This is a genomic window from Methylobacterium sp. HJ2, from assembly GCF_056431005.1.
On record NZ_JBWJYM010000002.1, the window covers coordinates 778,565 to 834,964 of the forward strand.

Sequence of the window (56,400 nt, forward strand, 5' to 3'; positions counted from 1 at the left end):
TAGACCAGCCAGCCCGGCGCGATGCCGGTCTGCGCTGTCACCCTGACGGATTGCGGAAGCGTCCCGCCACCGGTCGCAGAGAGCGGGGACGCGATGCCGAGGAGCGGCGCGATCAGCCCCGGCGTCAATTGCCCGGCCACCTTGTGCTCGACCTCGGAGCGGTAGATGACTTGGAAGAGCATCGCGTATTCGGGGATCGCGTAGGCGAGGCCGACGCGATAGCCGAGGGTTCCGTTGTCGGTGAGGTCCAGCGTCCCCAAGTGGGTGACCTCGCGATAGGCGACGCTCTCGATCAGCGGACCGCCGAGGATATAGGCCCGGCCGGGGCCGAGCCCGAAGCTCGCCGCACAGGTGGCGGCGTATTCACGCGTATCGAGGTAGAGGGAGCGCGTTGCGTTCGGGAACTGCCCGGTCGCGAGCTGGGCCGCCACCTGCGCATTCTGCGTCTGGAGATCGCCCTTTCCGGCCAATCCGTACGGGAAGCTGTATTGCAGCGAGCAGGAGAGCTGCGGCGCGATCCGGAACTTGACGGCGAAGCTCGGCACCCCGATCGGGCGCCCCAGGCTTTCGGTCTTCACCGAGGCTCCGTTGAGCTTCTTGAAGCTCTGCCCGGGAAAGACTCCGAGGCCGCCGACGCGGAGGCTGAACGCGCCCTCGGTGAAGAGAATGTCGGTGTCGGCCGGCGGCAGGGAAAACCCGCCCGCCTCAGCGGTGGTGGCGAGGACGCCCACCGACAGAGCGAGAGCCGCCCCGAGGACCCAGCCCCTGCGACCTCTTTGACGTGCACCCATCGATCCGTACCCCCCTGTCCTGTGACCCAGCATGGTCTTCTGAAAGGCCGGCCCGTATTCCGAGAGCCCTGCCCAGGGCTTCCGAAGTCCCACGCGGGCTCGAAATCGCGCCGACCGCCAATGGCTGGTTCTTCCCGACCGCGATCGACATTCGACGCGACCCGAAACAGCTCTTGATGTGATCCATCTAATCGATTGTCCGACCAGATCGGAAGATATATTTCCGTATTCAGGAAAGATAATCAGTCGACGGTGACATTTTTGTCAATATCATGCCGATATTACTATCCAAAGGTTGCGTTTTACTGAAGTCTCAATTCTGAGGCGAAGCCGAATGCAGGCTGGCCGGGCCAGGACCGGCGCGTCGGCCGGCCACTCACGAAGCTGCCCGGATCGCGGACGGCCGCTCCGGCCGCCCGGTCGCCACCTGCTCGCGCGAGGCGGACACAGGTTCACCGGGAGGCGCTTCAGGGCACGGGATCGAGTCCCACGACGCTGATCGGTCCCCGCAGGCCCGCCGGGATGAGCGAGGCCTCGCGGCCCTTGAACTGGCGCAGGCGGGAATCCCCTGCGAGCCAAGCGCCGATCAGCCCGTTGCGGACGGGAGCGTGATAGACGATCTCGATCCGGTTCTCGCCGGCCTTCAGGGCGGAGGTGATCTCCACCTCGCCCGGAGGCAGGCTGCCCAGCCCGACCGCCTGTCCGTTCACGCGGATCTGCGCCGTCCCGTTCAGCACCCCGGCCCGCAGCACGTAGCGGCGGCCCTCCGAGAGGGTCGGGAGATCGAGGTGCGTGCGATAATGGGCGGCCTCGCCCATGTGGCGCAGATCCGGATCGGCGAGCCAGTCCACGAGCCCGGATCGCAGCACCCTGCCGGCCGTCATGGACCAATCCGCCAGGGTCCAGCGCGCGCCTTCCCGCAGGGCGAAGTGGGCCGGCCGATCGGTGGCGGGATAGGGAACGCCCCGAAGGAGGAAGCGTGACTGGTACGCCTGCAGATCGAGGACGATCGTCCCGTCGGCCTCCCGCCGTGCGGGGGCGCGCTGCCCGGTCATGGCGTCGAACCACCACGCCTCGCCCGCGGGGAGGGGGAAGCGCAGCGTTTGCGGCCGATCGGATGCGTTGACGAAGAAATCGATCGCGCCGTCGCCCGCCAAGGTCCGCTGCGCGTGCCGGATATTTCCGATCGGCGCATAGGCGATCGCCGGGCGCACCGCGGCGGCGACCGCCGCGGCGAGGGTCGCCGCGTCGGGCTGAGGCGGGGTCCGGTCCAGCAGCGAGGCGGCGAGGGCGCGCACCCGGGCGTCACCCCGTTCGGCCTCGTGGAATCCCGGCTGCATCTTCGGCGCCGCACCGTGGACGAAGACCGGCAACCCGGCCCGGGCGAGGGCCTCGGCCGCGGCGAGATCGTCCGGCTCGATGGCCTCCACATCGGCGAGGAGCAGGCCCCCGATCCGCGCCCCGTCCCGGGTGCGGCCGTCCGGCAGGATCCGGTTCCGGATCGCGTCGCCGTTCACCCAGCCCCAGGTCAGGCCGTGCCGGCTCAGGGTGTCGAGCAGCGGCTGGATCTTCACGATCCAGCGGACGGCCGCCTCGTCGATCGGACTTTGGATGCCAGGGTGGGCGACCGGGCCGTCCACCGGATCGGTGGGGGCGAAGCCGCCGAAATCGATCGGCTCGTGACCGTAATCCGGCCCGAAGCCGGAGCTCCGGAAGCCGAGAAAGGGATAGTAGATCAGGATGTCGGCGCTCGGCTGGCCCTGGCGCAACAGGTTTTGCGACCGGCCGATATAGGTGTTCAGGCCGGCGATATCGGACCAGAGCGGCGTCCGCTCCGAGTAATTGCCCGAGAAAAGCAGATCCTGAGAGGTGGGAGAAGACCAGGGGTCCCAGCCGACCGCGGGAAAGACGTGCGCCGGGTCGCCCCGCCGCCAATCGTAGGGGAAGCCGTGATAGATGATGTTGTTGACGCCGGCCAGGAACAGCCGGTCGGCGGCGAATTTCAGCTTGGCCCCGGTGCTGGCATAGTCCTGCCTGTGCCAGACGAAGCTCTCGGCGCTGGTGATCGGCCGGTTGTAGAGCAGCGCGGCCGAGGAGGTCAGGCGCAGGAACGCGTCCGTTCCGCCCGCATAGAGCTGCTCCGTCTCCGGGATATCGTTGAGGCCCTGCGCCCGGATGATGTCGAGATCCATCCCGTAGCTCTGGCCGCGGGAGAGCAGGCCGTGCTCGGCGCCCCAGCGGCGGGAGACGTCGACAAAGCGCTCGATGACGAGATCCGAGAGCGTGCGCTGATAATCGTAGCGGATGCGCGGATCCGCGTTCGAGAGGGCGAAGTCCGGCCGCAACGGGGGGATGTTGTCGTTGACGCTGAAATTGTCCGCGAAGGGCCGGTAGAGGACGGGAAGGTAGGGACGCAGATCGTAGCCGCGCCGCCGCTCGAACTCCGCCAGGATGTCCCGGGTCCCCATCCGGTCGGTCTTGAATTCGAGGCTGTCGTTGAAGAAGGCCCGGAGCCCGCGGCCATAGAACGGCGGCAGCCCGGTCCGGGGCCCGAAGACATAGTTGTATTCGGCGCGAATCGCCGGGGCGTTGAACACGTCCACGACATAGGCGGGCTCCGGCAGGGCCGCGAGCGAGGCCTGCTCGCCGCTCGGGAGAATCCAGGAGGCGATCATCGCCCACTCGCCCGCGGGCGCCTCCCAGGTCAGCATCCCGTCCTTGACGAAGCCGTCCACCACCTGGACGCTGCCGGGTTCGAGCCGGAGCGGGTCCTTCAGGGCGAACAGGCCGCCGCCGGAGGCCGGGCGTGCCACCACGACGCTCACCAGCTCGGCCGCCTGCGGATCGAAGTCGGCGAAATCGCCCGCCTTCAGATACAGGGTGACCGCGGCGAGAAGCCAAGCGTTCAGCCCGGGCTTCGGGCGCGGCACCGCGACCGAGACGGTCCTGCCCCCCGAGAAGCGCGCGCTTGCCCAGGCGAGGGACTGCATGTTCTCACGCGGCGTCACCACGGGGCTGGCGCCCGGCCAGCCGGTGTAATGCGTGAGATCGACCTGCATGCCGAGGCTGCGGGCCTCCTCGATCGTGCTGCGGACCGCGCCGAAATAGCGGTCGCTGTCGACCGCATCGACCCGCGAAGCCGCCGACGGATCCCGATCGGTCACGGGGGTGACCCCGATCTTGAAGGGCTGGATCTCGACCCCGGCGAAGCCGGCATCCCGCATCACGCGAAGCTCCCGGCGCAGCTCGTCCGTCTCGACATCGGCGCCCGGCCACCACCAGCGGATCCACGGCATCGCGCCGTGCGGCGGGTCCGCGAGGGCGGCGGGATCGAAGGGCGCGGGGACGACCGCCGGGGCCGAGGCGGGCGGCGGCGCCTCGTCGGCATAGGCCATCAGGGTCCGCTCGGCCCGGATCGGCTGGGGCTCGAGCACAGCGCTGAGCCGGTACCAGCCGTAGAGAGCGCCCCCCGCGGTGCACAGCACGAGGCCGGCGCCGCCCCAGAGCAGCACGCGCCCGACGCGTCGGAGCAGTCGCCGGCGCGGCGATGGCGTTGTCGAACTCACGGCATGTCTCCGCTATTGCCGAAACCGATGACGATGGTGGAGAGCACGAGCAGTCCGAGGCCGACGGCGAGCAGGGTCAGGCTGCGCCGGCTTGCGCCCGTCCATTCGCGGAGGACGAGGCCCCAGAGGGTCGCGAACAGGATGATCGAGGCCATGTGGAGGGTCCAGCTCGCGAAGCCGAACCGTCCCATCTGGCTCTCGCCCATGGTGTAGAAGAAGAACTGCAGGTACCAGGCGGCGCCCCCGAGGGCGCACAGCGCGTAGTTCCGCAGGAGCGGCGCCCTGACCAATCCGGGATCGGCGCTGCCGCCCGCGAACTGACGGACCGAGCCATTCCGGCGGATGAGGTAGGCGCACCAGATCACATTGGTGGTGAAGCCGCCCAACAGCACGACGCAGAGCACCGGCAGGCCCTGGCTGAGTGTCGGCGTGCCCGCGACGCGGCTCGCCTGGCGGATCGGCTCGCCGGCGGCCAACCCGTAGGCGAAGCAGCTCGAGAGCGTCCCGGAAAAGGCGGCCACCAGGATGCCGTGCAGAAGGCGCTTCTCCGCCGTCGTCCCGGGGCTCGCGCGTTCCTTCTCGCGTCCGGCCAGCCCGGCGAGGGCGATCCCGACGAGGCTGATCGCGACCCCGAGAAGGACCATCCGTCCGCTGTCCGCGGCGAGGAGGGCGCCGAACGCGCCCGAGACCATCGGTGGCACCAGGGTGCCGAACGCCGCCGTCAGGCCGAGGGCGATCGCCGTGCCGAGGGAGATCCCGAGATGGCGCAACGCCAGACCGAAGGTGAGGCCGCCCAGGCCCCAGAGGGCTCCGAACGTCCAGCACAGGAGCAGCGTCCGGGTGTCGGTCCGAGCCAGGACCCCGACGAGGTCGCGCGTCTGGATCGCCGCGAACAACCAGGGCGCCACCACCCAGCTGACCACGCCACCGACGAGCCAGAACACCTCCCAGGACCAGCCCCGCACCCCCTTGTAGGGCACGTAGAAGCTGGCCGACGAGAAGCCGCCGACCCAGTGAAACAGAACGCCCAGAAGCGGATTCGGCATCGTTCCCCCCTGTCCGGCCGAATCTCGGCCGGTGCCCCTGCCTCGCTTCGCGAGGTCCGTTTTTTCGAGGTCGTCGGTCTCCGGCGGACGAGGCCGGTCAGATCCGGTAGATCCGCTCGGCGTTGGTTTCGAAGAGTTGCCGGCGCTCGTCCGCGCTGAAGTCGCGGGTGAGAGCGTCGTAGGCGTCGAGATGAGCGGCGAACGAGCCGAACAGCCGGTCAGTCGGAAAATCGCTGGCGAACATGCAGCGCCCGGTGCCGAAGATCTCGATCGCGCTCAGCACGAGCGGACGAATGCTCTGTTCGGTCCAGCGGTGATCGACGATCCCGAAGCCCGAGAGCTTGACCGACACGTTCGGCCGCTCGGCGAGGAGCCGGAGCCCGGAGCGCCACAGCGCGAGCCCCTCCGCGCTCTGGTCGAGCGGCATGCCCGCGTGATTGAGGATCAGCGGGACGGCGGGATGCCGGCCGGCGAGAGCCGCGGCATCGGCCATCTGGGCGGGATAGATCTGGCAGTCGAAGCTCAGGTCATGCCGGGCGAGCGCGCCGTAGCCGCGCTCGAAGGCGGGATCCTGCAGGAGGTCGTGCGGCCGGTAGGTCTTGGCCGGGTCCGGATGCCAATTGAGGATCTGGCGGATCCCGCGCAGGGCGGAGCAGGCGGCGTGCCGCTCGAGCAGCGCCTCGACATCCGGCGCGTCGAGGCCGGCATAGGCGACGATGGCATGGGGAGCGCCGCGGGTCTCGGCGAGGCCCTGGAGCCAGAGCGTCTCATCGAGAGCGGCGTCCGGCGCCGCGCCGGCATCGACATGGACGATCTTCGTCACCCGCCAGGCGTCGGCATCCGCGCGGTAATCGTCGAGCAGATAGGTCCGCGCGATCTCCTCGACGCTGCCCATCACACCGTCGGTGCGAAAGGGCGGCCTCAGCCACGGATAGGCGATCCGGTCGAGATCCCACAGATGGACATGGGCATCGACGAAGGGCGGGCGGGCGCTCATCAGTACGTGGTCCGCCCGCCGGACAGATCGAAGGTCGCGCCCGTGGAGAAGCTGCACTCGGTGCTGGCGAGCCAGCAGACCAGGGCCGCCACCTCGCCGACTTCGCCGAGACGGCCCATGGGAATCCGCGACCGCATGTAGTCGATCTGGCTCTGAGGCAGCTGGTCGAGGATCGGGCTCTGGAAGGTCGCGGGCGTCACGGCGTTGACCAGGATGCCCTGCGTGGCGAGTTCCTTGCCGAGCGACTTGGTCAGGCCGAGCACGGCCGCCTTGGAGGTCGAATAGGCCGAGGCGTTCGGGTTGCCTTCCTTGCCGGCGACCGAGGAGAGGTTGACGATCCGCCCGTAGCCGTTCGCCTTCATGAAGGGGATCGCCGCGCGGCAGCAGTAGAACAGGCCGTCGACGTTGATCGCGAGCACCGTCCGCCACCCGTCGATCGGGTAATCCTCCAGGGCGGCGGTGGGACCGGTGATGCCGGCGCTGTTGACCAGGATATCGAGGCGCCCGAGGACGGCGGCGCTGGCCGCCGCGGCCGCCGGGACCGCCTCGGGATCGGCGATGTCGAGTGCCACCGTGTGGGCGACCGCGAAGGCGGCCTCCGCCGCCGCGAGCGCTTCGGGATTGCGATCCCACAGGGCGACGCGGCCGCCCTCGGCGACGATGCGCTCGGCCACCGCGCGCCCGGCGCCGGAGGCACCGCCGGTGACGATGGCCGTGCGGCCGGAGAAGCGCCCGGTTTCAGCGGTCATGGGAGGCGGTCTCATGGGCGTGGCGGTAGGGGACGACCGTCTGGCGCTGCTCCCCGAGACCGGCGATGCCGAGATGGATCGTGTCGCCGGCCTTGAGGAAGACCGGGTCCGGCCGCTGTCCCTCGCCGACGCCGGGCGGCGTGCCGGTGGTCAGGATGTCGCCCGGCTCCAGGGTGACGAAGCGGCTCACGTAGGCCACGAGCGCTGCGACCCCGAAGACCATCGTGCGGGTGCTGCCCGACTGCATCCGGCGCCCGTTGACGTCCAGGAACATGTCGAGGTCCTGCGGGTCGCCGACCTCGTCGGCGGTCACGAGAAAGGGGCCGATCGGCCCGAACGTGTCGCAGCCCTTGCCCTTGTCCCACTGGGAGCCGAGCTCTTTCTGGAAGTAGCGCTCCGACACGTCGTTGACGCAGACGTAGCCTGCCACATGGCTCAGGGCGTCCTCCTCCGCGACGTAGCGCGCGGTGGTGCCGATCACGACACCGAGCTCGACCTCCCAGTCGAGCTTGCGCGCGTCGCGCGGCAGCATCACCGGATCGTCCGGACCCTGGATGCAGCTGATCGCCTTGGTGAAGAAGATCGGCTCGGTCGGGATCGGCAGGTTCGCCTCCCGGGCATGGTCGGCGAAGTTCAGCCCGATCGCCAGGAACTTGCGGGTCCCGGTCACGGGGGGGCCGTAGCGCACGGGTCCCGCGACGCGCGGCAGCTCCGCCGGGTTCAGAGCGCGCAGGCGCGCGAGCCCCTCGGGCGTGAGGGCGGCGGGGTCGATGTCGGCGATGTGGCCGGAGAGGTCGCGCACGACACCAGCGGTGTCGAGCAGACCGGGGCTTTCGGCCCCCGGAGGACCGTGACGCAACAGCTTCATGGGACGATCACTCAGTGGGTATAGGGGCGGTGCAGCGGAACCGCCGGGTTCAGCGAGACGCCGAACCCGGGCTTGTCGAGCGCCGAGACCGGGAGCCGGCCCTCGACCGGCACCGGCTCGTCCAACAGCTGCGGGTGGAACATCGGCACGACTTGGTCGGCGGTCGGATGCATCATCAGGAATTCGGCGAAGGGGCTGTTATGCCGGGTCGCCACGAAATGGTAACTGTAGACGCTCGATCCGTGCGGGATCACGAGCGCCCCGCGACTGTCGGCGAGATTGGCGATCTTGATCAGCTCGGTGACGCCGCCGCACCAGCCGACATCCGGCTGGATGATGTCGCAGCAGCCCATCTCCAGAAGCATCCGGAAACCCCAGCGCGTCGCCTCGTGCTCGCCGGTGGTCACCAGCATGCCCTTGGGCGCGGCGGCCTTCAGGGCCGCGTAGCCCCAGTAATCGTCGGGGCTCAGCGCCTCCTCGATCCACTTGAGACCGTATGCGTGTGCCTTGCAGGCGAGCCGGGTCGCGTAGTCGAGATCGAGGCTCATCCAGCAATCGAGCATCAACCAGAAGTCCTCTCCGGTCTTCTCGCGCATGTCCGCGAGCTCGGCGAGGTTCTTCCGCAGGCCCTCCTCGCCCTCCGCAGGGCCGTGGTGGAGGGGCATCTTGCCGCCGATGAAGCCGAGCGCCTTGGCGGCATCCGGACGCGCACCCGTCGCGTAGAAGCACAGCTCGTCCCGCACGGCTCCGCCCAGCATCCGGTAGACCGGCTCGCCGCGCAGCTTGCCGAGAAGGTCCCAGAGCGCGAGGTCGATCCCGGAAATAGCGTTCACGACCAGACCCTTGCGACCGTAATACTGGGTCGAGAAGTACATCTGGTCCCAGATCTTCTCGACCTCGGTCGGGTCCCGCCCTTCGAGGAAGCGGGCGAGGTGGCGCTCGACGATGTAGGCGGCTGGCTCCCCACCGGTGGTCACCGCGAAGCCGACCGTGCCGTCCTCGGCCTCGATCTCGACCACGAGGGTGCCCAGGACGTTGATGCCGAAGCTGCGCCGGCTCTGACGGTATTCCGGATAGCGCGCCATCGGGGTCGCGATGTGATCGTCGATCCAGTGGCCGGCGGACTGATCGTGATAGTCCGCGCCCCCGCCGCGCGCCGTGAAGGCGCGAACCTGCTTGATCCTTGGGAGTTTCATGGATCCCACATGTTGAGATTATAATTCGGAAGTTGTACCGTTGCCCTGGCACAACTTGCACGACCAAGCCGATCGTCCATCAGCCGGGAGTGCATTTTCATGCCGGGGCGCTTGTTGCGCCCTTCAACATGTGGGATGGATTTCTAGATGATGAAAAATAGTACGTCAACCGGTGAGGATGACAGCGCAGCGCGGAGTCCCAGCGGCGCTCAGACCCTGATCCGCGGGCTGGAACTGCTCTCCGCCGTCGCGGCGGGGCCGCGCTCCCTCGCCCAGCTGTCGGATGCGCTCGGGCTCACGCGGAGCACGACCCACCGGCTCGCCGCCGCCCTGGTGGAGCAGCGCTTCCTCGCCTTGACGCCGCGCGAGGGCTACAGCCTCGGCCCGAAGCTTCTGGCGCTCGGCCATGCGGCCCAGCAGCAGATGGAACTGCCGCGCATCGCACGGCCCCATCTCGAGGATCTGGCCGCCCGGACGGAAGACACCGTCCATCTCGGCGTGCTCGACGGGACGCGGGCGCTCTACCTCGACAAGGTGCCGGGCAGCCGACGGGTCACCGTGCACTCGACGGTCGGCGAACGGCATCCGCTGCGGTCGACGGGCCTCGGAAAGGCCCTCCTGCTCGATCACGGCGAGGCGGATCTGCGCGCCTTCTACCGCGCCGAGGACGCCCTCGGCGGGCCGAAGGGGATCGGGATCGAGACGTGGATCGAACGGATGCGTGCCTACGCGTCTGCCGGCTGCGCCTACGATCTCGAAGAGAACGAGGACAGGATCCGCTGCGTCGCCGCGCCGATCCGCGACGCGCGGCGCATGATCGTGGCGGCGATCAGCGTGTCGAGCGCGGCCCAGTACATGGACGACGCCCGGATGAGCGCGCTCGCCGCCGATGTGCGCGAGACCGCCCGACGAATCAGCCTGGAGGCAGGCTGGACCGAGCCGGCGTCTGCCTAGCAAGCGCCGGCCCCCTCACAGACAGGACATCGAGATGCTGTTGGAAGGAAAGACCGTCCTGATCACCGGCGCGTCGCAGGGGATCGGCGCGGCGGCTGCGATGGCCTGCGCCCGCCAGGGCGCAGACGTGGCGATCCACTACCACGGGGCGGACGCCGAGGCCTGCGACGTGGCCGCCGCCATCGAGCGGATGGGCCGCCGGGCGTTGCCGGTTCGCGGCGACGTCTCCGACCCTGCCGAGGCGGAGCGCTTCGTGCGCGCCGCCACGGAGGCATTCGGCCGCGTCGATGTTTTCGTCAGCAATGCGGGGATCTGCCCCTTTCATAGCTTCCTTGACATGCCCGTCGATCTCTTCACCCGCGTCCAGCAGGTCAACCTGCACGGAGCCTTCTACATGGTGCAGGCCGCCGCCAGGCAGATGGTAAGCCAGGGTGGCGGCGGTTCGATCATCGCCGTCAGCTCGATCAGCGCACTCGTGGGCGGCGCCATGCAGACGCATTACACGCCGACCAAAGCGGGCGTGCTCAGCCTGATGCAGTCCGCGGCCGTCGCTCTCGGCCGCCACGGCATCCGATGCAACGCGCTCCTGCCCGGCACGATCGAGACCGCGATCAACCGCGAGGACCTCGCTGACCCGACCAAGCGACAATATATGGAAACCAGGATTCCTCTCGGCCGACTCGGCCGACCCGAAGATCTCGGCGGGCCGGTCGTGTTCTTCGCGTCGGATGATCTGTCCGGCTACTGCACCGGATCCGCCCTATTGGTTGACGGCGGCCTATTCGTGAATCTCCAGTGAGCCGATCTCCAGTGAACCGATGACCTGGGCCTGCTCTGAAGCATGGGTCTTTGCAGCGGTTCGACGGCGCGGATGTGTTGCCGGATCACCGGCAGGCAGCCCTGTTCCGTCCTGGGTTCATGACCTTGTGATCCCTGGACATCGATTGAAAAATGACAGGGCTGCCGAGCAATCGCTGAGACCGAAAACGTCCAGCGGTGCGGTGACGGCATCCCGCGCGGCGCGATGCGCAGGGCGCGCATGAGACCACGGGCGACGCTGTCGCAAGGGCGCGGTCTTCGCTGAACCAGGGCGTCGGAACGCGGCCGACGCCCACATCGTCGGGGGCGGTCTCGGCTATCGGTGTCCGCCCGACACCGGTGGCGCCCCAGCGTCTCCCATGGCCACATAGCATTCCGGAGGAAGGTCGCTGTCGGGTGGATCATCTTCGGCCCGCTGGTTTCAGGCCTGACAACTCGGGCGGTGAGGGCAGGGGAAGACGGCGATTCGCGTGCGGCCCGACGCTCCTGCACACAGCCGTGCCACCAAGGTCCGGGAACGGCTTCGGCGACGCTACGTTTGTGCCGAGTCAGGTGCGTGGCCACGCTTCTTGCGGCGCGCCTCGGTCAGGATCGATGCGGGCAGGACCGATCAGCAGCATCAGGGTGCGATTGACGCGCGACGCCGTGGCAATCTGGATCACCCTCGCCCTGACCTACCTGGTCTTCGCCGGCACGGTGAGCGTGACCGAGGGCTTGGCCGCGATCGTCTGCGCCACGCTCGGTACGGCATGGTGGTGGTGGGTGGGAGGCCGTGGCGGCGTGCGCTTCCGATTCGACCGAGCCGTGCTGCGGCCCCTTGGAGCGGCGCTCCGCGACCTGCCCTGCCAGACTGCCCGAGCGGGCCGACACCTCGTCGAGATCATACGCACGCGCGGCGCGGGCGGATGGATCTGCACGCGGAGCGCGGCCGATGTGGATTGGGCGACGCCGGACGGACCGGCGGCCCCGGCCGCACGAGCCGTCGGCCTGCTCGCCGCGTCGCTGGCTCCGGACAGCTTCGTGCTGACCCTCGACCGCGCGCACGGGACGGTGACGACGCATGCCCTGGGAAGCGAGGCGCCATGAATCTCTGGACGGTCGCCATCCTGGCGCTGCTGCCGCCTCTTGCCCTCGCGGTGGCGCTGGCGTGGCGCGGCAGTCCCGGCCGGCGCTTCGCCGCCTACCAGCTCGCCGGCAGCGTCACGGTGCTGATCCTGACGCTGCTGGCCTTCGCCACGGACCAAGCGTCGATCACCGATCTCGCCCTTTCGTTCGTGCTCCTCAACCTGCCGGGCACGATGCTCCTCGCGGTCTTCCTGGAGCGTTGGATATGAGCGTCGCGATCGGCCTCCTGCTCGGCCTCGCCGTGGCCATCACCTGGCTCGCGGCCCTCGCCCTCTGGCGCCTGCCGCGTGCCCTCGATCGGCTGCACGTGCTCGCCTTCCTCAACGTCACGACCTCCGTCCTCGTCACGGCGGTGGCCTTCCTGGCCGACGGCGTCTCCGGGCGATCGGTGAAGATCCTGCTGATGATGGTCGTCTTCCTTGCGTGGGCGGCGGTGCTGTCGCACGTGTCCGGCCGGGCTGTGCTGATGCGCGAGGGCCGCTCGGCATGAGCGTCATCCTGCCCCTGCTCTTCCTGCTCACCGCCGTCTCGGGAACCGCCGTGGTGCTGGTCCGGGATCCCGCCCGGCAGGTCTTCGCCATCGCAGCCAACGGGCTCGTCCTGACGATCCTGTTCGACGCCCTCCAGGCTCCGGACGTCGCCCTGTCGGAACTGGCGGTCGGCTCCGCGGCGGTGCCGCTCCTCTTCCTCGTGGCGCTCATGGCCGTGCGCAACCAACCGCCGGAGGAGGAATCGTGACCGCGCGCCTGCGCGTCGCGCTGCTCGCCCTGGCCGGCGTGATCCTGCTCCCGGGTGCCGCGGCGGTGATCGCCGGATTGCCGCCCTTCGGCGCCACGATCGCCCTGTACGGCGAGCGCATCAACGCGATCGTGCCCGAGGCGCGGCACGTCGCCAACATGGTCAGCGCGATCAACTTCGACCTGCGCGGCCTCGACACCCTGGGCGAGGAGTTCATGCTGCTCGCCGCGATCACCGGCACGGTGGTGCTGCTGCGCGGCCGCCGCGGCGAGGGCAACACCGAGCATGCCATGCGCCGGCCCGGACGCCCGGTGATCCCGCGCTCCGAGGCCGTGGTGCTGGTCTGCCGGATCGCGGGCCCGCTCACGGCCCTGTTCGGCCTGTACGTGGTGCTGCACGCGACCGTGACCCCCGGCGGAGGCTTCCAGGGCGGCGTGATCCTCGCCTCGGCGACGCTGCTGATCTACCTCGGCGAGGGCTATGCCGGCTGGCGCGACGCGGTGCGCAGCCACTGGCTCGACGGGCTGGAAGGCGGGGGCGCCCTGCTCTTCGCCCTGTGCGGGCTGGCGCCGATGCTGGCCGGCGACGCCTTCCTGCAGAACGTCCTGCCGCTCGGCACCTTCCGCGACCTGATGTCGGGCGGCCTGATGCTCGTGGAGAATCTCGGCGTCGCCCTGGCGGTCGCGGGCGGCTTCACCCAGCTCTTCCTCGAATTCATGGAAGAGACCCGCGCGGCGCACGAGCCCGACGAGCCCGGGGAGGAATCGGCGTGAGCGCGGTCTCGAGCATCCTGCCCTACGCGGTCGCCGCGTGGCTGTTCGGCGCGGGCCTCTACGGCATCGCCACGAGCCGGAACTTCATCCACCTCGTCGGCTGCCTCGGGGTCTGCCAGTCGGCGACCTACGTGCTGCTGCTCGGCCTCGGCTACCGCTGGGGCAGCATCGCGCCGATCTTCTACGACCACCCGCCGGGGACGCCCGCCGTCGACCCGGTGATGCAGGCGCTGGTTCTCACCGACATCGTGGTCGGCGCGACCCTGACCGCCCTGCTCCTGGTGCTGACGATCCAGGTGTACAAGCGCAGCGGCAGCCTCGACCCGGAGAAGCTCCGCCCGATGCGCGCCGGGAAGGGGGCCGGCCGCGCGAAGGGGCCGGATCGCCGGGACGACGGCGGGCGGGCGGCCTCGTGACGCTCGGCCCCGCCGCACTCCTTCCCTTGCCGGTCGCCATCCCGCTGGTGTTCTGCGCGGCGATGCTGGCGACCGCCCACCGGCTGCCGGGCCGCCTGCCCGACATCCTGGCGACACTCGCCGCGCTCGGGGTCGCGATCCTGTCGGGGGTGATCGCGGTGCACGCCGCAGACGGGCCGCTGGTCTACTGGTTCGGCGGCTGGGAGCCGCGCGACGGCGTCCATCTCGGGATCGGCTTCGGGGTGGACGCGGCGAGCGCCTGGGTCGCGGCCTTCATCGGCCTGCTCTACGCGCTCACCTTCGTCTTCGCCTGGGGGTTCTTCGGCCGGACGCACGGACATTTCCATATCCTGATGCTGCTGTTCCTGGCCGCCATGGTCGGATTCTGCTTCACCCGCGACATGTTCAACCTGTTCGTGTGGTTCGAGGTGATGAGCGTCGCCGCCTTCGCGCTCACCGCCTACCACTTGGAGAAATCCGCCCTCGCGGGCGCGATCAACTTCACGGTGATCAACAGCCTCGCCGGCTTCCTGATGCTCGGCGGCATCGGGCTGATCTACGCTCAGACCGGCACCCTCGACTTCGAAGGCATCGCGGCGGCGGTGGCGCGGGGCGGCCGCGACCCGGTGGTGGCAGGCGCCTTCTGCCTCGTGGCGGCGGCGCTGATGATCAAGGGCGCCATCGTGCCGTTCCAGTTCTGGCTCGCGGACGCCCACGCGGTGGCGCCGAGCCCGGTCTCGGTGATCTTCTCCGGCGCGATGGTGTCCCTGGGGCTCTTCGGCCTCGCGAAGGTGAGCGCCGTCGTCTTCGCCGGCTCCGAGCAGGTCCAGCACGCGCTCCCGGCTCTTCTCACGGGTCTCGGCAGCGTCACCGCCGTCCTCGGCGGCTGGATGGCCCTGCTGCAGCGCCACCTGAAGCGGATGCTCGCCTTCTCGACGATCTCGCATGCCGGGATCATGCTCACCGCCCTCGGGGCGCTCTCGCCGGCCGGCACGGGCGGGATGCTCGTCTACGTCGTGGGCCACGGCTTGGTGAAGGGCGCGCTGTTCATGGTCGCCGGCATCCTGCTGGCCACCCGGGCCAGCATCGACGAGATCGCCCTGCGGGGCCTCGGACGCGGGATCGAGCCGGCCGGGGTCGCGATGGCCCTGGCCGGACTCCTGCTGTGCGGCCTGCCAATCGGCGTGCTCGATCAGGGCACCCGCCTCGTCCAGGGCGCGCTGTCGCAGCAGGGGCACGGGATCGCGCTCGCCGCGGGCGCCATCGGTGCGGGGCTCACGGGCGCGGCGGTGCTGCGGGCGGCGGGCCGGATCTTCCTCGGCCTCGGGCCCGATCCCGGCGACGAGGCCGGGGCGCCGAGCGAGGACGAGCGCGAGAAGGCCAACCGCCCGCTCTGGCTGATGCTGGCGCCGTGCTGCGTGCTGCTGGCCCTCGATGTCGGCTTGCCGGCAAGCCGGGTCGCCGATGCGATCCCGCGGGCGGCCTCGGCCTTCATGCATCGATCCGCCATGGTGGCGCCGGTCGAGGGGCCGTCATGGCAGCCCTGGGTCTCCGTGGCGCTGGCCGTGGCCGGTGCCGGCTATGGCCTGTTCCGGCAGGTGCTGCCGCGGCTCATCGTCGGCCCGATCAGCGCCACGCAATCGGCGCCGACGCGCGCCCTCGAGATCCTGCATAGCGGTTTGATCGGCGATTACGCGGCCTGGCTCGCGATCGGGGTGGCGATGATCGCGGCCGTGCTCACCCTGGTCTGAGCCATCCGACCGTTGGCCCAGCGCGTGAGACGAGCGCCGGGTATTCGGACAGGCGGTCCACCGGCAACCGGCGCGCCGTGCCCAGATCGGCTGCCCAGGGCCTACGCGTCGCGAAATGCCGGCTGACGCGCCTCACGCCTTGGCATCAGGCCGCGGCTCTCTCCACGCCGCAACGGACGATCGCCGTCTGCGGCACGTGTCGCGCGGCCTGCGCCGAACCCTCCGGGCCGCCGAGCCGCAAGGCTCCGCCGATACCCGACCGCAGCATCTGGTTGACATCCTCCCGCGGCATCGGCTTGCCGAACAGGTAGCCCTGGCCGAAATCGCAGCCCTGGCCCGAGAGCCAGTCCACGCTGGCATCCGTCTCGATGCCCTCGGCGGTGGTCACGAGCCCGAGGCTCAGGCCGAGCTTGATGATCGCGTCGACGAGCTTGGCGCGCTCGTCGCTCATGGTGATGGTGTCGACGTAGGAGCGGTCGATCTTCAGCTTGTCGAACTTCAGCTCGCGCAGGTGGTAGAGGCTCGAGTAGCCAGTGCCGAAATCGTCGAGCGCGATGCGCACGCCGAGGTTCTGCAGGGAGGTCAGCGTCGTTCGGGCCGCCTCCAGATCCTGAACCAGGGCGCTCTCGGTGATCTCGACCTCGAGGCGCGACGGGGCGAAGCCGGTCTCGGCCAGGATCGCGAGGATGCGTTGCGCCAAGCTGCGGTCCTGGAACTGCTGGGGCGCGATGTTGATGGCGATCTGCAGGTGCGAGGGCCAGTGCAGGGCATCCTGGCAGGCCTGGCGCAGCAGGTGGTAGCTGAGATCGGCGATCATGCCGGTCTCCTCGGCCACCGAGATGAACTGGTCGGGGCTGAGCAGGCCGCGGGTGGGATGGCGCCAGCGCGCCAGCACCTCCAGGCCGACGCAGTCGCGCTCCGGCAACGTGACGACCGGCTGATAGAAGGGTTCGATCTCGCCCTTCAGAATCGCCTCCCGCAATTCGGTTTCGAGGGCGGCGCGCTCGCGCAACTCGGTATCCATGGCTTCCTCGAACACCCGGAAGATGCCGCGTCCCTCGCGCTTGCCCTGATACATCGCCAGATCGGCCGCGTGCAGGAGCGCATCCGCATCCGCGCTCTCGCAGGAGACCAGCGCGATGCCGATGGTGGCGCCCACCTTCACCTCGCTGCCGTTCCAGGGGATCGGGGCGGACAGGCTGGTGATGGCCTGCTGCGCCAGGCGCTTCAGCCATTCGCTGCTGCCGGTGAAGCTGACCAGCACCGCGAATTCGTCGCCGCCCAGACGCGCCACGATCCCGTGCGCGGGCGTCAGGTGTCGCAAGCGCTCGGCGACCGCACAGAGCACGGCGTTGCCGGCAGCATGTCCATAGATGTCGTTGACCGGCTTGAAGCGGTCGAGATCGATCAGCAGCACGGCCGCGCGCTCCCGAGGGTCGACGGGGCTGCGCAGTTTGGTCACGGCCTCGACGAACAGGCGGCGGTTGGCCAAGCCGGTCAGCGCATCGTGGCGGGCGCTGGCCTCGGCCTGTTTTGCTGCCGCATCGCGTTCGAGCATGGTCCGGCGCAGGATCAGCGACTTGCGGATGCTGGCGCCGAACAGGGCGAACCCCATGCAGTTGGCGAGCATGACAAGGTCGAGCAGTCCGTGGCTGAGGATGAAGGCGTTCGCGACCTCGAAGGCGCCCAGGACGTTTCCGAGCAAGCAGCAGCCGGCGCCAATCACCAGCAGGCAGAGCGTCTCGTAGAGCTCACCCTGTCCCCAGGATGTCAGTCGCGCGCGTGCCATGAGCAGGGTCCCTCGTGGCGTTGTTGGTAGGACAGGGTTCGATAAGACCGGGTAAAATCTAGGCTGCCCGTGCCTCGCAGGAGGGGGTGACGGCGGCTTGGCCAGATCCCGGTCGCGGCGGAGGGGTGCATACCCTCTCAGGCGCGGCGGTCGGACCTCCGGACGGGTTCTCGCAACGGCCCACAGCACGGTCCTCGTGTTCAGTCCGGTACCGGAAGGGTGGCCGGCTGACCGCTCATCGTGCCAGCAGGGAGTCGGGGTCGAGGCCCGCCCAGGGGGAGGGCGTCAGGCCGTCGGAGCCTGCAAGCCGCGGTTGATCGCCGATACGCTGTCGGACGCCGAGCGCATGCTTGCCGAGATCTCGCTGGTGACCGCGTTCTGCGCCTCCGCGGACGCGGCCACCCGCATCACGACCGCCTGCACCGACGTGAGATACCCCAGAGCCTTGAACGCAGGCTTAATCGTCACACACGGTTTCAGCTTGGAATAAAATGAAAGACGTCATTCCGGGCTCTGCGCCGCCAATGCAGCCGGGACGCACGCGATCCGCAGGGCTGAGATTGCAAGGCCGCTCGGGTCGCCATGGCGGCGATCGTCGGATGGCACCGCATGCCGGGACCGGCAGGCGCCCTGAGCTGGGCAGTCCCGCGAAACGCGGGCCGGTCGTCCGGCAACGGCGCCTTTGTCATCCGTGAGGGCGATGCGCTCGCCCGGACGGAGCGTCAGAGGTACTCCACCCCGAGCTCGTTCGGCTTTCGCCAGACGACCTGCACCGGGGACAGGTTCTGGGTTTCGCTCACGACGAGATCGAAGCGGTCGGGGATGCCCAGCACGCTCGGCACACTCAAGCGCGCGCCGCGCCAGGACACATCCAGGATACGGCACTGGATCGGCTCGCTCATCGGAATGAGGATGCGCGCGCGGACGCTCGCCTGCAGGCGTTCCTCTCGTCTATTCTCACGCATGGCGTTCTCTGGAGATTCTGGAGATAACGTGCCGTCGCCACGGCATCCAAGAACAGATGGACGGGTGCATCATCTCGTCCGCGGTTGCCGCTGGACCTCACACCTGCGGGTCTTCAGGCGCGCCGGGCCGGCGGACCCGTCCGAGGCGGCGTCGACGCCGAGCCGCGTCAGGAGGTTGCGGATGAGGCGGATCATCGTCCGGTCATCGTCGGCGACGACGATTGACATGCTGAGGTCGAGGGCCATGAACGGACGCGCCACGGATTGACAACGAGAGATCGAACGTCGTCCGATGTCTACTATAGAAAGACGTTTGGGCGGTTAAAGCCCATCCCTAACTGGCGCTTACTTCGCCTGTAGAAGCCGCTCAAAAGCGATGAATGCGCGCATGTCTTTGCCCGACCGTGTTCGGCCCATGGTGGCAATCTGCGCATTCCAACGCGCTCTCGACCTGCCACCGAGCCCGATAGCGGGGTTGGTCCTGCCGCGCGCCGGTGCAGGACACCCGCGCGCATCGGAGTTCCAGGACGAACGAGGCGCGGCCGTTCCCGGAAAGCGAGGTCCGCCCCGGTCAAAGCTTCAACCCCAGGCGCGGCCAGTGACGGTCGGCGATGGCGACAGGCCTCGACGGAGCCGTCACCGGACCTCGGCGGTCGCCGCCCGGTTCGCGCGGGGATAGGTCTGAGAGTTGCGTGCCCCGGATGGCCATGCGTGCGCCGGTGGGGGTAAGCGGATGGCCCGGAGCGTGTCATGGCTGAGCCGAGATCAGAGGTGACACGCTTCGCGCAACCGGGAGGCCGCAGGTCGTGAGTTCGCCAGCCCTCGCGCCCTGCGACCTGATTGCGGCGCGGGTGGCGCAGGCGAAGCCCTGCCGTCACCCGACCGCGACGCTCGCCGCCGCGATCCTGGGATCGAGCCTCGCGTTCATCGACGGCTCGGTGATGAACGTGGCGCTGCCCGCCCTCGACCAGGCCCTGGGCGCCGGCGCCGAAGGGTTGGCGTGGCTCGTCAACGCCTACCTGCTGACGCTGTCGGCCTTGATCCTGCTCGGCGGCGCGCTCGGCGACCGCTACGGACGCCGGCTCGTGTTCCTGGCTGGCGTCGGCCTCTTCCTCGCAGCCTCGCTCGCCTGTGCGCTCGCGCCGTCGCTCGCGGCGATCCTCGCCGGCCGGGCCGTGCAGGGCGTCGGCGCGGCGCTGCTCATGCCCAACAGCTTGGCCCTGCTCGGTGCCGGTTTCGAGGGCGAAGCCAAGGGTCAGGCCATCGGCACCTGGGCCGGGGTCGGCGCGCTCGCCGCGGCGGTCGGGCCGGTGCTCGGCGGATGGCTGGTCGAAGCGGCCGGCTGGCGCAGCATCTTCCTGCTCAATCTTCCGATCGGCGCCGCAGCGATTTGGCTCGCTTGGCGCTACGTCCCCGAGAGCCGCAGCACCCGGCCAGGCGCCCGGCTCGATACGCCGGGCGCGTTCCTCATCACGGCCGCGCTGGGGGCGCTGACCTTCGCGCTCACGGCCGCCGCGACGCCGGACAGCGCCACCGGCTGGGTCGCCGCCTCCGGCCTCGGTGGCCTCGCCCTGCTGGCAGGCTTCGGCTGGGCAGAGGTCCGGCGCGGTCGCGACGCCCTGATGCCGCTGTTCCTGATGCGCGATCCGAGCTTCGTCGGCGTGACGCTGCTGACCTTCTTCCTGTACGCCGCACTCGGCGGCCTGCTCGTGCTCCTGCCGTTCGTGCTCATCCGGGCCGAAGGCTACGCCCCGGTCGCGGCAGGTGCCGCCATGCTCCCGGTGCCGATCCTGATCGGGCTCGGCTCGCGCGTCATGGGCAGGATCGCCGCGAAGGTCGGGGGGCGCCTGCCGCTCGGGCTGGGCGCGATGATCGTCGGCTTCGGTCTGGCCCTCTACACGCGCATCGGCGCGGGGGATGGCTCGTATTGGACCGAGGTGCTGCCCGCGACCCTCGTGGTGGCGGTCGGGATGGCCGTCTGCGTCGCGCCGCTCACGACGACGGTGATGGCCTCGGTCGATGCCGACCATGTCGGCGCGGCGTCGGGCTTCAACAGCGCCGTGGCGCGCATCGGCGGGTTGATCGCGACCGCCCTCCTCGGATTCGTCTTCGTCGAACAGGGCACGCGGGAGGCGCTCCTGGCGCGTGCGCATGCCGCGGCCCTGGCCGGTGCCGCCGCCGCGGCACTGGCGGGGGTCTGTGGGTTGATCCTGATCCGGCCCCCTGCATCGGAGCCGAGGCGAGGCTGATCCTGGTCGCGTCGCGGGAATCCGAGGACCGCCTGCGGGCGCCCACCCGGCCGGGCTTCCGGAGACCCGTGGTGCCGAGAGCCCGTTGGTGCGGGAAAAGGACAATCCATTTGCGGCCGGGGCAACCGGGCCGTCGGAACCGCGTTCGCGAATCGCCGTATCCGGATGGCCGAGACCTGTGCGCTTCCTTCGGGGCCCGACGCGTTCACTGGGAAGAGGGGCCGTCCGCTCTCGCGGTGGAGCCTCTCCAAAGCAGGCGTTCGGCCTTCGGCTTCGACCCGCCGGGGGGCGAACGGGACTGTTTCACGGGCGAGTTCGCCCGCGCCCCCATAGAGGCCGTCGTCCTCCTCGGGTGACGGGCAGGCCCCGCGTCACGAAAGTCCCCCCGCTTCCCCGCTCCGAGACCGAGACCGATGCAAAACCCGATCGCGTCGAACCTGCGTGCCGCCGCCGAGGGCCTCGTCGCGCTGGTGGCGGCCTGCAACCGGCGACGTCTGCCGGGGACGCAACACCCCTTCGTCGTCGGCGTCCACGCGCCGATGCACGAGGAACTGACGCTGCGGGACCTGCCCGTGACCGGGACGATCCCGGCGGGGATCGAGGGGCGCTACCTCAAGATCGGCGCCAACCCCGCCCGCCCGACGCCGCGCGGCCACGACTGGTTCCTGGGCGACGGCATGGTGCATGGTCTCCGCATCGGGGGCGGCAGGGCCCTCTGGTACCGCAACCGCTGGATCGGCTCGCGCGCGGCCTCCGCAGCGATCGGCCGACCCGCCGCGCCGGGGCCGCGCCGGGGCGACGACACCGTCAACACCAACGTCGTGGAGATCGGCGGCCGCGCGTTCGCCGTGGTCGAGGCCGGCAGCTACCCCGTCGCGCTGTCCGATGACCTGGAGGGGCAGCACTACGATCCATTCGACGGGACGCTCGCCGGCTCCTTCACCGGACACCCGCATCGCGATCCGGAGACCGGCGAGACACATGCCATCGCGTATGACGGCCGCATCTGGGACAGCGTGCGCCACGTCGTCATCTCGCCCGCCGGTCGCGTGGTTCGCGACGTGGCGATCCCGGTCGAGCACGGCCCCTGCATCCACGACTGCGCGATCACGGCGCGCTTCGCGGTCGTGCTGGACCTGCCCGTCACCTTCTCGATGCGGGCGGTCCTGGCGGGTCACCGCTTCCCGTTCCGCTGGAACCCCGCCCACCGCGCCCGTCTCGGCCTGCTCCCCCGGCATGGCACGGCCGCCGACATCGTGTGGTGCGCGGTCGAGCCGTGCTTCGTCTTCCACGTCGCCAACGCCTACGACGAGGCGGACGGGCGGGTGATCCTCGACGTGATCGCCTACGAGACGGTGTTCGCCTCGGCCGGCGGCGGCTTGGACAAGCCGGGTCGGCTGGAGCGCTGGATCGCCGATCCCGCGACGGGGCGGGTCGACCGGCAGGTGATCGACCCCGCGGCGCAGGAGTTCCCCCGGATCGACGAGCGCCGCTTCGGGCGGCGGCACCGCTACGTCTACACGGTCTCGGTCCCGCCCGACGGCAACACGCAGCTCGTCGGAGCGACGCAGATCTACAAGCACGACCGCGCCACGGGGGAGCGGCGCGTCCACGCGTTCGGCGCCCACAGCGTCCCGGGGGAGTTCGTGTTCGTGCCGGCGGGACCGGAGGCTGGCGAGGACGAGGGGTGGCTCGTCGGGCTCGTCATCGACACGGCGCGCGACACGACGGACTTCGTCGTCCTCGACGCGCGCGCATTCGAGGCGCCGCCCGTCGCCACGGTCCATCTCGGGCATCGGATCCCGCCAGGCTTCCACGGGAACTGGTTTCCAGACCCTAAGGCCGGATGACCGCCGCCAGCCGATCCGGACGCCGGTGCACCGTCACGTGCCGCAGAAGGTGCGGTAGCCCGTCCCGCCGCCCTCCGGGGCCTGGGCATAGCGGGCGTAGACCGGCTGATCCTCGTAGGGCCTGGACAGCACCGCCGACAGCTCCTCGAACGGGCCGAAATCGCCGCGCTCGACCGCCGCCGCGATCATCGCCTCGACGCGATGGTTGCGCGGGATGAAGGCCGGGTTGACCGCGCGCATCGCCGCCGCCGTCGCCGCGGGGCCCCGGCTTCCCTCGGCCATCCGCGCCCGCCAGCGCACGGCCCAAGCGTCATACGCGGTCGGGTCGACGAACAGGTCGCGCACCCGGGCGTCCGCGTCCGGCCCCTCGGCCGCGTCGCACAGGGAGCGGAAGGTCAGGGTGAAGTCCGCCTGGTTCTCCGCCATGCGTGCCAGCAGGTCATCCGCGAGCCCAACATCGCCGTCCCGGTCCCCGGACAGCCCGAGCTTGCGCGCGAGGCCGCCGTGATAGGCCACCTCGAAGCGCGGGCCGAACCCGGCGAGCGCCGCCTCGGCCGCCTCGACCGCTTCCCCGTCGGTCTCGGCCAGCACCGGCAGCAAGGTCTCGGCCAGACGCGTCAGGTTCCACAGGGCGATCCCCGGTTGCCGGCCGTAGGCGTAGCGTCCATGCGCATCGATCGAGCTGAAGCTCGTGCGCGGGTCGTAGGCATCGAGGAAGGCGCAGGGTCCGTAATCGATCGTCTCGCCGGCGATCGACATGTTGTCGGTGTTCATCACACCGTGGACGAAACCGACGCGGAGCCAGGCCGCCACGAGGTCGGCCTGGCGGGCGACGACACCGTCGAGCAGCGCCCGGTAGGGATGCTCCGCGGAGGATGCCTCCGGATAGTGCCGGGCGATGACGTGGTCGGCGAGCGCCCGCACCGCCTCGGTGTCGCCCCGGGCGGCGAAATACTGGAAGGTGCCGACCCGGATGTGGCTGGCCGCCACGCGGGCGAGCACCGCCCCGGGCAGCCGGGTCTCGCGCAGCACGGGCTCGCCGGTGACGACCGCCGCCAGCGCCCGGGTGGTGGGGATGCCGAGTGCCGCCATGGCCTCGCTCAGGAGGTACTCGCGCAGCACCGGCCCGAGCGCCGCTCGCCCGTCGCCGCGGCGGGAGAACGGGGTCGGACCCGCGCCCTTGAGCTGGATGTCGCGGCGGCGCCCGTCACGGTCGACGACCTCGCCGAGCAGGACGGCGCGCCCGTCGCCAAGCTGCGGCACGAAGTTGCCGAACTGGTGCCCGGCATAGGCCGTCGCGACCGGATCGGCGCTGTCCGGGACCTCGTTTCCTGCGAGCATCGCCACCCCGGCGGGGCCGGCGAGCCAATCCGGGTCGATGCCGAGGTCTGCCGCCAGCGCGCGGTTCAAGCGGATCAGGCTTGGGGCGACGACGGGGGTCGGGGTGCGCCGGACGAAGAAGCGCTCCGGCAAGCGGACATAGCTGTTGTCGAAGGGGATCGCAGTCATGATCGGGAGCTATGGACGATCGCGCTGGCGGACAAGCGCAGTCCGGTGCGCCGGTCAGGACCTATGCGCCAGGGGCGCGCCGCCGCGCCCGCTTCCAGGCCAGTGCCGGCGTGAGCCGAGCGATAGCCATGCGCGCCACGACCGCTGCGCGAGGCCATGACGGTGGTGGGCCAGCGCGTCTTCCACGGGCTGCCCGGCCTTCCCGGCCCGCCGCACGAGTCGATGCTGGCTCGGCACACGGGGTGACCTGCCCGTTCTCCGCCCGAATCTCGATCGTGCGACGCTGAAGCAATCGTGCGACGCTGCAGCAGAGGCCGGCATCCCCCGACGGCGCCCCGGGCGCTCTCGCTACAGGCGCAGCACGCAGGTCCGGCGTTCCAGCGTCAGCCCCGATGAGTTCGGTCCAAGCAGGGTTTTCGTGAGCTTCGCGGCAGAACACTTCCGGCCGGCAGCGGTTCTCCCGATATCCGCCACCAGCTCGGGGTGCCCGATGCCGCGCTACACCGTCGACACGGATGACGACTCGCGTTTCGTCGCGGGTGACGAGGACGTCGCGTTCGATTGCCCGCACAGGGCCAGGGCAGAGGCACACAAGGTGCTGGGCGCCATGGCCAAGGAGGTGATGCCGGACGGTGACGGCAGGGTGCTCAGGGCCATCGTGCGTGACGAGCAGGGGCAGGAGGTGTACGCGGCTCGGCTGACGCTGGAGGGCGCATGGACGGTGTCGCCGCCCGACGACCCGGCCTCACCCGGCCGGTAGCGCCAGCCCGTCCTCGGGCTCGGCGGATCCCGCAAGTCCACATCCCTGCCTCGGCCCTGCAGCCCGCGCCGGCCTGAACGAGCGGGCGCTCGGCGCCATTCCTTGACAAGCCGACGAGCGCCGCGCGCCCTCCAGGCGAGGCGGCCGTCCCGCGTGCGGGCCCGGCTCGTCCTTGCAGGCGATCTGTCCCGGAACGCCCGAGACGTGAGCCGATCCGTCGTTCCCGCGCGGGGCTTCGAACTCCGTCAGGATCGAACCGCTTCATCGGCGATCGTGACAAATCTGCAACTCCGTGATGCGCCCGACCTGAAAACAGGCTTTTTAACAGGCGAAAGGAATGATCGAGCGCTTAAACCGCTCGACTCGTCCGAAATGATGACGGAAAAATTGTCTTCGCTTCACGCTGGCGGACGAACAAAGACACCCTGGCGCTCAAGGGCAGACGCGACGAGAGCATGCGATGGCGACCTATACCTTCAGCTCGCCCGGCATCGGCGGCAACCCGGCCTTCTCATTTTCGGTCTCGGGGGATCCTGCCAGTATCTCCCAGCCCAATGAAGTGGGCAATTCGGAGGTCATTAGCGGCTTCGTACTGACTGGCGCAACGGGAACGATCAACGGGCAAAGCGTCTCGCTTTACACGAATGGAAATACAATAATTAATGACGTCAAGGGCTCGTCGACCGCAAGTCCGATCAATTTCAACAACATCATCAAACAGTCCACTACCGGCGATTTCGGTGGTCCAGCGTCGCACGGTGTTGACGGACTCGGCCTGCTCCTACAATCAAGCACAAATTTATACAGTTTCGCTTTCGACGGCACGCGCTTTAACATCAACACGTATTCTCCGACCGGCGTGTTTCAAAGCCAATCGGCGTATTCGCCCGCGAGCGTCACCTCGGATGCCCCCTGTTTCGCGTCCGGCACGCGGATCCGCACGGCCCACGGCGACGTCGCGGTCGAGGATCTGCGCGTCGGCGACCTCGCGGTCACGGCGTCGGGTGAGCAGCGCCCGATCCGCTGGATCGGCTCGCGCCGCCTCGATTGCCGCGACCACCCCGATCCGGCCGCCGTCATGCCCGTGCGCATCCGGGCCCACGCCCTCGGCGAAAACAGGCCCGCGCGCGACCTGGTGGTCTCGCCCGCGCATGCCGTCGCCCTCGACGTGGTGGGCGAGGTGCTGGTGCCCGCCACCGCGCTGGTGAACGGGGCCACCATCGTGCAGGAGGACGTCGACAGCGTCACCTACTGGCACGTCGAACTCGACAGCCACGACATCCTCCTCGCCGAGGGCCAGCCCGCCGAGAGCTACCTCGACGTGGGCAATCGTGGCTTCTTCGCTCAGGGCACAGTGATCGACCTTGCGGCGCTGCCGGATCATGACTTGGCGGCCGCCCGCACCGATGCCGCCTTCTGCCGGCCCCGCCATGAATGCGGCGCCCTTGTCGAGGTGCTGCGCGCGCAGGCCCGCCTGCGGGCCGAGGCCCTGGGCTGGAGCCTCGTTGCGCACGACCCCTGGGCGGACGTGCATTTGGAGGTCGACGGCGCCCGGCTGCTCCCCAGAGCCCGCGGCCTCACGGCCTGCTTCGTGCTCCCAGCCGAGGCCAGGGACATCTGGCTCGTCAGCCCGGTCAGTGTCCCCTGCCATGTCGGCACCAACCCGGATCGGCGCGCGCTCGGGCTGTGCGTAGCGGCCCTGTCGCTCAGCGACGGCTTCGGCGCGGCGCGCAGCGTGCCCCTCGACGATCCGTCGCTGGGCGAGGGCTTCCACGCCCTGTCGCCGGGCCATCGCTGGACCGCGGGCCGCGCGCGGCTGCCGGCCGCTTTGCTCGAGGGACTGGAAGGCGCGGTGTTCCTGCGCGTGGATCTGGGCGGACCGCCCGTGCCGCGCTGGGTCGGGCCAGAGCGCGCCGATGCGGCGGATGCGGCGGAGGCAACGGGCGGCCACCGGCATCTCGTCGAGGAGGCCGCCTGATGATCAGGTCTGCAGGCTAGGAGCGCTCCCGCCCCGATGGCCCCCGCGCGGTGGTGCCCCTGGCATCATCCCGCCCGCAACCCGGCACCTCTTGGATGCCGTCCGCGGACCCGTCCCAAGTTCCGGCCCAAGTTCCGGCCCAAGCCCCGTCCCAAGTCCCGTCCCAAGTCCCGGCCTGCACCCCATTGTGCCGGCGCTCGATCGGGCCGATCGATGGGCCCTCGTCCTCGGTGGCGAACGCCTCGTGCGAGGGGGCCGGCCCGGCGACACCCGAAGGCGGCGCGTCCTGGCCGGCGGTGGCGCGCGCCCTGCCGATAGCCCCAGCCATGATCGGGCCAAGCGTTGCTCTTCCGCGCGGATGGGCGCACAGTCGGTCATCGCTGACTTCGACCCCGGCTGCCAGCGCCAGAGAGCTGCCTGCGCTCCCGCCTCACCCCGCGGAGTGCGGCTATGCCTCGCTACTTCTTCGACGTTCATGACGGCGTTCTGCGGTTCGACGAGATCGGCACCGAGTGTGTCACGTTGACGGAGGCACGCCTGGAGGCACTGCGGCTCCTGCCGGACCTCGCACGGGCTCAGGTCGAAGGTGACAGCGACCGCCATACCTACACGGTGCTGGTGACCGATGAGGATCACCGTCCGGTCTACTCGGCCACCCTGTCGCTGACGGGCGTGTGGCTGATCCGCTGACGCTCGGCCTGTGTCAGCACCAGCACGGGCGGGGTCGCAGCCCTTGCTCGGTTCGGTCAAATGCCGGAGACGCACAGTGTTCGGGCGGTCGAAAACGTCCCTGCAGGTTTTACGCTGATATTTTCGATCAAAACGTCAGTGCTATAATCTGATCACCCGGCAGGGCAACGCGCTGGTGATCGACGCCTGGAATGACCTCGTCCGCGTGGCCGAGTTCGATCCGACCTACCTGCACTTGACGCGGCGCTCGGCGGCCCAGGCGCGCTGAACTGCGTGAGGTGGGGCGCGAGGCCGGATGTCACGGCCTGACGGTGCTTCCCTCCAAGCGTCGGCCCGCCCGGCGACCGCCGCGGTGGGTTTATCCCATGCCGGTTGCAGCGATGGCATCGGAGGCCTGGGCCGGGCCGCAACGCGCCATGGCCGCTCGCGGGAGCACGACGCCTGTCAGGCACCCCGGATGACGGATCGTGCCGCCCGCATGTCTGTCCGCCGGAGCGCCTGTGGTTGGCCGAAGGGCTCTCCCGGGCTGAGAAGCGTCGCGGGGGCGGGGCCACCGTACCGGTGACCCCGTGTTCCGGCGCCCGTTCGCGCCGGGTTCGGGCCTCGCTACTGCGCCGTGGCCCACTCGTCCTTGGCCTGCGCAGCCGTCCGGTTCAGGCGTACTGCGCCGCCATCGACCGATGCAATCGAGTCGACGTGGATGTAGTGGTGCCGACCTCCGGCATCGGGGTCGGTCCGGGTCAGCTTGATGCGCTGATCCTCCAGATGGTCGATCGTGCCCACATGCACGCCATCGGAGCCGAGCACCGGCATGTGCTCCTGGATCTTGCTGGTATCGATCATCGCAGGTCCCCTCACGCGGCCTTCGGCCGGCTTCCGCCGCGGCCCCTGCCGGTGCCCGTGGTCTCGGGCGCGCCGTCCTGCTCCGCGTCGGAGCCCGTGCCCTCGACATTGATGCGCTCGGCGATCTCGGAGAGAAGCTGATCTGTCTTCTTCTCCTCCTGCAGGGTCTCATCCAGCAGCTTGGCGGCATCCTCGTAGCCAAGCTGGGAGGCCCAGGTCTTGAGCGTTCCGTAGCGCGCGATCTCGTAGTGCTCCACCGCCTGAGCGCAGCCAACAAGGACCGCATCGGCCGCCGGGCCCTCGCCGAAATCTTCCAGATCCTCTTCCATCTCGGCGGTCAGGCCCTGCATGGCCTCGCACGTCTTGGCGCGCGCCGGCTTTCCGAGGATCTCGAAGACCTGCTGCAGGCGCTCCACTTGATTGGCGCTTTCCTCGGCATGCGTCTCGAATGCCTGACGAAGGTCCTCGTTCTCGGCTGCCTTGGCCGATTTCTTCAAAGCGCGAACGGACTGTCTTTCCGCATAGAGCACATCTTTGAGCGTCTCATAAAAAGCGTCTTGCAAGGTCTTTTGCTTACCAGCCATGTAATATCGCCTTCAATTTCCTGACACATCGCCGACCGAGAGGAAATTCAGCGATCGGAAGTCTCAGCAAAACGTGGCTGCGGATGGCGGGATCCCGAGATAATTTTGGGTCTGGCCGCAAAAATGCGGGAACCCCAGCGGATGTATCGCCGACAGATGATTAAGGCCATGGGACAAGACCGCGGCGAGCGGGTCGGGCGGGGATGGGCGCTCCCGTATCCGACGACCTCCGGGCGGCGATCGAGCCGCTTCGGCCGCCCGAGCCTGAGCTGACAGGCGGTGGGCCGTCGGTCGTCCCCTCGGACAGGGCCTCCCCGCCCGTCTCAGGCCGTAGCAGCCTTGTCCGACCGACGCGCCCGAACCGTCGCGAGGAAATGCTCGGCGGCAGGGCTTAGCCGGTCCGGGCGCCAGACATACCAGAGTTCGGCGACGGCCCCCGCGTCCGAGAAGGGCCGGTAGCACACGCCCGGCAGGGCCACGCAGGCGCTGCTCTCAGCCACGATGCCGAAGCCCTGCCCGGCGGCGGCCAACCCGAGGACGCCCGTCACGCTCGAGACGCGCCAGCGGACATCCAGCTCGATGCCGGCCGCGGTCGCCATATCGGCGGCGATCCGCATGATCCCGCGATCGTCGGGATCGTTGAAGCCGACCATCGGTCCGCCGACGAGTTCGGTCATCGCGATGCTCCGGCGACCCGACAGCGGGTGCCTCTCGGGCAGGACCGCCACCAGACGCTGCCGGGCGCCGGGCATCGACCGGCACGCGCTCGGCAGGGCGACCGGCGCACGGATCAACACCACGTCGAACTCGCCTGCCATCAGGGCGCCGATCAGTCCGGTGATGCCGTCCTCCCGCAGGGCGATGCGAAGGTCCGGCAGGGCCTGATGCAGCGATCGGAGGGCCTCGGGAAAGCCGGGCTCGAACATCGCCGAGGCGACGTAGCCGATGGCCAGCCGGCCCAACTCGCCGCGGGCGATCCGTCGCGCCTCCTCGGCCGCCTCGGCGTGAAGCCGCAAGAGCTTCACCGCCTCGATCCGGTACGCCTCGCCGGCGGAGGTCAGGTCGATGCCGCGCTTGCGTCGGTGGAACAGCCGAACGCCGAGGCCCTCTTCCAGACCCCGGATCTGCTGGCTCAGGGCCGGCTGGGCGATGCCGATCCGCTCGGCGGCCCGGCCGAGGTGAAGCGTCTCGCACACGACGAGGAAGGCGCGCAGGCGGCGCAGCGAGGCGGCGACGAGGTCATCCATACGCCGAAACTTATCAAACAGCCTGGATCGACGCCATAGATGCGCTGGACCGTCGAAGTCATTGTGCAGGCAGCCAAGCCTCTCCCGAGGCGGACGGAACCCAGCAGGAGGGCCGAGAGCGATGACGAGTCTCCGTCATGCCATCAAGATCGACGCACCGAGGCTCGTCGTGTTCGAGGCCATCTCCGAGATCCGCGAGATCGCGGCTTGGCATCTCGGCGTCGTCGAAGGCGCGCTCGCGGTCGGGCAGGCGTTCTTCCTCGTCCCGAAACCCGGGCTCCGCTTCGGATGGCGAACCGACGAGATCAGTCCCGGCGCGTTCCTGCGTCAGACCTGTATGGCGGGGCCCGGCACGTCGCCCGGCAAGGTGGTGACTTTCGCCCTCGCGGACCTGCCCGAAGGCGGCACCCGGGTCGATCTCGCCGACGGCGTCTGGCGTCCGGAGGATCCGCATCTGCCCTTCTGCAACACTCGCTGGGGCGAGGTGCTGCACCGCCTCAAGGACCACGTCGAGCGCGACCGCAGCTAATCGCCATCCCGGGAGTTCAGCCATGACCAAGACGCCGACGGACTTCCATGTCCTCGAGCCGGGCGCGCCCAATCCCCAGGGCTGGACCGTCCCGCCCATCGACGACCTGCGCTCGGCCATCGCCTACCTGAAGACGTTTCCGGGCGAGTACATCGAGACCGACCGGGAGGTCGATCCGAAGGCGCAGCTCGCCGGCGTCTATCGCCATATCGGCGCGGGCGGCACCGTGATGCGCCCGACCCGCATCGGCCCGGCGATGACCTTCAACACCCTCAAGGGCTATCCGGGCGCGCGCGTCCTCGTCGGCCTGATGGCGAGCCGGCGCCGCGTCAGCCGTCTCCTCGGCGCGCCGGAGCGCGACCTCGCGCTGCAGATGGGCGAGGCGCGCAAGACCATCGTCCCGCCGGTGACGGTGACGGCGAAGGAGGCGCCCTGCCAGGAGGTCGTGCATCGCGCCGACGACCCGGGCTTCGACCTGCGCACGCTCCTGCCCGCGCCGACGAACACCGCCGAGGACGCCGGTCCGTTCTTCTGCCTCGGGCTGGTGCTCGGCAGCGACCCGGACGACCGCGACGACGTCGACGTGACCATCCACCGGCTCTGCGTGCAGGGCCGGGACGAGCTCTCGATCTTCTTCGCGCCGGGCCGGCACATCGACGCCTTCCGGAAGAAGGCGGAGCAGGCGGGCAAGCCGCTCGCCGTCTCGATCAACATGGGGCTCGATCCGGCCATACCGATCGGGGCCTGCTTCGAGGCGCCGACGACGCCCTTCGGCTTCGACGAGCTCTGCGTGGCCGGTGGTCTCCGCGGCCGGCCGGTCGAGCTGGTCGAGTGCGTCAGCGTCGCCCAGAAGGCCATCGCCCGGGCCGAGATCGTCATCGAGGGCGAGATCCTGCCCAATGTCCGCGTCGCCGAGGATCAGAACACCGGCACGGGCTGGGCCATGCCCGAGTTCCCCGGCTATGTCGGCCCGGCCAACCCGAAGCTGCCGGTCATCAAGGTCAAGGCCGTGACGACGCGGAAAGACCCGATCCTGCAGACGCTGGTGGGGCCGGGCGAGGAGCATGTCAGCCTCGCGGGCATCCCGACCGAGGCCAGCATCTACAACGCCTGCTCCGACGCGCTGCCGGGTCTGGTGAGGAACGTCTATGCCCACAGCGCGGGGGGCGGTAAGTTCCTCGCGGTCCTTCAGGTGGCCAAGACCAGCGCCGCCGACGACGGCAACACCAAGCAGGCGGCACTGATCGCGCTCGCCGTCTATCGCGAGCTCAAGAACGTCATCCTGGTCGACGAGGACGTCGACCTGTTCGACACGAACGACGTGCTTTGGGCGATGCAGACCCGCTACTCGGGCGACCTCGACACGATCTTCGTGCCGGGCGTGGCCGGCCACGTCCTCGATCCCTCGCAGACGCCCGAGTACGACCCCCGCGTCTCGACCAAGGGCACGACCACCAAGACGATCTTCGATTGCACCGTGCCCTTCAAGCTGAAGGAGCACTTCGTCCGGGCGCAGTTCGAGGACGTCAATCCGCGCCCCTTCGCGCCCGAACTCTTCGCGGAGGCCCGGTGATGGCATCGCCCCGCAGACTCGTCGTCGGCATCACCGGCGCGACCGGCATCGTGCTCGGCATCCGTGCCCTGGAGATGGCCCGCGACGCCGGCATCGAGACCCACCTCGTCGTCTCCCGCGCAGGCGAGATGACCCGGGAATACGAGACCGACCTCTCCCGCGACCAGCTTCGGGCGCTGGCCGACCACGTCCACCCGGTCAACGATGTCGGCGCCAGCATCGCCAGCGGCTCGTTCCGCACCATGGGGATGCTGATCGCGCCGTGCTCGGTGCGCACGCTCGCCGAGGTCGCCACCGGCGTCACCACGACGCTGCTGACGCGAGCTGCCGACGTCGCCCTCAAGGAGCGCCGGCGGCTGGTGCTGATGGTGCGGGAGGCTCCGCTCCACGCCGGCCACATCCGCAACATGCTCGCGGTCACCGAGATGGGCGGCATCGTCCACCCGCCGGTGCCGGCCTTCTACACAAACCCGACAAGCGTCGCCGATATTGTCGATCACTGCGTCGCGCGCGCCCTCGACTGCTTCGGCATTCCGGTGCCGGGGCTGAAGCGCTGGGGCGAGCCGGAGGGCGACATCGAGACCGAGGCGACGCCGCCCGGACGCGTCGCCGCCTGAGGCCTGTCCGGGATGGGCGGAACACGACGATGGCGGGCAGGACCTCCGGCCGGCCCGGACGCTGGGGTGGCGCGCCGCGCTGCCCCGGTCCGCCGCGCGACCGAGCCCGCTTCGGCAGAAACGGATTGAGATGATGAACCGACGCAGCTTCCTCGGTGCGCTCCCGGCCGCAGCCCTCGCGGCGGGGCTGAGGCCACGCCGTGCCCTGGCCACGCCGCGCGGCGTCATGCTGATGAACCGGATCGGCCCTTCGTCCTCGATCCTGCACGTCGCCAATGCGGACGGGTCGGAGGCGAGACCGCTCCTGGAGGAACCGGGCTTCGACTACCACGCCGCCTTCTCCGCGGACGGCCGATCCGTGGTCTTCACCTCGGAGCGCAACGGCGACGGCCAGTCGGACCTGTTCGCCGCCAGCGCCGACGGCACGGGCCTCCGCCCCCTCGTCGCGAGCCCGACGGTGGAGGATGCCGGCGTCCTGTCGCCGGACGGCACCGGCCTCGCCTTCGTCTCGACCCGGGACGGAGGGCGCACCAACGTCTGGCTGCTCGACATCCGAACAGGCGCCTTCCGCAACCTCACGGGAGCGCCCGGCATCCAGGGCGATCCGGAGAAGCCCGACGGCTTCTTCCGGCCCGCCTGGTCGCCGGACGGGCGCTGGCTCGCCTTCTCCTCGGATCGCGACACGCCCTGGCGCGGCCACGATGCCGGCCACGGCTGGGAGCACACCCAGGAACTGAGCGTCTACGTGGTCGGGGCGGACGGGCTGGGCTTCCGCCAGCTCGCCGCCCGGCCGGGCTTCTGCCTCGGCTCGCCGAAATGGTCGCCGGACGGGCGGCGGGTCGTGTTCTACGAGATGCCGACCGAGGACACCTGGGGGGCGCGCCGGCCCGAGGGCGTGGCCCGCGTGTCCTCGCAGATCGTGTCGGTCGACGTCGCCACCGGCGAGCGGGTCGTGCACACCGACGGGGCCGGCCTCAAGCTGTTCCCGCAAATCCTGCCCGGCGGCGCGATCGGCTATCACCGCAAGGGCGGTCCCGACGAGGGGCTCGCCTACACCGCCGGCCTCGCGCCGGTGCGGCGCGCGCTGCGCTCGCCCTGCTGGTCGCCGGACGGCGCCCGCGTGCTCTACGAGACCGTGGCGTTCGGCGGTCGCCCGCAGAACAAGCCGCTCTACAGCTGGGACCCGGATTGGGACTACCGCCACACCGACGTGTTCCCGGCGCTCTCCCGCCAGGGCCGGCTCGCGCTGACCGAGAAGGCGCGCAGGTCCTCGATCGTGACGATGGACCCGGACGGCGGGAACCGCCTCACCGTGTTCGATGCCGAGAAGGCCGGTCTCGACCCCGCCCTGATCGCCAAGGGACTCGCCGGGGCCTTCATGCCGGCCTGGTCGCCGGACGGCGAATGGATCGCGTTCGGCCTGGGCTCGTGGTTCCAGGAGCGGCGCCACGGCAAGGCCGTGCTGATGCGGGTGCGCCGGGACGGCGCGCAGCCCGAGGCGCTCACCGACGGCCGCGTGCATTCCGGCTTCCCGAGCTATTCGGCGGACGGAGGGCGGATCGTCTACCGGGTCTGGGGCGAGGGCGAGCTGGGCCTGCGCATCCTCGACCTCGACACCCGCGCGACGACGGTCCTGACGCGGGATCCCGACAACCTGCCGGGCTGGTCGCCGGATGGCAGCCGCATCGTCTTCACCCGGCGCGTCGATGCCACGAACTTCGACATCTTCACGATCCGTCCCGACGGCAGCGACCTGCGGCGGCTCACCAGCCACGGCGCCAACGACGGGCACGCGGTCTGGACGGCGGACGGGCGCATCCTCTGGTCGAGCGGGCTCTACGGGTTCCGCGACGAGGCCGCGCTCTACGACAACACCTTCCAGCCCTACGGCCAGATCTTCGTGATGAGTGCCGACGGATCGGACAAGCGGCCCCTTACCGACAGCCTGTGGGAGGATTCGATGCCGCTCTACCTGCCCGCCGCGTCCGCGCCCCTGCGCGCCGACGCGGTCCGCTGACCCCATCGGGAGCACGCGCCATGCGCCACGCGATCGTCCGCCACCGTCACGAGACCCGCCGCCGCAGCCTGACGGTCGGCCGGGTCGAACCCGTCACGCCGGGGATGCTCCGGCTTCACCTCGTCGGCCCTGACCTCGCCGGCTTCGCGAGCCTCTCTCCCGACGACCACGTCAAGCTGTTCGTGCCCGGCGACGCGGGCGCACGGCGGGACTACACCCCGCGCCGCCACGACCCCGCGGCGGGTGAACTCGCCCTCGACTTCGCCCTGCACGAGGCCGGCCCCGCCACCCTCTGGGCGATGAATGCGAAGCCCGGCGACGTGATCGAGATCGGCGGCCCGCGCGGGTCGATGGTGGTGCCGGCAGACTTCGACTGGTGGCTCCTCATCGGCGACGAGACGGCGCTGCCGGCGATCGGCCGGCGCCTTGAGGAGATGCCGGCGGACGTGCCCGTCACCACGCTGGCGGCGGTCGCCGGGCCGGGCGAGGAGCAGCGCTTCGAGACCGCCGCCGCGCACCGCGCGCTCTGGGTCCACCGGCCGCTGGTGCGCGCCGACGATCCGGCGCCGATCATCGCCGCCCTCGACGGCCTCGTGCTGCCGGCGGGCGACGGCTTCGTCTGGATCGCCGCCGAGGCCGGGGTCGCGCGCGCCGTGCGGGCGCGCATCCAGGCGATGGGCCATCCGCCGGCTTGGCTCAAGGCGAGCGGCTACTGGAAGAAGGGCGTAGCCGACGCCCACGAGAAGATCGAGGAATAAGCTCCAGACATGACCACGACCAACATGCCTCCGCTCCGCGACCGCTTCGGGATCGCCCTGCTCGGCCTCGCCCTGCTGCTCGCCCCCTGCGGCGGGGCCCGGGCGCAGGGCGTCGCCCTCCCGGCGGTCGCGCCCGTGCGGGCCTGCGAGACCCTGGCCGCGCTCGACCTGACGGGCGTGGCCGACACGCCGGCCGAGATCCGCTCCGCGGCAATCATCGAGACGCCGAAGGGACGCTTCTGCAAGGTCGAGGGCCAGGTCGCGCCGGCGATCGGCTTCGAGGTCGACCTGCCGCTCGCCGGCTGGACCCAGCGCTTCGTGCAGACCGGCTGCGGCGGCCTGTGCGGCCGCATCTCCGTCGGCATCGATCAGGCCGGCTCCTGCGCGCCGGCCCTCGACGGCGCGTTCGTCGTCGCGGCGAGCGACCTCGGGCATAAAAGCCGCCCGGACGAGAGCCCCGGCGCCTTCGGGGCCGACCCGCAGAAGCGGATCGACTTCGCCTACCGCGCCAACCACGCCACGGCGCGCGCCGCCAAGGCGCTCATCCGCGCCTTCTACGGACAGGCGCCCCGCTTCTCGTATTTCTCGGGCTGCTCCGACGGCGGGCGCGAGGCGCTGATGGAGGCGCAGCGCTACCCGGAGGATTTCGACGGCATCTCGGCGGGCGCGCCGGTGATGGCCTTCCAGGTGCAGAACTCGTTCTATCACGCGTGGCTGGTGCGGGCGAACCGGCGCGCGGACGGCACGGCGATCCTGCTCGCGGCCAAGCTGGCGCCGCTGCACGCCGCGGTGCTCGCGCGCTGCGACACCCTGGACGGCCTGAAGGACGGGCTCCTGAGCGACCCGCGCGCCTGCACGGTCGACCCCGCCTGGATCGCCTGCACCCCGGGTGCGGCCGACACGTCCGGCTGCCTCACGCCGGACGAGGCGGCCGTGGTGCGCAGGATCTACGAGGGACCGCGCGACGCCGAGGGCCACCGCTTCACGGTCGGCGGCCCGCTGCCGGGCTCCGAGCTGCAATGGGACTTCATTCCGGAGACGCCGACCGGCACCTCGATGAGCGCGCGGATGGTGGCGGCGGCGATGGAATCGGTGATCCTGCCGGAGCCGAGCCCCGCGGAGGCCGACCTTGCGCGCTTCGTCTTCGATACGGAAAATTTCGCGCGCGTCACGGAGCTCCATGCCCTGAACGACGCCACGAACACCAACCTGCGGCCCTTCGCGGCCCGGGGTGGCAGGCTCCTGATCTGGCAGGGCTGGTCCGACACCTCGGTCTCGCCGATGATCTCGATCGCCTACGCCAAGGCGGTTCGCCGGGACCTCGGCCCCGATGCGGCGGACCGGGTGATGCGGTTGTTCCTCCTGCCCGGCACCGGGCATTGCGGCGGGGGCGACGGCTTCAGCCAGATCGACACCCTCGGCCCGCTGATGGACTGGGTGGAGGGCGGCACGGCCCCGTCCGCGCTCGTGGCCAGCAAGGTGCCCGACCGGGCCAGGGGGCCGCGGGGTCCCCTGGCGGGCGGCTTGCCGCCCTCCGCGCCCTATGCCCGGGTGGACGCGACGCCGCTCGCGACGCGTCCGATCTATCCCTTCCCCCAGATTCCCCGTCCCGAAGGATCCGGCTTCGCGCCGGGGCCGAGCCCGGCGGGTCCCGAGAGCGCCGGCGTCGACTGGTACGGGGCCTCCCTCATCGGCCCGGACTTCCAGCGCGATTACCGGGTCGAGGGCGGCCGGCTCGTGCCCGTGCACCGGTGAGGCGTCCGGGCCCGCATCCCAGGCCCGGCCCCCCTCCGCCCCGAGGACATCCCATGCGCCCGCTCGCCCTTCTCCTGCTCGCCCTCGGCCTTGCGGGGCCCGCCCAGGCCCAGGTCATCCCACGGGAGGAGTTGCTGTTCCTGACCTCCGAATGGACGGGCGAGCGCTTCCCGGACGGGCGCCCGCGCGTACCGGACGACCTCGTCCGGCGCGCCGCCCGCATCGGCATCGAGGAGGCCTGGACGGTCCTCGACAACCGAGGCTACCGCAACCAGTTCGCCGGGGGCTTCAAGCAGGTCGACGCGGCCGTGCCGGTGGTCGGCCGCGCCGTGACCGCCGCTTTCCTGCCCGCACGCCCGGACGTGCAACGGCTGGTGACCGCGCGCGGCGCCGCGCAGGGACGCAGCGGCGACACCAACGCGTGGCCCATCGCGACGCTGCAACCCGGCGACGTGCTGGTCGTCGACGGCTTCGGCAAGGTCGCGGACGGCACCATCATCGGGGACAACCTCGGCAACGCGATCTTCGCCCGGACCGGCGCCGGCATCGTCGTGGACGGGGCCGTGCGCGACCGCGCGGGCCTGCGCGCGATCCCCGGCTTCAACGCCCTGGTGCGCGACTTCCACCCCTCCTTCCTGCGGGACATGACCCTGTCGGGCCTGAACACGCCCGTGCGCATCGGCGGGGCCGTCGTCCTGCCCGGCGACCTCGTGATCTCGGAGCCCACCGGGGTCCTGTTCATCCCGGCCCACCTGGCCGGGGAGGTGGTGGCCACCGCCGAGTTCATCGCGCTCAAGGATCGCTTCGGGCAGGGCGCGCTCAAGGCGAAGCGGTTCGCCCCCGGCGAGATCGACGGCCCGTGGTCGGAGCCGGTGCGCGCGGCCTTCATCGCGTGGCTCGACGGTCAGCCGGAGCGCGGGACGCTCACCCGCGAGCAGCTCGACGGCTTCCTGGCGCACAGGACTTGGTAGACCGGAACCTCGGAGAGACCACGACGATGGATGACAGGATGAACGCGGTCCTGGACCGCTTCCACGACCGCATCCGCGCGGAGCGCTCGCAGCCGCGCGGCCGGCCGAGCGAGGGGGAACGCGATCGGCGCCTGCGCGCCGTCGGCCCGGAGACGGGCCGGCTGCTGAACGCGCTGGCCCGCGGCCTCGACGCCCCGCAGATCCTCGAACTCGGAACCTCCTTCGGATACGCGACCCTCTGGCTGGCGGACGGCGCGCGCGCCTCCGGCGGGCGGGTGACCACGATGGAGATCCACGGCTACAAGTCGGAGGAGGCCCGCGCTGCGGCGGTCGAGGCCGGGCTTTCCGAACATGTCGACTTCCAGGTCGGAGACGCGGTGGCGCTCATCCGCGCGCTGCCGAGGCCCGTCGACCTCGTCCTGATCGATTTGTGGAAGGACCTCTACGTGCTGTGCCTCGAGGCGCTTCTGCCCGGACTCGCCCCCGGCGCGATCCTGGTGGCCGACAATGTCGGGCCCCGGAACCCGGAGACGCGCGCCTACGTGGCGGCCGTGCGCGCGGTCCCCGGCATGCGCAGCCTGCACCTGCCGGTGGGGCAGGGCCTGGAACTCAGCCGTTACCGGGAGGCCGGGCCGTTCGAAGCGGAGGGTAGGCGGCCGTGAACCGGGCTGCGTTCCTCCGGCTGCTGGGCTCGGCCGCCCTCGGCGCGACCGCGGGGGTGCGCCCCGGACGCGCCGCCGATGCCTCCGACGAAGGCCTCGCCCGGACGCGCGCGGCCGCCTCCGCGGCCACCGCCTTCCTCGCGCGGCTCGACGCCTCGGGCCGCGCAGCGGCCCTGCGCCCGCTCCCGGGCGGCGACCGGGCCGTCCCTGCCGCCTTCCGGGGAGGGGCGGACGGCCGGCTGGCCTTCGTCGGCGAGCGCTGGGGCGAGGCGGTGTGGTCGAACTTTCCCGACGGCGACGTGCCCCGGCCTGGGCTCCGCCTCGGGGACCTGACCGGCGTGCAGCGTGCGGCGGCGATGGACCTGCTCCAGGCGGTGCTGAGCCCGGAAGGCCTCGCCAAGGTCGATGCGATCATGGGTTCCGACCAGGCCCTGGCGGAGCGCGGCGTGCCCTTCGCGGCCGGACGGGATGCCTACCGCCTGTGCCTGTTCGGGGCGCCCACGGCGGATGCGCCCTGGCTGCTTCAGTTCGGTGCGCATCATCTCGGCCTGAACGTGCTGTTCGCCGGCGACCGGGCCGGGATGATGCCGATCCTCACGGGGGCGCAGCCCGCGACCTATGCCACTGGCGGCCGATCCGTGCGGGCGCTGGCCGGAGAGAGCGACAGGGCTTTCGCCCTCCTGCAGGCCCTGGACCCGGAACAGCGCCGGCTCGCGATCCTGGGTGATCGCAAGATCGACCTGGTGACGGGGCCGGGCCGGGACGGGCTGGTCCCCCCGCTCGAGGGGCTGCCCGCCCTGGAACTGGATGCGTGGCAGACGCGGCTCCTCCTCGACCTCGTCGGGGAATGGACCGGCATCCTCCACGGGGCTTACGCGGCCCGGCGTAGGGCCGAGGTCGAGGCCGGCCTCGCGCAGACGCGCTTCGCGTGGCGCGGGCCCGCCACCCCGGTCCCCGGTGCGAACGGGGCCGCCTATTTTCGGATCCAGGGGCCGCGACTCGTCATCGAGTTCGCCCCGCAGGATGTCGGCGGCGACCCGACCCTGCACGTCCACACCGTCGTCCGGGACCCCGTGGGGGATTATGGGCGACCGTCGCTGCGGCCGTAGGTGCAGGCCGGCTCCCGTCGAGCCGCCGCGCTGCCGCTGGCGGGGGGCGGAGCGGGTTCCAGCGCATCTGGCGTCGCGGGGGCTTGAGGTCCCCGGCCGACATAGACCCCGCGGCCCTCTGTTGCCGAACGACGGCGCGTGCGTGCTCTCGCGGTCGCTCCACCGCAATCACGTGTGGAGCTTCGACCTCGTGCAGGCCCAGGCTCCCGCACTTGCCGCCGCAGGACCGAAACCCACTGCGTCCCTCAATGTGCCCAGGTAGCGATAGATCAAGGACGCATAGCGGAAGACGGAGTAGAATCGAGCCGAATCGAGGCCGAGGGCTCGGCGCCCCGGGTTCGACTCAGCTCAGCCCGAGGATGCCACAGGTGCGCAGAGGTCTTTTACTGCTCACCCTCGCGGCTCTCATGCCGCTCGTCCTGCTCGCCGGCGGCCTGTCTTTCATGCTGTTCCGCCAGCAGCAATCGATGATGCGCTCCGAGGCCGTCCACCAAGCCGAGGACATGCTCGGCAGCGTGGACCGTGAGCTCCTGACGCAGATCGAGCTCCTCAAGGTGCTTGCCCAATCGCCGATGCTCGACAGCGACCGGCCGGACCTGGCGGCCTTCCACGGCCTCGCCGAGCGCTTCCAGGCCCAGCTGCCCCTCTGGCACCGCATTATCCTGGCCGACACCGAGAGCCACATGCTCGTGCGGACCGGTTATCCCTACGGGACACCGCTCCCGCCCCTGGTGGACGAGAAGAGCTACCGGCGGGTGCTGGACACGGGCGAGCCGACTATCGGAGACGTCGTCAGCCCCAGGGGTGCCGCCAACACCACGCCGCGGGCCAGCTTCCGCGTGCCCGTCCAGCGCGGGGGCAGGACCCTGTTCGTCCTGACCGGCGTCGTGTCCACCGAGCGCCTGACCGCGCTCCTGGCCAATGCCGGCCTCGATCCGGCTTGGCGGCCCTACTTGGTCGACGGGGCCGACCGGATCGCCGCGAGCCTGCGGATGCCCGGCAACGTGGGCTCGCTGGCCATGCCGCCGACGGTGCAGGCGCGCCAGACCGGCGCGTCCGGCATCTACGACGGCATCTCGCCAGGGGGTGAACCGCTGGTGACGGCCTTCCGCAAGTCCGCGCGGACCGACTGGTCCGTCCACGTCGCGATCCCGCTCCCGGTCTACAACCGGCCCGCGATTCATGCTGCCTGGACCCTGGCCTGTGCAGGCGCCGTCACGGTCCTTTTGACCGCGGCCTTCAGCCTTCTGCTCCAGCGGGAACTCCGGGCGCAGCGCCGCGAGACGCTCGCCCAGGAGCGGACGCTGCGCATGGAAGCGCTCGGGCGCATGACCGGCGGCGTGGCGCACGACTTCAACAACCTGCTGATGGTCATCCTCGGCAACTTGGAGATGCTCGGCCGGCGCAACCACGAGCCGCGCCTGGACCGCTACGTGGCGGCCATCCGCAAGGCGGCCGAACGTGGCACGCATCTGACCCGGGAGCTGCTGGCTTTCTCACGGGGCAGCGGCACCCAGTCCGAGGTCGTCGACCTGAACGAGCGGTTGCTCGGTACGCTGACGATGATTCGTCAGTCCGTCAGTGGTCACATCCACGTCGAGGCCGACCTCGTCCCGGGCCGGCACGCGGTTCGGCTCGACCCCCTGCAGTTCGACCTGGCGCTTCTGAACATCGCCGCGAACGCCCGGGATGCCATGCCGGACGGAGGCTCGCTTCGGATCATCACCCGCAGGGTCCCGTTGCCGGATCGCTCCGGGCGGGAAGGCATCGCCTTGTCCATCCGGGATTCGGGCAGCGGCATCCCGGCGGACGCCATCCCGCACGTCTTCGAGCCGTTCTTCACGACCAAGGAGGTCGGCAAGGGAACCGGCCTCGGGCTGAGCCAGGTCTACGGCTTCGCCAAGGCCTCGAACGGCATGGCCGACATCGAGAGCCGGGCGGGCCAGGGCACGACCGTGACCCTGCACCTGCCTCTCGCGCAGGAGGAGGTGCCGGAGACGGCCAAGGCATCGACGGACACGGATAACGGCCCGGCCTCCTCTGCGTCGGTTCGTGTCGTGCTGGTGGACGACAACGACGAGGTCCGGACGGTCACGGCGAGCTTCCTGGAGGATGCAGGCTTCCGGGTCGAACAGGCCAACAGCGCGCAGGCCGGCCTGGACGCACTTGCGCGCGGCGGTGGCGACATCCTCGTGAGCGACCTCATCATGCCGGGTGGGATGGACGGCCTCGCCTTCGCCAACGAGGTGCGCAGGCGCTGGCCCGGCCTGCCGGTCATCCTGGTGTCGGGCTACAGCACATCGGCGGCACGAGCGACCGAACTCGGCTTCACCCTCTACATGAAGCCCTACGACATGGCGGATCTCGTCAGAGGCATCAGAGCCCAGGTCGGAGGATGCAGACCGGAACCGGTCGCGAAGGATCGTGGCAGGCCCGTCGCCTGAGGGCCTGCGTACAAGGACGCCCGCGCCGCCGCCGCTGTGCCCGTCTTCCAGCCCCTTGGACGATGGCGGAACCCCCTCCGGCGTTCAGCGGGATCCGGACGTCACGCTCGACACCGCCTGTTCGCGCAGCCAAGGCACGATGGCTGCCGCCAACGCCGCCGGCCTTTCGATGGGTATCATGTGCCCAGACCCCTCGATGATCGCCAGCGTCGCGCCCGTGATCCCGTCCCTCATCTCGCGGCTCTCGTCGAGGCTGCGCAGCGCATCCCGGTCCGCCGCGACCACGAGGGTCGGGCAGCGGATCAGGGACAAGCGGTCGAGGTCGCCTGTCCGCGCCTGCGAGGCATGCCGCACGAACACCGCGCCGCCGACCCGCTGGCTCATCGCCCGGACCTGCTCGATCATGGCTGCGTCGTCCGCGCGATCCGGATGGAGCGCGTTCAGCACCGCACCCCGGCTCAGCCCCAGGAAGCGGTCGGGATGGATGGTCCGCACGGCGAACGCCTTCTGTCGGGACTGGGCGGGCGTGTCGGGCCTAGCCGATGTCGCGATGAGCACGAGGGCCTGCACCCGTTCCGGCGCGAGGCGCGCGATCTCCCGGGCGACGTAACCGCCCATCGAGAACCCGATCACGGCGAACCGCTCCGGCGCCAAGGCGAGGACCTGTCGCGCCATCTCCCCAACCGTCGCCGCGCGGCTGAGATCGCCGTGCGAGACCTCTCCGACGTCCTGGAGGTCCGCGACGACGGCGTCCCACAGCGATGCATCCGCCATGAAGCCCGGAAGCAGGAGGATATGCATGCCGTCAGCCCCGCCGTCGGTTCATGGGGTCGGGCATCGCCGCGTCCAGGCCGCTCCCGGACCCCGTCTGCGCGCGGGCCGATGACATCGGCGAGGGCGCCCTTCGAGCGATACAGTGGGACCCAAGACCTGGCCTGGCCCGTCGGGTGGCCCGCGTCCGAAGGACGAGCGTCGCGACGGTTGGATCCGAGATCGCCCGGCGCGGGCGCAGCTTCTCCCTCTCCATGGACTTCAACCGCCTGACCCCGATCACATCCTCCTGGCCGCCCCGCCCTGATGGCACCGAGCAAACAACGAGCTATGGACATCCGCGCAGGAGGTATGCGCCTAAGTTTATGAAATCCGTGCCATCCAAGTTCGGTGGTTCGGCGTGGGATCTGCAGGCTGATGTTTGATCGTCCGATCGTCGGGCTGGCCGTCTGGCTCTCCAAGCCTGTCGGCTTCCTGGCTACCTGCTTCACGGTGGCGGCCGGAGTTGGGGCTGGCGCTCTCCTCAGCTTCAATGATCATTGGGCGCTGGTCTTTAACCTGTTCCTGTCCATCGCTGCCATGCTCCTCGCGGGCATCATCCTGGTGGCGGGCGCCAGGGACACAGCCGCCATCCAGCTCAAGCTGGACGAACTCATCCGCGCCGCCGAGGCGGCCGACGATCGTCTCGTCGGGATCGAGGAGCTGAGCGCGGAGGAACTGGAATTGGTCCGAAAGGACAAAGCACCGGCCTCACCACCAATCGGCATCACCGGAGAAGATCGACCCAGCGCCGCACAGGATCAAACCGCTCCGTAGGATCCGGGTGCGGCCACAGACGCGCTGCAACCGCCGCCCGGATGCGCCCACATCCGGCCGACAGATCGGCTCCCCCTGCCGTCTCCAGGATAGCCTCCATCGGCTTTTCGACGACCCACGGGGCCACGGGCGCAGCACCGCGTCGTGCCCAGTCTGTTTCGGTGTCATGTTTCGGTGTTATGGCGCGTCGCCCCGGCCGCGCCGCGCTCGAGGTTTCGGCGCGGCGAGACGGTGGGCTGCGGTCAGCGCCGACAACAGGGTCGCTTCGTCGACGATCGACAGGTCGCACCGCGTCGCACCCATCCGTCCCCAGCCGCCTTCCACGGGCCTGAATGCCTGAGGGGCCTGCTCGCAGAAGAAATCGCGCAGGTCCGGGTCGAACATCAGATTGAGGTCGTGGCCAGCCTCGTCCAGCGTCGCGAAGGTCTTGCGCGGCGTCCTGAAGGCCGTTCTGTGGACGTGGGGCCCGGACGTCACCGCCTCCAGCGTCGCAATGAGCGCCTTCACGCGTTCGATGTCGACACCCATCGCGATCGTTCTTCTCCAGGTGGCCGACGGATCGAATCGGCTGATGTTTCACGGCTGAATTGGCTGGTTAAGTGGCACTCTGCGTGCCCATATCCATTCGAGTGCTGCCATTATCAGGTCTGGAGCAGCGGCCGCAGCACACGGATATCGTCAAGGTCTTCAAGTGCATTGACGCGAGCGATCAGAGCCTCCGCTCGGGCCGCACCGAGGACCGCCGCGATGAGATCGCGCACCTTGGCGTTGACGCGTTCGGTGCTGAGGGGGTTTTCTTTGGTTCCGGGCGGGAACTTGGTGAAGTGTTCGAACCGGCGCCCATCGTCGAGCGTCACTTCGACTCTCGCACTCCGAGGTGCCTCGGGCGTCATCAGGGCCGGATCGCCCACCACCTCGATCCTCTGCCGCAACGCGTGGATCATGGGCTCCTGCATCAGGCCGGGATCGTGGCTGTCTGAGAACGAGACCGCTCCCTTGACCAGGGCCAGCGCCACGAGATGCTGGCAGTTCACGTCCGGCATGGCGCTGTGCCCGACGATTCCGACGGCGTCGGTGGGTAAGTGGACGACCACCCGTTGGACGTCCGCGGCCTTGAGGCCGTTGCGCGCGCGCAGCGTGAGGACGGCGTCGAGAGGAGACTGGATCGGATAGCCGACCGAGAAGGTTTTGATCGCCGTCTCGGTGACGTAGAACCGGGTCCCCAGGCCCTCGAGCATCGCCTCGGGACGCGGAGCGGTCGAGAGGGCGATGAACAGGTTGTGCGTCCCATCGAGGACGTCGGCGACACCTGTGAGGCCCGCCTGGACCATGCCGACGGCCGTGACGCCGTTGCGGGCGCCCATCCCGGCGAAGTCGAAGGCCTTCTCGATATGGTCCTCGTCCTTCACCCAGCTCCACAGGCCGGAGACCTGCTGCGCCGCGTAGGAGAGCGCGAAACGGGTGCCGCGCTCGTCGAGGCGAGCCAGAGCGGCGGCCGCCCCGAGTGCCCCGAAGGTCGAGCTCGTTCCCTCCGCACTCCGATGCGAGCCACGCACGCGGTCGGGCCCCAGGGCCATCAGGAGCCGGCAGCAGAGATCGTAGCCGAGGGCCACCGCGCGGATTGTTTCGGTGCCGGAGCGGCCCTCCTTCTCGGCCATGGCGAGGGCGGCGGGGACGGTCGCGGAGCCCGGATGGGCCTTCGTGACGGGCTCGAAGTCGTCGGTCTCGTCCGCGTGGGCGCACATGGCGTTGGCCAGCGCCGCGTTGACCGCGCTGGTCCGGAGATCCGAGGCGACGACCGAGGCTTGATCGACGCCGCCGAGGCTTCGGACATACGCCGTCGCCATCTCGCCCGGCCGCATCCGGGCGCCGGAGATCATGGCGCCGAGGGTGTCGAGGATGCGATGCTTGCAGGCCAGGACGACCTCGGGAGGCAGGGGCCTGTCGCGGGCCTCGACCATGTAGCGGGCGAGCCGTCCCGTGACGTCGCCCTCGGCGGAAACGGCGCGGCGCGGGAGAGCCGAGGCGGCCAAGGCTCCGCCCGCCCCCTGCAGGAATCGGCGGCGATGGGGTGCACGACCCGAAGCGTCCCGTATCATCTTCGCTCCTCCGTGAGACGGCCTACAGGGCTCGTCTTCCGCTGCGCTCAGCTCTGTGCCGATGCGGCCCTCGGCGATCCGGCAGCCTGACCCGCCTTTTCGCTCCGGTCGATCCCTTGGCCGTGCAGCTCGGCGCCCGCCGTTTCGGGCAGAAACAGCGCGGCACAGAAGGCGGTGCCATAGGCGCACAGGGCGCAGCTGCCCATGGCCGTCCCCAGCGGCACCGTCGCGGTGAGGATGCCCACCGTGGCGGGAACGACCGAGCCGAAGCCTCTGCCGCCGCCGAGGCAGAAGCCCTGACCGCTGGCACGGATCGCGGTCGGGAAAAGCTCCGCGAAGGTCGGCAGCATGCCCGAGGCGAGGGCCCCCTGGAACGCGCCGAGGAAGAAGCTCAGCACGATGGTGGTCGCGAGGCCGACCGGCGCGAGCAGGAGGATCGCGACGTTGCCGGCTTGCAGGACGAGGAAGGTCATGAAGGCCGGGCGGCGCCCGATCCGATCCGAGAGCCAGCCGAAGAGCAGGGGCCCGACGAGTGAGCCCAGGATGTTCATCGCGAGATAGCCGGTGCTGGTCTTGATCGACAGGCCGAGGGCGATCCGCAGGTAGCTCGGCAGCCAGGTGATCATCACGTAGGCGCCGCCGAAGATGCCGGTCGACATGATCGCGGCTGCAATCGTGCGGCGCAGATAGGGACCGGAAAAGATGGTCCAGAACGGCGGCGGGACGGATCCATCGCGCTCGTTCGCCCGCGCCGCGGTGTAGATGCCGGATTCCGGCACGAGCCGCCGGATGAAGAACACCAGCCCGGCCGGGACGATGCCGATGGCGAAGAACACCCGCCAGCCCATCTCCTCCGAGAACAGCGAGGCGATGATCGGAAGCAGGATGACCGAGATCGCGTAGCCCACCGCGTAGCTGCTCTGGACGGAGGCCGCGACGCGGCCGCGGAGCGCCGGCCGGATGACCTCGCTGATCAGCACCCCGCCGACGGCCGCCTCACCGCCATAGCCGACGCCTTGGAGGAAGCGGACGGTCGCGAGCGACCAGAAGTCGCTCATGAACGCGGCCATGCAGGTGAAACCCGCGACCATGAGGATCGTGATCTGGAGGATCCGTACCCGGCCCAGTCGGTCCGCCAGGATGCCGGCCGCCCAGCCGCCGACCGCCGCCCCGGCCAGGGAAGCCGTGGCGAGGTACCCGGCCTCTGCCTGGGTCAGGCCGAGCGTTGCGATGAGTGCCGGGATCACCAGGGCGTAGATCGTGGTGTCCATGGCGTCGAGGCCGAAGCCGGCAAAGCAGGCCCAGTAGGTCCGCCGCTCCGTCTGATCGAGTTTCGAGTACCAGCCGAGCTTCATCATCGGGGCGTTTCCTCCAGCCGTGCGGGATCGCGCCCGCGCGTGGTCGCCGGGCGAAGCGTCACGGCCGACCGCCTCTTCTCGGGTGGCGTGCCGGCCGGGATTCGAGGGGGATTCAGTCCGGCAGGTCGTCCAAGTATTCGAGGCCGGCCGCCGCCAGGGTCTCGCGCATCCGGTAGAGGTCGAGTCCGAGCTCACCGGATGCGAGCCGGTCGCGCTTGGCGATCTCGTTGGCAGCGCGGGCATCCGCCTTGGCAGCCACGTCCGCGGCATCCCGGTGCGGCACGACCACGACGCCGTCGTCGTCGGCCACGACCGCGTCACCGGGATGGATCAGGGCGCCGGCGCACACCACCGGGACGTTCACGCTGCCGAGCGTCGCCTTCACCGTGCCCTTGGCCGAGATCGCGCGCGACCAGACCGGAAAGCCCATCGCCTTGAGGGTGCGCACGTCGCGGCAGCCCGCATCGATGACGAGGCCGACGCCGCCGCGCGCCTTGAGGGAGGTTGCGAGCAGATCGCCGAACATGCCGTCGGTGTTGTCGGTGGTGCAGGCCACGACCAGCACGTCTCCGGGACGGCACTGCTCGATGGCGACGTGCAGCATCCAGTTGTCGCCCGGCTGCGCCAGGACGGTCACGGCGCTGCCGGCGACGCTCGCGCCGGGCCAGATCGGGCGCATGTAGGGTTTGAGCAGACCGACGCGGCCTTGCGCCTCGTGGACGGTGGAGACGCCGTGCCCGGCCAGGGTCCCGGCCACCTCCGGCGCGATCCGGGGAACGTTGCGGACGACGACGGTCCTCATGCCAGTTCCTCCAGGGTCATCGGGAACAGCCGCTGGTAGGCTTCGCCGTAGGTCATCGCCGTCCCGGCGTTGCGGGCTCCCTGGACGCCGCGGTTCAGGGCAACGCGACCGTAGTAGTCCCAGAGGTGCCTCTGGGCGGCGAGTACCTGGAAGGCGCGGTACTTGGTCTCCCAGACCGAATCGATGTTCAGGATGACCTGAGGCTTGAAGTTGCACTGCTCGGGCTGGTGCGGCTCGAAGAGGAAGACCGGTGGGGCGCTGTAGCTGCGGTCCGGGTCCGGCTTGTGCCCCGCGGCCTGAGCGATGACCCGGGCCTCCTGCGCGACGTGGGCGGCGACCGGATGATCGAAGTTGTAGGGATCCTCCAGCGCGTGCGTCAGCACGAAGGACGGCTGCGTCTCGCGATAGACGTCGACCAGCCGGTCGAGGACCGCCTCGCCGACCCGCAGGGGATAGTCGCCGACGTCCAGGAACTCGATCTCGGCGCCGAGGATGCCGGCCGCCTCTTCGGCCTCGGCGCGGCGCTGGGCCTTGACGTCCTCGATGCGCACGCCGGCCTTCTTCCAGGCCCATTGGCTCTCGCCGCGCTCGCCGTAGGACAGGCACACGATCGTCATGCGGTAGCCCTTGCGGGCATGCAGGGCGATGGCTCCGCCGGCTCGCCAGACGAAGTCGCCCGGGTGGGCCGTGACGACAAGGCCGGCCTTCACATGCGCGCTCATCTTCGTCGTCACCTCGCAGCATCCCGGCGCTGGCCGCAGGCGCGCGCCCTAGTCTGCATGCATCGCTACAATCGCTCCCGTCGTCGAACAAATGAATAGATTGCCGTCTTTCACGAGAAATATCGAACAATCGCGCCGGTGACGGCGGCCCTGCTCGGCAGCGCCCGGCCGGACCGGGTCGTCCGCCACCCGCGGACGCTCAGAGGGTGCCGAAATAGTCGCAGAACGCCCGCGAGAGGCTTTCGGCAAGGAGGGAGAGCGTGTGGCCGCGCCGTGTGACGATGCCGATCGTGCGCGCGATACTGGGTCCGCGCAGCGGGACCGCGACGATCCCGGCCTCCTCCGCCGACTGAAAGGCGAGGCGTGGGACGACGGTTACGCCGAGACCGCCCGACACCATGCCGATGGCCGTGGCCACGCGGTGCACCTCGTAGACCCACCGCATCTCCGCGTAGCGACCGCCCAGGCCAGCGGCGATGAGCAGGTTGTTGCCGGTCTGCTCCCCGATCTTGATCATCACCTCATCCTGCAACTCGGACCACGTCACCGCCTTCGCGCCGGCCAGCGGATGGCCGGCCGGGCACACCAGCACGAACGATTCCTGGTGGATCGGGGCGATGTCGAGATCGAAGTGCTGAGCGGACATGATGGTGATGCCGAACTCCGCGTCGCCGGCCCTGACGCGCTCGACGATGGCGGTGGCCGAGTGGTCGATGATGCGGAGTCGGACGCCTGGATGCGCCGCACCGAACCTCCGCAGAATGACCGGCAGATGGTGGGTCGCGATCGTCGGCAGGCAGCCGAACCGAACGACGTCCTGGCTCTCACGTCCCTGCTGGCGCAGCGTCCCGAACAGCTGGGACAGTTCCGCCACGATCCGTTGCGCGCTCGGCAGGAGCTCGACTCCGGCCGGCGTCAGGGTCACCTGCCGCGTCGTCCGGGCGACCAGCCTGACGCCGAGCTCGCCCTCCAGCTTCTTCAGGCGGTGGCTCAGGGCGGCTTGGGACAGGTTGAGGCTCGCCGCGGCCCGGTTGAAGCTTCCCCAATTGGCGATACTGAGGAACGCCTGAAGCCCCAGGAAGTCGATCCGCTCCACAGTCGCTCCTGGCCATCGGCCGCGTTTTCCGGGCAGCGCCCGCGGGCCTGAGGGTGGCTCCGCAGGTCCGACAATTCAATCGGCGCGCGGCGAGGGTCGGAGCGTGGGCCGAAACGGGCGGGCCTGTGTCGGGAGGCCCTGGAGGCTCTCGTACCGACGATCTGCGGGCGTTGATCGCCCCGCCGCACACGCGCACGGCCGCGCGAACCTGAGGCGTCGACAGGCGGTCGACGCACGCCGCGACGCGACAGGCGAGCCCGCCTCATCCGCCGACGAGGCGGGCCAGGAAAAAACTTCGCACCAGGCCTGTCGGTTTGAGCGCCTTGTCGCACAGACGCTGTGAACACCCTCCCAGGCCACAGCGGAAGAGGCTGCAGCGCGATGACGGTATCAAGACGCCTGAACGGGCGTGCTCCGGCACAGGGAGCCGCGCGGGCCCGAATCCTGGCTCGCCTGGCGGTGTCTGCCGGTCTCGCCTGGGGTCCCATGCTCCCGCTCACCCTGATGGCGGCCGCGCAGGACGCGCAGATTGCAGCCCCGTCCGGTCCGGCCGCCGTCTCTGTGGCGCCGGATGCGCAGACCACGGCATTGACGGCCCCCCCGCCCGAGACGGGTCCGAAGGCCGAGCCTGCCCAAGCGGTCGCGGACAATCAGGGCGCGCTCGCGGCCACCGATGCGCGGCTCCCGGCACCGATCAAGGCAGCCCACGATATGACGCCGATGGGCATGTTCCTGGCGGCCGACCCGGTCGTGAAGGGCGTGATGGCCTTGCTGATGGCGGCCTCGGTGGTCGTCTGGGCGATTTTGCTCATGCGGGGGACGGGCATGCTGCTGGCCAAGCGGCGGCTGCGGACGGCAATCCGAGAGTTGCGCCAGGCGCAGGGCCTCGCCGACGCCGTGAGCCGCATCCGCCGCGGCGCCGCGGCCGAGATGCTGAGCGAGGCCGCAGCGGAAATCGAGCTGTCGCGCGGATTGGCGGGCGAAGGCACGAAGGAGCGCGTCCTCATCGCGCTGGAGCGCCTCGAAGCCGGGATCGGACGGCGGATGTCGGTCGGGACGGGCATTCTGGCCACGGTCGGCTCGATCGGTCCCTTCGTCGGCCTGTTCGGTACGGTCTGGGGCATCATGCGAAGCTTCATCGGCATCGCGAACTCCAACACGACGAACCTCGCCGTCGTCGCCCCGGGCATCGCGGAAGCGCTGCTGGCCACCGGTATCGGCCTCGTCGCGGCGATCCCCGCCGTCGTCATCTACAACGTGCTGACCCGCTCCATCGTCGGCTATCGGGCGATGGCGGCCGACGCCGTCGCGCTGATCATGCGCCACCTCTCGCGCGACATCGACCGGAACGCGCTTCCGGTATCCGACGCGCGGCCGGCGGACCTGCGCGTCGCGGCCGAGTGAGCGGGGAGCACCGAGCATGGCCATCCGCATCGGATCCGAGGGGGGCGACCTCCCGGAGAACGCCGACATCAACATCACGCCCTTCATCGACGTGATCTTGGTGCTGCTGATCATCTTCATGGTGGCCGCGCCGCTCTCGACCGTCGACGTGGCCGTCGAGCTGCCCACCTCCTCCGCGCCGCAGCAGCCGCGCCCCGACAAACCGGTCTTCGTCAGCGTGAAGGCCGACCTCACGGTCACCCTGGGTGAGGACACGGTCACGCGGCCGGGGCTGGGCTCCGCGCTGGATGCGGCGACCAAGGGCAACAAGGACGAGCGCATCTTCCTGCGTGCCGACAAGGGCGTTCCTTACGGGGAGCTGATGCAGGTGATGAATCTGCTCCGCGCCGCCGGCTATCTCAAAGTCGGCCTCGTCGGCCTGGAAGACACCGGTGACAGGGGGCCGCTATGATCCGGCCGCCGCCAGACGCCTTCGCGACGGCGGCGGTACTACCGCGCCAGACCCATGAGGCGGGCCATTCGTCCGCGATCGTCAACGCGCTGCTCTGGGTGCTCGTCGGGACCTCCACCCTCGGGGCCCATATCGGTCTGTACCTCCTTCTGACGCGGCGGGAGGTGCCGACCGCCCCGTCGGCGGCCGAGCCGGCCGCCGTGATGATCAACCTCGCGCCCGAGGCCGTGGTCGCCAAGTCGGAGGTCGACAACGCCCTCGCCGAGCCGGAGGCGGCTCCGATGGAGGAGGCGGCTCCCGTGGAGGAGGCTCCGCCGCCGCCCGCGCCGGAGCCCATCGTGGACGTTCCGCCGCCGCCGACCGTCAAGCCTCAGGCCGTTCTGCCGTCCAAGCCGCCGAAGCCGGAGGTGAAGCCGGTGGAGAAGAAGGTCGAGAAGAAGCCGGTCGAGAAGCCAAAGAGGCCGACCAAGCCGAAGGAGCGGCCGACCATGGCGACCCGTGCGGGCGGCGGCCCCCGCTCGGATCGGCGGACCGCCGACGTGACGGCCGCCGCCGCCGCCGGCTCGGCCATCAGCCAGCAATCCATGGCGAGCTGGCATAACGAGATGCGTTCGCGGATCGTGCGGGCCAAGCGGTTCCCGCCGGAGGCGCGGGGACAATCCTACGGCGTCGCCCTCGTCACCGTCTCCTTCGGCGCGAACGGGAGCGTCCTGTCGGCCCGCCTGGTCTCGTCGAGCGGGAGCCCGGCCCTCGATGCGGAGGCCGTGGCGGTGATGTACCGCGCCGCGCCGTTCCCACCGCCGCCCGGCGGCAAGCCGACGACCGTGTCCGTCCCCCTCAACTTCAACAGGCGCTGAACCGTCCGCCCGCCCGTCGAAGGCCGCATCACCCGAAGGGACCGCGTCGGACGCCGAGGCCCTGACCGAAACCCGAGAAGATCTGATCGACGATGCCTCCCCTCCCGAAGACCCTGGTCCCACCCCGAGCGTCGAAGGCCGGCTCCGCGGCGCATCCGTCCGTGCCGGTCGCGGCCTTCGCGCTGGGCAACGGGATGCAGGTCGTGGTGATCCCGGACCGGCGCAGCCCTGTCGTCACGCACATGGTCTGGTACCGCAACGGCTCGACCGACGATCCGCCGGGCAAGTCCGGGATCGCCCATTTCCTCGAGCACCTGATGTTCAAGGGGACGAAGACCCGCCCGGCGGGGGCGTTCAGCGCCTGGCTGGCCTCCGTGGGTGGGGAGGAGAACGCCTTCACCGGCTGGGATTTCACCGCCTATCACCAGCGCGTCCCGAGGGAGCATCTCGCCGCCTGCATGGCCTACGAGGCCGACCGGATGCGCAACCTCCTCCTCGACGAGGCCGTCGTGGCGACGGAGCGGGACGTCATCCTTGAGGAGCGCGGGATGATCGTCGAGACCCGCCCGGCCGAGCGGCTCGGCGAGGCGATGGCGGCCGCGGCGATCCTGGCCCACCCCGCCGGCCGGCCCATCATCGGCTGGCGGCACGAGATCGAAGGGCTGACCCGGGCGGACGCCCTCGCCTATTACCGGCGCTTCTACACGCCGGACAACGCGATCCTGGTGGTAGCCGGAGATGCCGAGCCCGCCGACGTCCTGCGGCATGCGGAAGCGATCTACGGCGCGGTGCCCGCGTCCGGGACGGTGCCGGACCGGAGCCGGGTGCAGGATCCGCCCATCCGCGCGCATCGCCACGTCACGGTGGCCGACGAGACCGTCCGCCAGCCCCAATCCCGCCGGCTGTACGGGGTGCCGTCGCCGCGCATGGCGGCCGCGGGCGAAGCGGAGGCCCTGGGCCTGCTGGCCTTCCTGCTCGGCGGCGACCGGACCTCGGTGCTGCACACCCGCCTCGTGATCGAGCGGGGATGCGCCACGGCGGTCGATGCCTCGTATTGGAGTGCCTATTTCGCCGAGCGCTCCCGCTTCAACATCCACGCGACGCCCGCGCCCGGCGTCTCGCTCGCGACGCTCGACGACGCGGTCGAGGCGGAACTCATGGCGCTCCGCGAGACCGGCTTTCCGGCCGATGCCGTCGCCCGCGCCAAGACACAGTTCGTCGCGGATGCGCTCTATGCCCGCGACAGCCAGGTCGTCCTCGCCAACTGGTACGGCGGCGCCCTGTGCTGCGGCCTGACCCTCGACCATCTCGCCACGTGGCAGGATCGCATCGAGGCCATCACGCCCGACGCGCTGGTGGCGGCGCTGGCCCATCTCGATCGCCGGGCCTGCGTGTCCGGGCACCTCGTCGGCACCCTGGCATGACGCACCGGGAGATCCTGTCGTGACGATGCGCTTCACCGGCCACGCGGCCGCACCCGGGCACGACGCCCGCGTGCAGCATCTCTGCAGCCCGGGCGGGATCACGGCCTGGCTCATCGAGGAACATACGCTGCCGATCCTCTCGGTCCATTTCGGTTTCCGCGGAGGGGCGGCCCTCGACCCCGAGGGCCGGGCCGGCACGGCGCGGCTCCTCGCCGACCTGCTGAGCGAGGGGGCGGGCCCGCTGGAGGGAGGCGCATTCCGCCGTGCCCTCGGCGACGCGGCGATCCGCCTCTCCTTCGCCATCCGGGGCGACTGCTTGGTCGGCGAACTCAAGACGCTGGCTCACAACGCCGGCCAGGCTTTCGCATTGCTCGGCTCGGCCGTCCGGGAGCCGCATCTGGCGGCAGCGGACGTCGCGCGGATCCGCGACGTCCTGACCGCCGAGGTGCGCGCCAGTCTCGGCCGGCCGGATGTGGTGGCCGCCCTCAGCCTCAACGCCCGCGGCTTCGCCTCCCATCCCTACGGCCGCCCTGTGATGGGCGACCTCGACTCGCTGGCGCGGATCGGGCGTGGCGATATCGTCGACCTCCAGGCCCGGCTGCTGACGCGCGGCAACCTCCGTATCGGCGTTGTCGGGTCGATCGGGGCGGAGGCCCTGTGCGCCGCCCTCGACGCCGCCTTCGCCGATCTGCCCGAAGGGGCGGCCGGCGCGGTGCCCGACACGGCTCTCGGAGGGCTGGGCGAGCGCCTCGTGTCGCGGCTCGACCTGCCGCAATCCACGATTCGGTTCGGACGCCCGGGCATCCCGCGTCACGACCCCGATTTCGTCGCCGCGATGGTGGTGAACCATTGCCTGGGCGGCGGGGGGAACTTCCAGTCGCGCCTGTTCCGCGAGGTCCGGGAGCGGCGGGGCCTGTGCTACGCGGTCTGGTCCGGCCTCCAGACCGCCGACGGAGCCTGCACCCTGGTCGGCGCGACCTCGACGCGCAACGACCGCGCCGCGACGGCCCTCGCAGTCCTTCAGGACACGGTGCTGGGCCTCCTGCGAGTGGGCATCGGTCGCGAGGAGCTCGAGACCGCCAAGGGCTTCCTGATCGGCTCGCACGGCCTGCGCTTCGACACGTCCGGAGCGATCGCGGAACTCCTCCTCAGCCTGCAGCTCGACGGGCGTGCCTCGAGCTGGCTCAGCGAACGCAATCGGCGGATCGCGGCGGTGACGCAGGACGACGCGGCGCGGACGATCCAACGCCTCGTCGGCGACGGCGCGCTGCTCGTCGCGGTCGCGGGCGATCCGGAGGGATTCTGAACGGCCCAGGTCCCGAACGGGACTTGCGGGAACGGGACGTGGCCGGGATGCCACGACGGAGCGGGAAGCACACATGAGACCGATCATCCTCGCGAGCCTGGTCGCCGCCCTGATTGCGGCGGACGGCGCCCACGCACAGCAGCTCGGGCGGCCGGGCGCCACGGAACCGGGCTTCATCCCGGGTCAGGCCCCCCTGGCGGGAGCCGGCGTCGTGCCGACAGCCGCGGGCCGGGACGCGCTGCTGGCGCCGGGCCAGATCGACCCGGTGCCCGCTGCGGGCAGGCAGAGGCCGCCGCGTTCGGACAAGGCGATCGGACCGGATCTGGTGGCGTACATCTTCGCCCCGATCGGCGGTGTCGTGACCCCGATCGCCGAGCGGCTGCGTACCGTCGATGCCGCGATGGCACCGATCAACCAGGTCCTGCGGCCGCTGACCGGCCCCCTCGATCCGGCGCTGGTGACCCCGGCCGCTGCGCCGGCCCCGCCCGCACCGATCGGTCCGCGCAAGTAGGGCGGCCACGGGCCCCACGCCCCGTGGCGACGCTGCGGGCTCCCAGGGGATTCCTCACCCATCGATCCCGATGCCGTGCCCGCGGGCCCGTGCTC

General features: G+C 70.3%; 52 protein-coding genes and 1 pseudogene (1 of these 53 running past the window's edge). 32 read left to right on the forward strand and 21 right to left on the reverse strand.

Features of this window, described 5'->3' with window-relative positions; genetic code table 11:
- The 7 genes from ACS5RC_RS08300 to rhmD form a co-directional block, all read right to left on the reverse strand.
- Window positions 1-791: the 5' portion of a long-chain fatty acid transporter gene (locus ACS5RC_RS08300; RefSeq protein ID WP_478343343.1), read on the reverse strand. 388 nt of this gene lie to the left of the window's left edge; only the first 791 of its 1,179 coding nucleotides appear in the window; the start codon lies at window positions 789-791; its stop codon lies off the left edge, out of view.
- A 467-nt stretch (window positions 792-1,258) separates the two neighbouring features.
- Window positions 1,259-4,357, reverse strand: coding sequence for a glycosyl hydrolase (locus tag ACS5RC_RS08305; protein ID WP_478343344.1), 3,099 nt, complete (start codon window positions 4,355-4,357; stop codon window positions 1,259-1,261).
- Entirely contained in the window at window positions 4,354-5,403 is a 1,050-nt protein-coding gene (gene rhaT, locus ACS5RC_RS08310) for an L-rhamnose/proton symporter RhaT (protein ID WP_478343345.1), read from the reverse strand. The genes ACS5RC_RS08305 and rhaT overlap by 4 nt, the downstream gene beginning before the upstream one ends.
- Before the next feature lie 97 nt (window positions 5,404-5,500).
- On the reverse strand, window positions 5,501-6,400 hold the full coding sequence (locus ACS5RC_RS08315; RefSeq protein ID WP_478343346.1) for an amidohydrolase family protein: 900 nt from the start codon (window positions 6,398-6,400) through the stop codon (window positions 5,501-5,503).
- On the reverse strand, window positions 6,400-7,149 hold the full coding sequence (locus ACS5RC_RS08320; protein ID WP_478343347.1) for an SDR family NAD(P)-dependent oxidoreductase: 750 nt from the start codon (window positions 7,147-7,149) through the stop codon (window positions 6,400-6,402). Before ACS5RC_RS08320 ends, ACS5RC_RS08315 begins: the two co-directional genes overlap by 1 nt.
- Window positions 7,139-8,017: a fumarylacetoacetate hydrolase family protein gene (locus ACS5RC_RS08325; protein WP_478343348.1), complete on the reverse strand. Its 879-nt coding sequence runs from the start codon at window positions 8,015-8,017 to the stop codon at window positions 7,139-7,141. Before ACS5RC_RS08325 ends, ACS5RC_RS08320 begins: the two co-directional genes overlap by 11 nt.
- A gap of 11 nt (window positions 8,018-8,028) precedes the next feature.
- On the reverse strand, window positions 8,029-9,213 hold the full coding sequence (gene rhmD / locus ACS5RC_RS08330; protein WP_478343349.1) for an L-rhamnonate dehydratase: 1,185 nt from the start codon (window positions 9,211-9,213) through the stop codon (window positions 8,029-8,031).
- Between the two features lie 147 nt (window positions 9,214-9,360).
- On the opposite strand from rhmD, the gene ACS5RC_RS08335 reads away from it, so the two are divergent.
- The 9 genes from ACS5RC_RS08335 to ACS5RC_RS08375 all read left to right on the forward strand — a co-directional run bounded on the left by ACS5RC_RS08335 (window position 9,361) and on the right by ACS5RC_RS08375 (window position 15,789).
- Entirely contained in the window at window positions 9,361-10,167 is an 807-nt protein-coding gene (locus tag ACS5RC_RS08335) for an IclR family transcriptional regulator (protein WP_478343350.1), read from the forward strand.
- A gap of 34 nt (window positions 10,168-10,201) precedes the next feature.
- Window positions 10,202-10,966, forward strand: a complete 765-nt coding sequence (locus ACS5RC_RS08340; RefSeq protein WP_478343351.1) for an SDR family NAD(P)-dependent oxidoreductase — start codon at window positions 10,202-10,204, stop codon at window positions 10,964-10,966.
- A gap of 665 nt (window positions 10,967-11,631) precedes the next feature.
- Window positions 11,632-12,072: a hypothetical protein gene (locus ACS5RC_RS08345; protein ID WP_478343352.1), complete on the forward strand. Its 441-nt coding sequence runs from the start codon at window positions 11,632-11,634 to the stop codon at window positions 12,070-12,072.
- A complete protein-coding gene (locus tag ACS5RC_RS08350; RefSeq protein ID WP_478343353.1) occupies window positions 12,069-12,320 on the forward strand; it encodes a monovalent cation/H+ antiporter complex subunit F in 252 nt (83 codons plus the stop codon). Before ACS5RC_RS08345 ends, ACS5RC_RS08350 begins: the two co-directional genes overlap by 4 nt.
- Window positions 12,317-12,601 (forward strand): monovalent cation/H(+) antiporter subunit G, encoded by a 285-nt coding sequence (locus ACS5RC_RS08355; RefSeq protein ID WP_478343354.1) that lies wholly within the window; start codon window positions 12,317-12,319, stop codon window positions 12,599-12,601. The genes ACS5RC_RS08350 and ACS5RC_RS08355 overlap by 4 nt, the downstream gene beginning before the upstream one ends.
- Window positions 12,598-12,849 carry a Na(+)/H(+) antiporter subunit B gene (locus ACS5RC_RS08360; RefSeq protein WP_478343355.1) on the forward strand — a complete coding sequence of 84 codons (252 nt, stop codon included), beginning with the start codon at window positions 12,598-12,600 and terminating at the stop codon, window positions 12,847-12,849. Before ACS5RC_RS08355 ends, ACS5RC_RS08360 begins: the two co-directional genes overlap by 4 nt.
- Entirely contained in the window at window positions 12,846-13,622 is a 777-nt protein-coding gene (locus ACS5RC_RS08365) for an MnhB domain-containing protein (RefSeq protein ID WP_478343356.1), read from the forward strand. Before ACS5RC_RS08360 ends, ACS5RC_RS08365 begins: the two co-directional genes overlap by 4 nt.
- Window positions 13,619-14,038 (forward strand): sodium:proton antiporter, encoded by a 420-nt coding sequence (locus ACS5RC_RS08370; RefSeq protein WP_478343357.1) that lies wholly within the window; start codon window positions 13,619-13,621, stop codon window positions 14,036-14,038. The genes ACS5RC_RS08365 and ACS5RC_RS08370 overlap by 4 nt, the downstream gene beginning before the upstream one ends.
- Window positions 14,035-15,789, forward strand: a complete 1,755-nt coding sequence (locus ACS5RC_RS08375) for a complex I subunit 5 family protein (RefSeq protein ID WP_478343358.1) — start codon at window positions 14,035-14,037, stop codon at window positions 15,787-15,789. Before ACS5RC_RS08370 ends, ACS5RC_RS08375 begins: the two co-directional genes overlap by 4 nt.
- Window positions 15,790-15,934: 145 nt before the next feature.
- On the opposite strand, the gene ACS5RC_RS08380 is transcribed toward ACS5RC_RS08375, so the two are convergent.
- On the reverse strand, window positions 15,935-17,578 hold the full coding sequence (locus tag ACS5RC_RS08380) for a putative bifunctional diguanylate cyclase/phosphodiesterase (protein ID WP_478343359.1): 1,644 nt from the start codon (window positions 17,576-17,578) through the stop codon (window positions 15,935-15,937).
- A gap of 313 nt (window positions 17,579-17,891) precedes the next feature.
- Here ACS5RC_RS08380 and ACS5RC_RS08385 point away from each other — a divergent pair, with 313 nt between their 5' ends.
- The gene (locus ACS5RC_RS08385) at window positions 17,892-18,068 is read left to right on the forward strand and encodes a hypothetical protein (RefSeq protein WP_478343360.1); all 177 of its coding nucleotides are present in this window, start codon (window positions 17,892-17,894) and stop codon (window positions 18,066-18,068) included.
- A 232-nt stretch (window positions 18,069-18,300) separates the two neighbouring features.
- Here ACS5RC_RS08385 and ACS5RC_RS08390 read toward each other — a convergent pair whose 3' ends face one another.
- Both ACS5RC_RS08390 and ACS5RC_RS08395 read right to left on the reverse strand, forming a co-directional pair.
- Complete coding sequence (locus ACS5RC_RS08390) at window positions 18,301-18,543, reverse strand: PilZ domain-containing protein (protein ID WP_478343361.1); 243 nt, start codon at window positions 18,541-18,543, stop codon at window positions 18,301-18,303.
- Window positions 18,544-18,645: 102 nt separating this feature from the next.
- Window positions 18,646-18,789 (reverse strand): annotated as a pseudogene (locus ACS5RC_RS08395) (two-component system response regulator); the annotation flags it as partial.
- A gap of 560 nt (window positions 18,790-19,349) precedes the next feature.
- Between ACS5RC_RS08395 and ACS5RC_RS08400 the strand changes: the two are divergent.
- The gene (locus ACS5RC_RS08400) at window positions 19,350-20,792 is read left to right on the forward strand and encodes an MFS transporter (protein ID WP_478343362.1); all 1,443 of its coding nucleotides are present in this window, start codon (window positions 19,350-19,352) and stop codon (window positions 20,790-20,792) included.
- A gap of 413 nt (window positions 20,793-21,205) precedes the next feature.
- The gene (locus ACS5RC_RS08405) at window positions 21,206-22,642 is read left to right on the forward strand and encodes an 8'-apo-carotenoid 13,14-cleaving dioxygenase (RefSeq protein ID WP_478343363.1); all 1,437 of its coding nucleotides are present in this window, start codon (window positions 21,206-21,208) and stop codon (window positions 22,640-22,642) included.
- Between the two features lie 33 nt (window positions 22,643-22,675).
- Here ACS5RC_RS08405 and ACS5RC_RS08410 read toward each other — a convergent pair whose 3' ends face one another.
- Window positions 22,676-24,151, reverse strand: coding sequence for a protein adenylyltransferase SelO (locus tag ACS5RC_RS08410; RefSeq protein ID WP_478343364.1), 1,476 nt, complete (start codon window positions 24,149-24,151; stop codon window positions 22,676-22,678).
- Between the two features lie 490 nt (window positions 24,152-24,641).
- Between ACS5RC_RS08410 and ACS5RC_RS08415 the strand changes: the two genes are divergently transcribed.
- From ACS5RC_RS08415 to ACS5RC_RS08425, 3 genes are all read left to right on the forward strand, one after another.
- Window positions 24,642-24,911, forward strand: coding sequence for a DUF6894 family protein (locus ACS5RC_RS08415; RefSeq protein ID WP_478343365.1), 270 nt, complete (start codon window positions 24,642-24,644; stop codon window positions 24,909-24,911).
- A gap of 460 nt (window positions 24,912-25,371) precedes the next feature.
- On the forward strand, window positions 25,372-26,889 hold the full coding sequence (locus tag ACS5RC_RS08420) for a Hint domain-containing protein (protein WP_478343366.1): 1,518 nt from the start codon (window positions 25,372-25,374) through the stop codon (window positions 26,887-26,889).
- Between the two features lie 450 nt (window positions 26,890-27,339).
- Entirely contained in the window at window positions 27,340-27,579 is a 240-nt protein-coding gene (locus ACS5RC_RS08425; protein ID WP_478343367.1) for a DUF6894 family protein, read from the forward strand.
- Between the two features lie 606 nt (window positions 27,580-28,185).
- Here the strand turns inward: ACS5RC_RS08425 and ACS5RC_RS08430 are convergent.
- From ACS5RC_RS08430 to ACS5RC_RS08440, 3 genes are all read right to left on the reverse strand, one after another.
- Window positions 28,186-28,422, reverse strand: coding sequence for a DUF2171 domain-containing protein (locus tag ACS5RC_RS08430; RefSeq protein WP_478343368.1), 237 nt, complete (start codon window positions 28,420-28,422; stop codon window positions 28,186-28,188).
- Window positions 28,423-28,433: 11 nt separating this feature from the next.
- Window positions 28,434-29,006, reverse strand: coding sequence for a YciE/YciF ferroxidase family protein (locus ACS5RC_RS08435; RefSeq protein WP_478343369.1), 573 nt, complete (start codon window positions 29,004-29,006; stop codon window positions 28,434-28,436).
- Between the two features lie 323 nt (window positions 29,007-29,329).
- Window positions 29,330-30,253, reverse strand: a complete 924-nt coding sequence (locus ACS5RC_RS08440; protein ID WP_478343370.1) for a LysR family transcriptional regulator — start codon at window positions 30,251-30,253, stop codon at window positions 29,330-29,332.
- 121 nt (window positions 30,254-30,374) lie between these two features.
- Here ACS5RC_RS08440 and ACS5RC_RS08445 point away from each other — a divergent pair, with 121 nt between their 5' ends.
- The 10 genes from ACS5RC_RS08445 (at window position 30,375) to ACS5RC_RS08490 (ending at window position 42,688) form a co-directional block, all read left to right on the forward strand.
- The gene (locus ACS5RC_RS08445) at window positions 30,375-30,782 is read left to right on the forward strand and encodes an SRPBCC family protein (RefSeq protein ID WP_478343371.1); all 408 of its coding nucleotides are present in this window, start codon (window positions 30,375-30,377) and stop codon (window positions 30,780-30,782) included.
- 22 nt (window positions 30,783-30,804) lie between these two features.
- Window positions 30,805-32,355 (forward strand): UbiD family decarboxylase, encoded by a 1,551-nt coding sequence (locus tag ACS5RC_RS08450; RefSeq protein WP_478343372.1) that lies wholly within the window; start codon window positions 30,805-30,807, stop codon window positions 32,353-32,355.
- Window positions 32,355-32,972, forward strand: coding sequence for a UbiX family flavin prenyltransferase (locus ACS5RC_RS08455; RefSeq protein ID WP_478343373.1), 618 nt, complete (start codon window positions 32,355-32,357; stop codon window positions 32,970-32,972). The genes ACS5RC_RS08450 and ACS5RC_RS08455 overlap by 1 nt, the downstream gene beginning before the upstream one ends.
- 130 nt (window positions 32,973-33,102) lie before the next feature.
- Window positions 33,103-34,989 carry a hypothetical protein gene (locus ACS5RC_RS08460; RefSeq protein ID WP_478343374.1) on the forward strand — a complete coding sequence of 629 codons (1,887 nt, stop codon included), beginning with the start codon at window positions 33,103-33,105 and terminating at the stop codon, window positions 34,987-34,989.
- Window positions 34,990-35,009: 20 nt separating this feature from the next.
- Entirely contained in the window at window positions 35,010-35,747 is a 738-nt protein-coding gene (locus ACS5RC_RS08465; protein ID WP_478343375.1) for a siderophore-interacting protein, read from the forward strand.
- Between the two features lie 9 nt (window positions 35,748-35,756).
- Window positions 35,757-37,502, forward strand: a complete 1,746-nt coding sequence (locus ACS5RC_RS08470; protein ID WP_478343376.1) for a tannase/feruloyl esterase family alpha/beta hydrolase — start codon at window positions 35,757-35,759, stop codon at window positions 37,500-37,502.
- Between the two features lie 53 nt (window positions 37,503-37,555).
- Window positions 37,556-38,473, forward strand: a complete 918-nt coding sequence (locus ACS5RC_RS08475) for an RraA family protein (protein ID WP_478343377.1) — start codon at window positions 37,556-37,558, stop codon at window positions 38,471-38,473.
- Between the two features lie 26 nt (window positions 38,474-38,499).
- The gene (locus ACS5RC_RS08480) at window positions 38,500-39,135 is read left to right on the forward strand and encodes an O-methyltransferase (RefSeq protein WP_478343378.1); all 636 of its coding nucleotides are present in this window, start codon (window positions 38,500-38,502) and stop codon (window positions 39,133-39,135) included.
- Window positions 39,132-40,244, forward strand: a complete 1,113-nt coding sequence (locus ACS5RC_RS08485; protein WP_478343379.1) for a DUF3500 domain-containing protein — start codon at window positions 39,132-39,134, stop codon at window positions 40,242-40,244. The genes ACS5RC_RS08480 and ACS5RC_RS08485 overlap by 4 nt, the downstream gene beginning before the upstream one ends.
- A 368-nt stretch (window positions 40,245-40,612) precedes the next feature.
- Complete coding sequence (locus ACS5RC_RS08490; RefSeq protein ID WP_478343380.1) at window positions 40,613-42,688, forward strand: ATP-binding protein; 2,076 nt, start codon at window positions 40,613-40,615, stop codon at window positions 42,686-42,688.
- An 84-nt stretch (window positions 42,689-42,772) separates the two neighbouring features.
- Here the strand turns inward: ACS5RC_RS08490 and ACS5RC_RS08495 are convergent, their stop codons facing one another.
- Entirely contained in the window at window positions 42,773-43,489 is a 717-nt protein-coding gene (locus ACS5RC_RS08495; RefSeq protein WP_478343381.1) for an alpha/beta fold hydrolase, read from the reverse strand.
- A gap of 387 nt (window positions 43,490-43,876) precedes the next feature.
- Between ACS5RC_RS08495 and ACS5RC_RS08500 the strand changes: the two genes are divergently transcribed.
- Entirely contained in the window at window positions 43,877-44,275 is a 399-nt protein-coding gene (locus ACS5RC_RS08500; RefSeq protein ID WP_478343382.1) for a low affinity iron permease family protein, read from the forward strand.
- A gap of 177 nt (window positions 44,276-44,452) precedes the next feature.
- On the opposite strand, the gene ACS5RC_RS08505 is transcribed toward ACS5RC_RS08500, so the two are convergent.
- The 6 genes from ACS5RC_RS08505 to ACS5RC_RS08530 all read right to left on the reverse strand — a co-directional run bounded on the left by ACS5RC_RS08505 (window position 44,453) and on the right by ACS5RC_RS08530 (window position 50,352).
- Window positions 44,453-44,803 (reverse strand): MmcQ/YjbR family DNA-binding protein, encoded by a 351-nt coding sequence (locus tag ACS5RC_RS08505; protein WP_478343383.1) that lies wholly within the window; start codon window positions 44,801-44,803, stop codon window positions 44,453-44,455.
- A gap of 113 nt (window positions 44,804-44,916) precedes the next feature.
- Window positions 44,917-46,374: an MmgE/PrpD family protein gene (locus ACS5RC_RS08510; protein ID WP_478343384.1), complete on the reverse strand. Its 1,458-nt coding sequence runs from the start codon at window positions 46,372-46,374 to the stop codon at window positions 44,917-44,919.
- Between the two features lie 47 nt (window positions 46,375-46,421).
- Window positions 46,422-47,732, reverse strand: a complete 1,311-nt coding sequence (locus ACS5RC_RS08515) for an MFS transporter (protein WP_478343385.1) — start codon at window positions 47,730-47,732, stop codon at window positions 46,422-46,424.
- A 112-nt stretch (window positions 47,733-47,844) separates the two neighbouring features.
- On the reverse strand, window positions 47,845-48,534 hold the full coding sequence (locus ACS5RC_RS08520; RefSeq protein WP_478343386.1) for a 4-carboxy-4-hydroxy-2-oxoadipate aldolase/oxaloacetate decarboxylase: 690 nt from the start codon (window positions 48,532-48,534) through the stop codon (window positions 47,845-47,847).
- Entirely contained in the window at window positions 48,531-49,256 is a 726-nt protein-coding gene (locus ACS5RC_RS08525; RefSeq protein WP_478343445.1) for a PIG-L deacetylase family protein, read from the reverse strand. The genes ACS5RC_RS08520 and ACS5RC_RS08525 overlap by 4 nt, the downstream gene beginning before the upstream one ends.
- Before the next feature lie 199 nt (window positions 49,257-49,455).
- On the reverse strand, window positions 49,456-50,352 hold the full coding sequence (locus tag ACS5RC_RS08530; RefSeq protein ID WP_478343387.1) for a LysR family transcriptional regulator: 897 nt from the start codon (window positions 50,350-50,352) through the stop codon (window positions 49,456-49,458).
- A gap of 504 nt (window positions 50,353-50,856) precedes the next feature.
- Between ACS5RC_RS08530 and exbB the strand changes: the two genes are divergently transcribed.
- The 6 genes from exbB to ACS5RC_RS08560 all read left to right on the forward strand — a co-directional run bounded on the left by exbB (window position 50,857) and on the right by ACS5RC_RS08560 (window position 56,305).
- Complete coding sequence (gene exbB, locus ACS5RC_RS08535) at window positions 50,857-51,756, forward strand: tonB-system energizer ExbB (protein ID WP_478343388.1); 900 nt, start codon at window positions 50,857-50,859, stop codon at window positions 51,754-51,756.
- A gap of 16 nt (window positions 51,757-51,772) precedes the next feature.
- Window positions 51,773-52,207 (forward strand): TonB system transport protein ExbD, encoded by a 435-nt coding sequence (gene exbD / locus ACS5RC_RS08540; RefSeq protein WP_478343389.1) that lies wholly within the window; start codon window positions 51,773-51,775, stop codon window positions 52,205-52,207.
- Window positions 52,204-53,064, forward strand: a complete 861-nt coding sequence (locus ACS5RC_RS08545; RefSeq protein WP_478343390.1) for an energy transducer TonB — start codon at window positions 52,204-52,206, stop codon at window positions 53,062-53,064. Before exbD ends, ACS5RC_RS08545 begins: the two co-directional genes overlap by 4 nt.
- Window positions 53,065-53,156: 92 nt before the next feature.
- A complete protein-coding gene (locus tag ACS5RC_RS08550) occupies window positions 53,157-54,488 on the forward strand; it encodes a M16 family metallopeptidase (RefSeq protein WP_478343391.1) in 1,332 nt (443 codons plus the stop codon).
- 25 nt (window positions 54,489-54,513) lie between these two features.
- Window positions 54,514-55,794 carry a M16 family metallopeptidase gene (locus ACS5RC_RS08555; protein WP_478343446.1) on the forward strand — a complete coding sequence of 427 codons (1,281 nt, stop codon included), beginning with the start codon at window positions 54,514-54,516 and terminating at the stop codon, window positions 55,792-55,794.
- Between the two features lie 73 nt (window positions 55,795-55,867).
- Window positions 55,868-56,305, forward strand: a complete 438-nt coding sequence (locus ACS5RC_RS08560) for a hypothetical protein (protein ID WP_478343392.1) — start codon at window positions 55,868-55,870, stop codon at window positions 56,303-56,305.
- Window positions 56,306-56,400 lie beyond the last annotated feature (95 nt).

Coding starts and splice junctions, on each gene's coding strand:
- rhaT (WP_478343345.1), bottom strand. CDS start 5,403: ATGCCGAATCCGCTTCTGGGCGTTCTGTTTCACTGGGTCGGCGGCTTC.
- ACS5RC_RS08315 (WP_478343346.1), bottom strand. CDS start 6,400: ATGAGCGCCCGCCCGCCCTTCGTCGATGCCCATGTCCATCTGTGGGAT.
- ACS5RC_RS08320 (WP_478343347.1), bottom strand. CDS start 7,149: ATGACCGCTGAAACCGGGCGCTTCTCCGGCCGCACGGCCATCGTCACC.
- ACS5RC_RS08325 (WP_478343348.1), bottom strand. CDS start 8,017: ATGAAGCTGTTGCGTCACGGTCCTCCGGGGGCCGAAAGCCCCGGTCTG.
- rhmD (WP_478343349.1), bottom strand. CDS start 9,213: ATGAAACTCCCAAGGATCAAGCAGGTTCGCGCCTTCACGGCGCGCGGC.
- ACS5RC_RS08335 (WP_478343350.1), top strand. CDS start 9,361: ATGATGAAAAATAGTACGTCAACCGGTGAGGATGACAGCGCAGCGCGG.
- ACS5RC_RS08340 (WP_478343351.1), top strand. CDS start 10,202: ATGCTGTTGGAAGGAAAGACCGTCCTGATCACCGGCGCGTCGCAGGGG.
- ACS5RC_RS08350 (WP_478343353.1), top strand. CDS start 12,069: ATGAATCTCTGGACGGTCGCCATCCTGGCGCTGCTGCCGCCTCTTGCC.
- ACS5RC_RS08355 (WP_478343354.1), top strand. CDS start 12,317: ATGAGCGTCGCGATCGGCCTCCTGCTCGGCCTCGCCGTGGCCATCACC.
- ACS5RC_RS08360 (WP_478343355.1), top strand. CDS start 12,598: ATGAGCGTCATCCTGCCCCTGCTCTTCCTGCTCACCGCCGTCTCGGGA.
- ACS5RC_RS08380 (WP_478343359.1), bottom strand. CDS start 17,578: ATGGCACGCGCGCGACTGACATCCTGGGGACAGGGTGAGCTCTACGAG.
- ACS5RC_RS08390 (WP_478343361.1), bottom strand. CDS start 18,543: ATGCGTGAGAATAGACGAGAGGAACGCCTGCAGGCGAGCGTCCGCGCG.
- ACS5RC_RS08405 (WP_478343363.1), top strand. CDS start 21,206: ATGCAAAACCCGATCGCGTCGAACCTGCGTGCCGCCGCCGAGGGCCTC.
- ACS5RC_RS08410 (WP_478343364.1), bottom strand. CDS start 24,151: ATGACTGCGATCCCCTTCGACAACAGCTATGTCCGCTTGCCGGAGCGC.
- ACS5RC_RS08415 (WP_478343365.1), top strand. CDS start 24,642: ATGCCGCGCTACACCGTCGACACGGATGACGACTCGCGTTTCGTCGCG.
- ACS5RC_RS08420 (WP_478343366.1), top strand. CDS start 25,372: ATGGCGACCTATACCTTCAGCTCGCCCGGCATCGGCGGCAACCCGGCC.
- ACS5RC_RS08425 (WP_478343367.1), top strand. CDS start 27,340: ATGCCTCGCTACTTCTTCGACGTTCATGACGGCGTTCTGCGGTTCGAC.
- ACS5RC_RS08430 (WP_478343368.1), bottom strand. CDS start 28,422: ATGATCGATACCAGCAAGATCCAGGAGCACATGCCGGTGCTCGGCTCC.
- ACS5RC_RS08435 (WP_478343369.1), bottom strand. CDS start 29,006: ATGGCTGGTAAGCAAAAGACCTTGCAAGACGCTTTTTATGAGACGCTC.
- ACS5RC_RS08440 (WP_478343370.1), bottom strand. CDS start 30,253: ATGGATGACCTCGTCGCCGCCTCGCTGCGCCGCCTGCGCGCCTTCCTC.
- ACS5RC_RS08445 (WP_478343371.1), top strand. CDS start 30,375: ATGACGAGTCTCCGTCATGCCATCAAGATCGACGCACCGAGGCTCGTC.
- ACS5RC_RS08450 (WP_478343372.1), top strand. CDS start 30,805: ATGACCAAGACGCCGACGGACTTCCATGTCCTCGAGCCGGGCGCGCCC.
- ACS5RC_RS08455 (WP_478343373.1), top strand. CDS start 32,355: ATGGCATCGCCCCGCAGACTCGTCGTCGGCATCACCGGCGCGACCGGC.
- ACS5RC_RS08460 (WP_478343374.1), top strand. CDS start 33,103: ATGATGAACCGACGCAGCTTCCTCGGTGCGCTCCCGGCCGCAGCCCTC.
- ACS5RC_RS08465 (WP_478343375.1), top strand. CDS start 35,010: ATGCGCCACGCGATCGTCCGCCACCGTCACGAGACCCGCCGCCGCAGC.
- ACS5RC_RS08470 (WP_478343376.1), top strand. CDS start 35,757: ATGACCACGACCAACATGCCTCCGCTCCGCGACCGCTTCGGGATCGCC.
- ACS5RC_RS08475 (WP_478343377.1), top strand. CDS start 37,556: ATGCGCCCGCTCGCCCTTCTCCTGCTCGCCCTCGGCCTTGCGGGGCCC.
- ACS5RC_RS08480 (WP_478343378.1), top strand. CDS start 38,500: ATGGATGACAGGATGAACGCGGTCCTGGACCGCTTCCACGACCGCATC.
- ACS5RC_RS08495 (WP_478343381.1), bottom strand. CDS start 43,489: ATGCATATCCTCCTGCTTCCGGGCTTCATGGCGGATGCATCGCTGTGG.
- ACS5RC_RS08500 (WP_478343382.1), top strand. CDS start 43,877: ATGTTTGATCGTCCGATCGTCGGGCTGGCCGTCTGGCTCTCCAAGCCT.
- ACS5RC_RS08505 (WP_478343383.1), bottom strand. CDS start 44,803: ATGGGTGTCGACATCGAACGCGTGAAGGCGCTCATTGCGACGCTGGAG.
- ACS5RC_RS08510 (WP_478343384.1), bottom strand. CDS start 46,374: ATGATACGGGACGCTTCGGGTCGTGCACCCCATCGCCGCCGATTCCTG.
- ACS5RC_RS08515 (WP_478343385.1), bottom strand. CDS start 47,732: ATGATGAAGCTCGGCTGGTACTCGAAACTCGATCAGACGGAGCGGCGG.
- ACS5RC_RS08520 (WP_478343386.1), bottom strand. CDS start 48,534: ATGAGGACCGTCGTCGTCCGCAACGTTCCCCGGATCGCGCCGGAGGTG.
- ACS5RC_RS08525 (WP_478343445.1), bottom strand. CDS start 49,256: ATGAGCGCGCATGTGAAGGCCGGCCTTGTCGTCACGGCCCACCCGGGC.
- exbB (WP_478343388.1), top strand. CDS start 50,857: ATGGCGGCCGCGCAGGACGCGCAGATTGCAGCCCCGTCCGGTCCGGCC.
- exbD (WP_478343389.1), top strand. CDS start 51,773: ATGGCCATCCGCATCGGATCCGAGGGGGGCGACCTCCCGGAGAACGCC.
- ACS5RC_RS08545 (WP_478343390.1), top strand. CDS start 52,204: ATGATCCGGCCGCCGCCAGACGCCTTCGCGACGGCGGCGGTACTACCG.
- ACS5RC_RS08550 (WP_478343391.1), top strand. CDS start 53,157: ATGCCTCCCCTCCCGAAGACCCTGGTCCCACCCCGAGCGTCGAAGGCC.
- ACS5RC_RS08555 (WP_478343446.1), top strand. CDS start 54,514: ATGCGCTTCACCGGCCACGCGGCCGCACCCGGGCACGACGCCCGCGTG.
- ACS5RC_RS08560 (WP_478343392.1), top strand. CDS start 55,868: ATGAGACCGATCATCCTCGCGAGCCTGGTCGCCGCCCTGATTGCGGCG.